The sequence below is a fragment of the Pseudomonas sp. NMS19W genome, from assembly GCF_051554255.1.
Taxonomy (GTDB): Bacteria; Pseudomonadota; Gammaproteobacteria; order Pseudomonadales; family Pseudomonadaceae; genus Aquipseudomonas; species Aquipseudomonas kribbensis.
This window is the reverse complement of sequence record NZ_CP136718.1, coordinates 4646990-4701858: the sequence shown is the minus strand read 5'-3', so window position 1 is coordinate 4701858 and position 54869 is coordinate 4646990. Positions and strand designations below refer to the sequence as shown.

Below are 54869 nucleotides of genomic sequence, written 5' to 3'. Positions count from 1 at the left end.
TTCGCGGGTGATCAGCAGTTCGAGTTTTTCGGGGTTCATCGTTGAAATCGTCTGGCTTTAAAAACACTTTGGAAAATACAGGCATTCTGCATGCAGGCCAAATGACAGATCATGCAAATAACAGGCATACAGATTTCTGCTTTGTTTGTAACTAATTGAAAATTAACGACTAAATACTTTTTAAGAAGCTGGCACGACCACTGCAACACTCCTTGCATCTTTCACCCACGCAAGGAATTGAAAAATGACTGACATGAATAAAGAAGCCATCTCCGTCCTCAACGACCTGATCGAAACCAGCAAGGACGGTCAGGAAGGGTTCAAGACCTGCGCTGAAGACATCAAGCACCCTGAGCTGAAAACCCTGTTCGTGAAACGCTCCGCCGACTGCGCTACCGCTGCTGCCGAATTGCAAGCAACTGTGCGTTCGATGGGTGGCGATCCGGAAACCTCCACCAGCGTCAGCGGTGATCTGCATCGCCGCTGGGTCGACGTCAAAGCGATGTTCACCGGCAAGGATGAAGAAGCCGTGCTCAACGAAGCCGAGCGCGGTGAAGACCACGCCCTGAAGGCTTATCGTGAAGCGATCGAGAAGATCAACAAGCACAACCTGGTCGGCATTCGTGATCTGGTCGAGCGCCAGTACCACGGCGTGCAACGCAATCATGATCAGGTGAAAGCGCTGCGCAATCAGGCGCGTGCCCGCTCGTAAGCGATCAACGCCCACAAAAAAACGCCAGCTAGTCTGGCGTTTTTTATGTCGAGGACAATCAGCCGATGCTGATGGCCGGCAAGGTCGGCAGGGTGACGGTCTGCTGTTTGCGCGGTGCCAGGATCTCGGCCTCGCCATCCACCACCAATTCATCGCGCTGGTTGAATACGCGAGTGGCGATACGTACGCGGAATTTCGGCAGTTTCTCGAGGATTTCCAGGCGCACGGTCAGGGTGTCGCCGATCTTCACCGGCTTCTGGAAACTCATCTGCTGACCGATATAAATGGTGCCCGGCCCAGGCAACTCGCACGCCACTGCCGCGCTGATCAGTGCGCCGCTGAACATACCGTGGGCGATGCGTTCCTTGAACATGCTGGCGGCGGCGAAATCGGCGTCCAGGTGCACCGGGTTGTGATCGCCGGACATCGCGGCGAACAGCTGAATGTCGCGCTCCTCGACGGTCTTGCTGTAGCTGGCGGTCTGGCCGACTTCGAGGGCTTCGTAAGGGATGTTGGTAACCTGGGTCATCGGTATCGGTTCCTGTGACGGATTAAATGAATCCACAAAAAATTATTCGCTGCGGTGCGGACGGGGATGGCTCAGTGCCTGGTCGATCCAGGTCAGCACATCGGCGGTCACTTCGTCGCGGTTGGTCTCGTTGAACAATTCGTGCCGCGCCTGCGGGTAGATCTTCAGTTGCAGGTTCTGGCTGCCGGCCGAGCGCAAGGCATTGGCCAGATCAGTCAGACGCTTGCCTTCACTCACCGGATCACATTCGCCGCCAATCACCAGCAACGGCAGGCCCGGGTCGATCTGGGCGAGATTGGACGCTTTGCTGATTTGCTGCAACCCGCCGAGCAGGTCGATCCATAGCTGGTTGGTGCAGCGAAAGCCGCACAGCGGATCGCTGGCGTACTTGTCGACTTCGGACGGATCGCGACTCAGCCAGTCAAACGCGGTGCGTGCCGGTTTGAATTTGTTGTTGAACGAGCCGAACGACAGCCATTCGATCAGCGCGCTGCGACCCTTGGCGCCCTGGCGCAGTTTTTCGAACCGGGCGATCTGTCGCGCTGCGCGGTATAGCGCAACCGGCTGGAAATTCGAGCCGCTGAGAATCGCGCCGTGCAGGCTGGCGCTGTGGTGCAGCAAATAAGCCTGGGCGATATAACTGCCCATGCTGTGCCCGAGCAGCACGATCGGCACGCCGGGATGGCGCTGGCCGATGTGCTGGTTGAGGCTCGCCAGATCACCGACCACCTTGCACCAGCCATCGTCGTCGGCGAAATGCCCGAGCGTCCCATGATCGGCAGTTTTGCCATGGCCGCGCTGATCGGGCGCATACACACCGTAGCCTTCGGCGCAGAACGATTCGGCGAGTCGCGCGTACCGAGCGCTGTGCTCGGCCATGCCGTGGGCCAGCAGAATCACCGCCTTCAGCGGCGCGTTCGGCAGCCACTGGTTGACGAAGAGGCGGCTGCGGTCACTCGCGTCCAGCCAGAAAGTGTCGTGGATCATGGCGATTCCTTTTGCGGCATGCTTTTGTTGCAGGGGATTGCAGAGATTGCATTGTATAGCGCGTCCGATCAGCTCACGCCACGGCAGGAAGATTCACACGATCAATGAGGACGCTGCCCATATTTGCCTGAATGACCATAGCTGCTAGTGTCCGTGAAGCCCCGCTTTTTGCTTTCGGCTTTTTCAAGGACAAGAGAAAAATGACAGCGAAGCGGCCCCGGATCGGCTCAGGTAAAGAGGACAAGAACAATGCAACCTGATTTCTGGAATGACAAACGCCCGGCGGGCGTACCCCTGACATCGACGCGAATGAATTCAAGTCGGTGATCGAGGTGTTCGAGCGTTCCTGCAAGAAATTCGCTGACCGCCCGGCGTTCAGCAACATGGGCGTGACCCTGACCTACGCCGAGCTCGAGCGCCAGAGCGCCGCGTTCGCCGGTTACCTGCAAGCCCACACTGATCTGGCGCCGGGGGATCGCATTGCGGTGCAGATGCCCAACGTCCTGCATTATCCGATTGCCGTGTTCGGTGCCTTGCGCGCCGGGCTGATCGTGGTCAACACCAACCCGCTGTACACCGCGCGGGAGATGCGCCACCAGTTCAAGGACTCCGGTGCCCGGGCGCTGGTGTACCTGAACATGTTCGGTCAGAAGGTCCAGGAAGTGCTTCCGGACACCGACATCCAGTACCTGATCGAAGCGAAGATGGGCGACTTGATGCCTACCGCCAAGGGCTGGCTGGTCAACACCGTGGTCAGCAAAGTGAAGAAAATGGTCCCGGCGTATTCGCTGCCCCAGGCGATTTCCTTCAAGAGCGCCTTGCGCATGGGCCGGGGCCTGGGCATCAAGCCGTTGAAGGTCGGCCTGGATGACATCGCCGTGCTGCAATACACCGGTGGCACCACCGGCCTGGCCAAGGGCGCGATGCTCACCCACGGCAATCTGGTGGCGAACATGCAGCAGGTGCGCGCCTGTCTTGGTCAGTTCGGCAGCGACGGTCAGCCGTTGTTGCGCGAAGGCCAGGAAGTGATGATTGCGCCGCTGCCGCTGTACCACATCTATGCCTTCACCGCGAATTGCATGTGCATGATGGTGTCCGGCAATCACAACGTGCTGATTACCAATCCGCGGGACATCGGTGGCTTCATCAAGGAGCTGAAGAACTGGAAATTCTCGGCACTGCTGGGGCTCAACACCCTGTTCGTCGCGCTGATGGATCATCCGGACTTCAAGACCCTGGATTTCTCCACGCTCAAACTCACCAACTCCGGCGGCACTGCGCTGGTCAAGGCCACAGCCGAGCGCTGGGAGCAACTCACCGGTTGTCGCATCACCGAAGGCTATGGCCTGACCGAAACCTCGCCGGTGGCCTGCACCAACCCGTACGGCGAGCTGTCTCGGATTGGTACGGTGGGCCTGCCGGTGCCGGGCACACGGCTGAAAGTCATCAATGACGACGGCGTCGAGCAGCCTTTGGGCGAGCGCGGCGAACTGTGCATCAAGGGCCCGCAGATCATGAAGGGCTACTGGCAGAAACCCGAGGCTACCGCCGAGGTGCTGGATGCCGAGGGCTGGTTCAAGTCCGGCGACATTGCGGTGATCGACCCGGACGGTTTCGTGCGCATCGTCGACCGCAAGAAGGACATGATCATCGTCTCCGGTTTCAACGTGTACCCGAATGAAATCGAAGACGTGGTAATGGCCCACCCGAAAGTCGCCAACTGCGCGGTGATCGGTGTACCGGACGAGCGCTCCGGAGAGGCGGTGAAGCTGTTTGTGGTGGCGCGGGAAACCGGCGTGAGCCTGGAAGAGCTGAAGGCCTACTGCAAAGAAAATTTTACCGCGTACAAGGTGCCGAAACACATCGTGCTGCGTGAGTCGTTGCCGATGACGCCTGTCGGGAAGATCCTGCGGCGGGAGCTGCGTGATATCGCATAGGTCAGCTTGAAGTAAAAAGATCGCAGCCTGCGGTAATGCCTCCAGGAAACACGTTTCCGGTTCCGGAGCTGTCGCAGGCTGCGATCTTTTGCTTTGAAGGCCCGGTAAACCGGGACTTTCAGGGTGTTATAGGATTTTTGCTCTAAAATGACTGCCAATAGTTCTTGAGTCATTAAAATGACCATGTGGGCCACTTTTGGCTCTGGTCGACCCTTTGGCAAAGCTGCTACTCTCGGCGCGCTTTGTGACTTCTCGGCCTGATAAAAAGCCAGATTCACCAATACAAGACAAACACCAATAATAATCGCATCAAATGCGGTGCTGAATTCGCGTTGCTGAGGAGTGGGCTTCCATGATCGAAGACTTTTGGAAGGATAAGTACCCCGCTGGAATTGCTGCCGACATCAATCCAGACGAGTACCCGAATATTCAGGCAGTGTTGAAGCAATCCTGCCAACGCTTCGCCGACAAACCGGCGTTCAGCAACCTGGGCAAGACCATCACCTACGGTGAACTGTACGAATTGTCCGGTGCGTTTGCCGCTTATCTGCAACAGCATACCGATTTGCAGCCCGGTGATCGAATCGCCGTGCAACTGCCCAACGTGTTGCAGTACCCGGTCGCCGTCTTCGGTGCCATCCGTGCCGGGCTGATCGTGGTCAATACCAACCCGCTGTACACCGCGCGGGAAATGGAACACCAGTTCAATGACTCCGGTGCCAAGGCGCTGGTGTGCCTGGCGAACATGGCGCACCTGGCCGAAGCCGTGGTGCCGAAAACCGGCGTCAAACACGTCATCGTCACTGAAGTCGCCGACCTGCTGCCACCACTCAAGCGTCTGCTGATCAACAGCGTCATCAAGTACGTGAAGAAAATGGTTCCGGCCTATCACCTGCCAAAAGCCGTCAAGTTCAACGACGTGCTGAGCAAGGGCCAGGGCCAGCCGGTCGCCGAAGCCAACCCGAACAGCGGCGACGTCGCCGTGCTGCAATACACCGGCGGCACAACCGGCGTGGCCAAGGGCGCGATGCTCACCCATCGCAACCTCGTCGCCAACATGCTGCAGTGCAAGGCGCTGATGGGCTCCAACCTCAATGAAGGTTGCGAGATCCTGATCACCCCTCTGCCGCTGTACCACATCTATGCGTTCACCTTTCATTGCATGGCGATGATGCTGATCGGCAACCACAACATCCTGATCAGCAACCCGCGCGACCTGCCGGCGATGGTCAAGGAACTGTCGAAGTGGAAGTTCAGCGGTTTCGTCGGCCTCAACACGCTGTTCGTGGCCCTGTGCAACAACGAAGGTTTCCGCAAGCTGGATTTCTCGGCGCTGAAAGTCACCCTGTCCGGCGGCATGGCCCTGCAACTGGCCGCTGCCGAGCGCTGGAAAGCAGTCACCGGTTGCCCGATCTGCGAAGGCTACGGCATGACCGAAACCAGCCCGGTGGCCACGGTCAACCCGATCCAGAACATCCAGATCGGCACCATCGGCATTCCGGTGCCGTCGACCCTGTGCAAAGTCATCGACGACGCCGGCGTCGAGCAGCCGCTGGGCGAAATCGGCGAGCTGTGCGTCAAGGGCCCGCAAGTGATGAAAGGCTACTGGCAGCGTCAGGAAGCCACCGACGAGATGCTCGACAGCGAAGGCTGGCTGAAAACCGGCGACATCGCGGTGATCCAGCCGGACGGTTACATGCGCATTGTCGATCGCAAGAAAGACATGATCCTGGTCTCCGGTTTCAACGTGTACCCGAACGAGCTGGAAGACGTTCTGGCGACCCTGCCGGGCGTGTTGCAGTGCGCGGCCATCGGTATTCCGGACGAGAAGTCGGGCGAAGCGATCAAGATTTTCATCGTCGCCAAGCCAGGCGTCACGCTGACCAAGGAAACGGTGATGGAGCACATGCGCGCCAACGTCACCGGCTACAAGGTGCCACGTTCCGTGGAATTCCGCGATGCGCTGCCGACCACCAACGTCGGCAAGATCCTGCGCCGCGAACTGCGCGACGAAGAGCTGAAGAAGATCAAGGCCAAGAGCGCCGCCTAAAACCAAAAAGCCCCGCAGATGCGGGGCTTTTTGTTGAGGCAGGAATCGCTTACTGGCGGAACGGCGCAAAATTTACATTGGTGCCTGCCGGGCGCATGTCCTGCAGGTACGAGTCCTTGTCGGCGCTCAGTTCCAGGCTCAAGGCTGCCTTGCGTTTGCCTTCATTGCGGATCACCAGGCCTTCGAGTTTCTCGCGCAGAAACACGGTCGGCACTTTCAGGTGCAGCAGTTCGTCAGTGGCCGGGGTGTGCATCAACAGGTGAATCCACTCGTACTGACCGATGGCCAGGCGCGACACCGGCAAGTCGAACCACCAGATGTTGCGGTTGCGGTTCAGTTCGGCGAAGTGGCAGTTGTTGGTGCCGAGCACGGCACCGCCCAGTTCCTGGTTGCGACGGGCGATGGCCTGCTTTTTATCGAGTTTCATAACATTCCTGCGGGATCGGTTCTGTGGCGCCTGGCGCCCTTATGGTGGGCATTCTCGGGGCTACGCTCGCAAACATAAAGCGCAACCTGCACGCCGCGACGAAATGAAGCCCTGAAAATAAATGAAACTTGGCGCAAACCGGGCCAGTCAATCATTACGTACTGACTTTTCCCCGTTAATGCACCAAGGAGAAACACCATGAGTAGCACAGGCGATAAAGTAAAAGGCATGGCCAACGAAGCAGTCGGCAACGTCAAGCAAGGCGTCGGTAAAGCCACCGACAACACCAAGCTGCAAGCCGAAGGCAAACTGCAAGAGAAGAAAGGCGAGGCGCAGCAAGCGGTGGGCAAAGCCAAGGACGCGATCAAGAAAGGCGTCGACAAGGCTTGATCCAGCCTTGAACGAAACACCGAAGCGGCCATCCAAGGATGGCCGTTTTTGTGTGTCGTTCACATGCAGTCACGGATCACAGTGTTTCAGAGTCGCCAAGTAGGCTACTTTGATGAGAGAAAACGGCCCCTGAGTCGCCACGACTTCAACCTGTTTTGCGGCGAAAGGAGACGCGAATGATATTCCCCGACATGAAAGGCCTGCCCCTGCACCGGGTCATCGTGCGTACCGTCACCGAGTTCATGGACGACGAGATGTCGACTTATGCCTCGGCACTGGCCTACCAGATGCTGTTCTCGCTGTTCCCGTTCATTCTGTTCCTGATTGCCCTGATCGGTTTCCTGCATCTGCCGGACTTCTTCTCCTGGCTGCGCCTGCAATCGGAACTGGTGTTGCCGCCCCAGGCCCTGGAGCAGGTCAACCCGGTGATCGACCAGTTACAACAGTCCAAGGGCGGCCTGCTTTCCGTGGGTATCGTCATCGCCCTGTACACCGCGTCCGCCGGCGTGCGGCTGATGATGAGCGCGATGAACGCCGCCTACGACGTGGTCGAGGGCCGGCCGATCTGGAAGCGCTTCCCGCTGTCGATTTTCTACACCGTTGGCATCGCCGGCATGCTGCTGGCCGCCGCCGCGTTGATGGTGCTGGGGCCGCAGGTGATGGGCTGGATTGCCGGGCAGTTCGGGCTGGAAGATTTCATCGTCACCGTGTGGACCATCGCCCGCTGGCCGGTGATCGTTATCCTGATGATGGTCGCCGTCGCGTTGATCTACTACGTGATGCCCGACGTCAAACAGGAATTTCGTTTCATCACCCCGGGCTCGGTGCTGGCGGTGGTGGTGTGGATCGTCGCGTCCCTGGGGTTCGCGTTCTACGTCAAGACGTTCGCCAACTACAACGCCATGTATGGCAGCATCGGTGCGATCATCGTGCTGTTGCTGTATTTCTACATTTCCGCCGCGGTGCTGTTGCTGGGCGCGGAGATGAATGCGGTGATCGAACACATGTCCAGCGAGGGCAAGGACCCGGGCGAGAAAGTCCCCGGCGAACTCGATGAACATCCCAAACAACACGTTTCCGGCCTGGGGCGCGATCAGTCGCTCAAGCCGAACACAGACGAAGCCTGACCATGATCCGTGAAATCCTGAAGATGGGCGACGAGCGCCTGCTGCGCATTGCCCCGCCGGTGCCCGCCGAAATGCTCGACAGCCCGGAGCTGTGGCAACTGATCGACGACATGTTCCAGACCATGGAAAGCGTCGGCGGTGTCGGCCTGGCCGCGCCGCAGATCGGCGTCGACCTGCAACTGGTGATCTTCGGCTTCGAGCACAGCGAACGTTACCCGGACGCCGAAGCCGTGCCGCAGACGATCCTGATCAATCCGTTGATCACGCCGCTCAGTCCGCTCATGGAAGAGGGCTTCGAAGGCTGCCTGTCAGTGCCCGGCCTGCGCGGCGCGGTGGATCGTTATCAGCAGATCCGCTACGAGGGTGTCGACCCCAAAGGGCAGCCGATCGTACGTGTCGCTTCGGGATTCCACGCACGGGTGGTGCAGCACGAGTGCGATCACCTGATCGGGCGGCTGTACCCGTCGCGCATCACCGATTTCAGCAAGTTCGGTTTTACCGAAGTGATGTTCCCGGATCTCGATCCCAACGCTGACGACTGATCAGCCAGTGCGCGGCGCCAGTTCCATGGCAATCATCGGTTTGCTCCGCGCATAACGGCTCAAGCGCTCGGCCATCGCCTGGGGCAGGGCGGGATCGAAAGTGAAGCCGCGCCGCTCATAGAATCCGCGCAGGTCCGGGTGGCAGAACAGCCACACCGGCGCCTCCACATCTTTTACCGCCGCCGCAATCAATTGCGCGGCAATGCCCTGTTCGCGACAGGCCGGGTCAACGAACAACCCGGTCAGCCAGTGCCCGCCGAACACCGGCCGCAGGCACAGCGCAGCCACGATTTCCTCGCGCCGTGCCACCCACAATTGCGCCTCGCGCACCGCTTTCATCGACGATTGATGCTGGCGGTAGAACTTGTTCATCAAAGGCCAGGACAGGTCGTCGAGCTGGCTGTAACGGGTGTCGGTCATGAATCGGACTGCCGGTGCAAAAGTCGCGGATTATAAAACAACGTACTCGCCGGGATAGGTGTATACCTGATCTCACATCCCCTTCAGAGGAGTACGCGTCATGTCCAAAGGTATGGATGCGAAGAAAGCTGCGAAGAAGAAACCGGCCAAGACCGCCATCGAGAAACGCCATGAGAAAAGGGCGAAGAAAGTCGACATTTTTGGCCATTGATACCGTTCCTCGGGAGCCCGCTTTTCGGGCTCCTTTCTTCTCTGCAAAAAATAATCTGCAAGATTTCCCGCCGGTGTTGCACAGAACGATCAGACCTTCGTTCCGAGCCACGCCATGCCCCACTATTTCGACGATGCCCATCGCCAACAGATCGAAACCCTGCGTCAACGCTTCACCGCCCGTACCGACTGGCCGACCTGGCTGCTGCTGATCGGCGTATACGGCGGCTGGTTCGCGATTGTGCTGGGCAGCGAACGGCTCGGCCTCTGGTGGAGCACGTTGCTGCTGATCCCGTTGCTGGTGCTGTGGCTGTCGGTGCAGCACGAATTGCTTCACGGTCATCCGACACGCTGGATCTTCGTCAACAAATTCCTAGGTTATGCACCGTTCGCCGTGTGGTATCCGTACACCCTCTATCGCGACAGCCATCTGCAGCACCATCGCGACGAAGACCTGACAATCCCCGGCCTCGACCCCGAAAGCCGTTACCTCAGCGCCGAACGCTGGCAGGGCAGTTCGCTTTTCGAACTCAGCCTGCACTGGCTGAACAAGACCGTGCTCGGCCGATTCATCCTCGGCGCGCCGCTGGCGTTGCTGGCGCTGGCCGGTGAAGAACTGCAACGCCTGAAAAACGGTGAACGCCAGGCCTGGCTGATGTGGCTGACCCACGGTGCCCTGACTGTGCTGATGCTGGTGTTCGTCGCCCGCTACAGCGTGTTGCCGGTCTGGCATTACCTGCTGCTGATCAGCATCCCGGCGCTGTCGATCGCAATGATCCGCTCTTACTATGAACATCGGCCGCACACACAACCGGAGCAACGCACCGTGCTCAACGAAGCCGGATGGCCGTGGCGCTGGCTGTTCCTGAACCTGAATTTCCATCTGGTGCACCACGATCTGCCGAAGCTGGCGTGGTACGACTTGCCCAAAGCCTACCGCATGCGCCGGGAGCAATGGGTCGAACGCAGCGGCGGTTTTCTGGTGCAGGGTTATGGGCAATTGTGGCGCCGGCACGGCATCAAGCCGATCGACAGTCCGCAGCATCCATTCATTTGAGGCCACCATGACGTCAGGTTACGCAGAGCTGTTGATGTACATCGCCCCCGAGCAGATCCGCGCGGCGAACGAGCATTGGCTGGCGCGGATTCTCGAACATCTGGGCCGTTCGCGGCTCAGTGTCGAAGGCTTGTCGCTGCCGGAGCTCTGGCTGTCGCCGCAGTTGCTGCTGACCCAGACCTGCGGCTATCCGCTGATGACCGCGCTGCGTGGCCAGGTCAGGCTTGTCGGCCGTCCGCGCTACGAATTGCCGGACGCCACGGCCGGCAATCATTGCAGCCTGATCCTTGCCCGCACCGATGATCCGCGCCGCAGTCTGGCGGAGTTCTTCGACAGTCGCGGGGTGATCAACAGCGAGGACTCCAACAGCGGCATGAACCTGTTGCGCCAGCGCCTGGCACCGTTGCAGCGGGACGGGCGGTTTTTCGCTTCGGTCGGCCTCAGTGGCGGTCACCGCGAGAGCCTGCGCTGGTTGCGCGAAGACCTTGCTGATCTGGCGGCTATCGACAGCGTGACCTTTGCGTACCTGGCGCAGCACGCTGCCGAAGAGGTCAGTGGGTTGCGGGTGGTGGCGCGCAGTGCGTTCAGCCCGACCTTGCCCTTCATCACCGCTGCCGGCACGACGGACCGGCAGATCGAGCAACTGCGCCGGGCCATGAACCGCAGCCTGCAAGACTTGCCGGATGTGGCCCGTGTCCTCGGTCTGCCCGAAGTCCTGCCGGCCAGCGAAAGCGATTACCAGGTCCTGCTGGATTACCAGCGCGAGGCCGAAGAACTGGGTTATGGCCGCTTGCGCTAGCGGTCGCGATTAATTCACTAATGGAATATAAAAATTCTTTTTAAGTATTTTTAACGCATAAGGCACCTTGCTAGGATCGCGCCACCGGACGACCGGACATTCAGCGACCCTTGACCAAGGAGCCCCCATGTCCGGCGCCGACGCATCCCATCGCAATCATGTGAACACGTTGTTTCGCGACCATTACCAGTGGTTGTGCGCACGCCTGCGCCGACAATCGAACGATGCAGCCAGCGCCGAAGACGTCGCCGCCGAAACCTTCGCGCAACTGCTCGAAGCGCCGGGCCTGACCGCCATTCGCGAACCTCGTGCCTTGCTCACCACCATCGCCCAGCGCCTGTTGTATGAACGCTGGCGGCGGGGCGATCTGGAGCGTCGGCATCTGCAACAACTGCAACAAGGTGACCTCGATCACGGGCCATCTCCCGAAGAACTCGCCGACCTGTCGCAATGCCTCAAGCATCTGGACCGAACGCTCCAGCGCCTGCCGGGCAAGGTGCGCTCAACCTTTCTGCTGGCCCGCATCGATGGCCTGACCTACCCGCAAATCGCCGCCGAACTGGGCATCTCCCAGCGTTCGGTGAGCCTGTACATGACCCGTTCCCAGGCCTTGTGCAACCGCCACAGCGCCAACCAATCCCTGATTTCCTCCCAGAACAAGAGGTCCGCATGAGATCGATCAAAACCCTGCTTGGCAGTTCGCTGCTGGCCCTGACCCTGACGGCCGGCCACGTTGTCGCTGCGGAAACAAAAGCGCCGATCCACTTCGGTGACATCACCTGGGAAAGCGGCAGTTTCATCACCGAAGTGCTGCGCCTGATCGTCGAGAAAGGCTACGGCTACCCGACTGACACACTGCCGGGCAGCACCGTCAGCCTCGAAGCGGCGCTGGCGAAAAACGACATTCAAGTGATCGGCGAAGAGTGGGCCGGGCGCAGTCCCGCGTGGGTCAAGGCTGCTGCCGAGGGCAAGGTATTCGGCCTTGGCGACACGGTGAAGGGTGCCACCGAAGGCTGGTGGGTGCCGGAATACGTGATCAAGGGCGACCCCGAGCGCGGGATCAAACCGCTGGCACCGGAGCTGAAATCCGTGGCCGACCTGCCGCGCTACAAGGATGTATTCAAAGACCCGGAAGACCCGAGCCGTGGGCGCTTCCTCAACAGCCCGACCGGCTGGACCTCGGAAATCGTCAACAGCCAGAAGCTCAAGGCCTATGCGCTCAACGACAGCTTCGTCAACTTCCGCACCGGTTCCGGCGCGGCGCTGGATGCCGAGGTGGCGTCGTCGATCAAGCGCGGCAAACCGGTGCTGTTCTACTACTGGTCGCCGACGCCGTTGCTCGGTCGCTTCAAACTGGTGAAGCTGGAGGAGCCGCCGTTCGACGCCGAAGCCTGGAAAACCCTGGCCGACGCCAACAACCCCAACCCGAAAGGCACCCGTTCGATGCCGGCGAGCCTGGCGATTGGCGTGTCGGCACCGTTCAAGGCGCAGTACCCGGAACTGGTGACGTTCTTTGAGAAAGTCGACTTGCCGATCGATCTGCTGAACCAGACCCTGGCCGGGATGAGCGAGAAACGTCAGCAGCCACGTCAGGTGGCCGAAGCATTTCTGCGCGATCAACCACAAGTCTGGAAACCATGGGTACCGGGTGAAGTGGCGAATAAAGTCAGCGGAAGTCTGTAGTTCTTTTCCGATTATTGTGTCGTTTCAAAAGTTGCCATTGCGAGTCGGTCGCAATGGCAACCAACATCCCGCCCGCTGAACCGATTCTTGTCCGTTTTTTGTCCTTAATCCCCGTGGTACTGGCCGACTAGTGGCCTTGCGCAAGGCTTTGCGCTGTCTATGCTCACACGTAACTAACTATGTCGACCGCCATCCAAAGCGCCTCGACGGCAATCGGTTAGCCGAGAACAAAGCTGCCAGAGTGCGCAATCCAAGGCACCGACACTTAACCGGCAAGGAGCATGTTTTTTAAATGGAAGTTCTTCTACACGTTAGGAATGGCCCGTTCGCGGGCTATCAAGAGAAGGATGTCTTGATTAGAGCGTCGCTGCATGGACTCTTTGATTAATCATCGTTTATCACCTGACAACTTCCTCCCGTGGAGGAATGCGTGTGCCTGTTCTGTGGAACGTAGTGGTGGATTCTGAAAGACCTGAACTTTCATCAAATCAAAAGACCGCGCTCAAGGTGATAGAGACATGTTCAACCTACATCACAAGGCTGACCTGCAGGAAATCGAACGCTTCAGCTGTGCCCTGACCGAAGCCAACGCCAAGCTGGAGGCGATCAGCCGTTCGATGGCGATGATCGAATTCACCCCCGACGGCATCGTGCTGGATGCCAATGACAACTTCTGCAAGACCATGGGCTACAGCGCCGAGGAAGTACGGGGCAAACATCACCGGATCTTTTGTGAAGAAGAGTTTTACCGTAGCGAGGAATACGCCAAGTTGTGGCGTGACCTGGCCCGTGGCGAACCGCTCAGCGGGACATTCCTGCGCCTGAACAAGCGTGGCCAGGAGATCTGGCTGGAAGCGAGTTACATGCCGGTGTACGGCCCGGACAAACAGGTTCGAAGCGTGATCAAAGTGGCCTCGGACATTACCGCGCGAGTGAACAAGGAAAAAGAAGAGGAAAGCATGCTCGCGGCCATCAGCCGTTCGATGGCGGTGATCGAGTTCACCCCGGAAGGCAATGTGATCTCGGCCAACGATAACTTCCTCAAGACCATGCAGTACTCGCTCAACGAAGTTGTCGGCCATCACCACAGTCTGTTCTGTCACCGTGCCGAAGCCGAGTCGGCGCAGTACAAGGCATTCTGGGCTTCGCTCAATCGCGGCGAATATCACTCGCACCGCTTCGAACGCAAGAACAAGTCCGGACAAACCGTTTACCTCGAAGCCTCGTACAACCCGTTGTTCGACGCCAAGGGACGCTTGTACAAAGTAGTGAAGTTCGCCAGCGACATCACCCACCAGATGACCACCTTGCAGACCGCTGCGGAATCGGCCCACAGCACCTCGGTACAAAACGACGCCTGCGCGCAAAAAGGCTCACAGGTCGTGCAGCAAACGGTGCAGATCATTCAGGACATTTCACGCGACCTCAATGAAGCGGCGCTGAGCATCGATGCGGTCAGCAAGCAGTCGGACATCATCGGCACCATCGTCCAGACCATTCGCGGGATCGCCGACCAGACCAACCTGTTGGCACTCAACGCGGCCATCGAAGCGGCGCGGGCGGGTGAACACGGACGTGGTTTTGCGGTGGTGGCGGATGAGGTGCGCAGCCTCGCGGCGCGGACCAGTCAGGCGACCCTGGAGATTGTTGATGTGGTGCGCAAGAACCACGAGTTGTCACTGAGTGCGGTGTCGAGCATGCAGTCGAGCCTGAGCCGCACCGGGCTCGGGGTGGAACTGGCGAACGAGGCGGGGGACGCGATCCGCGAAATTCAGCAGGGCTCGCGGCATGTGGTGGATGCGATCAGCCAGTTCAACGAGACGTTGCAGTTGAACTGACGGTTTCAAGGCTGAAAAAAGGATCCCCGCAGGGATCCTTTTTTTATTGCGCCGTTCGTTAGAGCGAAGCGAGGAACTTGTCTGCCGACTGGTCGCTGAGCTTGACCGAGTTGGCGTCCTGCTTGTTCTGCTTCTCGGCTTCGGCCAGCTTCATCTTGTCCTGCAGGCGATCGGCGATCTCTTTGCCGATGGCCAGTTGTTTCTCCGGCGGCATGGCTTTGAGGTCGTCCTCGGTCAGACCCATTTCCTTCAGGATGCTGTCACGCAGACGCTGTTCCGGCGACTTGCTCATGTAGTCCTTGAACTCATCGGTGGCGGAGGTGCCGGCGGACTTGGTCTGTGAAGCGTCAGAGGTCTGCAGGCCGACGCGGGTCTTGGCGAACGCCTCGTCGACGTTGTCGCTGACGCGCGTGGCTTCGCTGACCTGCTGGGTGGCGAGTTGCGTGGCCGAACTTTGCACCTGATTGGTGGCTTCGGTGGTTTGCGCCTGCGCCTGGTTCTGCAGGGTTTGCAGCATGGCGCCGTGAAGCCCGCCTTGCAGACCGGCCGCCGCGGTGGCGGTTGCGTCATCGGTGATGCGCTTGGGCAGATGAATCAGATCCGCTTGTTTCGAGCTGACCAACATGATGGAGGACCTTGTGGTAATTGCTGTCGGCGGTAAAGCAGCAATTACCGTGCCGTCAGAATAAGTCCCGTGAATTCAGCAGGTTAATGAATTTCCAGATTTCAGAAGCGGTCATCCTTTGCCGTCCGGCGGCAGAAGATGACCGTTGCCCGTCAGCGATGGGCGATGTTTTCCAGCGCCAGATTGCGGGTGCGGGGACCGAAGTAGCCGATGGTCAGCATCACGATCAGCATGCTGACGACAATGAACGCCAGCACGCCCGGTGTACCGAAGTGATCGAGAAAAAGACCGATCAACAGACTGCTGAACACCGTCGACAAGCGACTGAACGAATAGCAGAACCCCACCGCCCGGGCGCGGATGTTGGTGGGGAACAATTCGCTCTGATAGGAGTGATAACTGAAGCTCAGCCAGGCGTTGCAGAAGGTGATCATCACCCCGCAGAAGATCAGGCCGAAGGCGCTGGTCTGCAGGGCGAACAAGGTGCCGAAAGTCATGGCGCCCAGGGCTGAGCCGACGATCTGCCACTTGTTCTCGAAACGGTTGGCGAATTTCACGAACAACAGCGGCCCGAGCGGGTAGGCGAGGGTGATGATGAACGCGTACATCAGGCTGTGAGTGACACTGACACCCTGACCGGAAAGCAGCGCCGGCAGCCAGTTGCCGAAGCCGAAGAAGCCGATGGCCTGGAAGATGTGGAAGACGATCAGCATCAAGGCCCGACGACGGTAGGGCGGTTGCCAGATGTCGGCAAAACGGCCCTTGCCTTCGACATCCACCGCCACCGCTTCCGGTGCGTCCAGTGGTTGACGATGATCCTTCTCGCAGCGTGCCTCGATGCCGTCGAGAATCCGGTTCGCCTCATCGAAACGGCCATGCTGGGCCAGCCAGCGTGGCGACTCCGGCAGGCGTTTGCGCAGCCACCAGATGAACAACGCAAACACCGCGCTGGCCAACACCACCCAGCGCCAGCCGGATATTCCGAATGGCGTCTGCGGCACCAGCCACCAGGACATCAGCGCCACCGCCGGCACCGACAGAAACTGCACGAAAAACGCGAAGGCAAACGCCGAACTGCGCATGCGCTTGGGCACCAGTTCCGAGAGATAGGCGTCGATGGTCACCAGTTCGATGCCGAGGCCGATGCCCACCAGAAAACGCATGCAGATGATTCCCAGCGCCGAACTTTGCACGCCCATCAGCACCGTGGCCACGGTGTACCAGACCAGCGCGAAGGTGAAGATCGCCCGTCGCCCGAAACGATCCGCCATCGGGCTCAACAGACTGGCGCCGAGAAACAGGCCAAGGAAGGTCGCCGAGGCGAACGCGGCCTGATCGGAGAACCCGAACACGCCCTGATTGCCGGTGGCGAAGATGCCGTCACGGATCAGACCGGGGCTGATGTAGGCCGTCTGGAACAGGTCGTAGAGTTCGAAGAAACCACCAATCGACAGCAGCGCCACCAGCCGCCAGATCGTGGCGACTGCCGGGAGGCGGTCGATGCGAGCGGAAATCTGTGCGGCGCGTATCGGGTCGATGCCGTCGCGTTGCGCGGCGGCGGGGGCGTGTGCAGTCATGGGCCGATCCATTTTTTTATGATGGAAAAGCTTAGCCTGCTATCGGAAATCAAGGATTGCTTATATCGGCGGCTTACGGAGGAAAACCGCCGATTTCTTGCAATATCCGCTTACCAATCAGCGATTCATGCTGCGGGTGCAGGATCCGGCAGCGCCGAGGCCGGCAAACCGAACACCTTATCGAACAGCCAGTTGAAGGCGAAGGTGTAGCAGGGGATGAACACGATCAGCGCGAGATCCAGCAGGAAGGCCTGCACCAGACTGATATTCATCCACCAGGCGATTAGCGGAATCAGGAACACGATCAGCGTCAGTTGGAAACCGACGGCGTGGGCGATGCGCCGTTTGACTGTGCGGGTGCGCGAGACCTGACGGCTTTCCCAGCGCTCGAACAGCGAGGTGTAGATGAAGTTCCAGGTCACGGCGATGGTGGTGATGATCACCGCCAGCGGGCCGGTGCTGCCGGGCGAGGTGCCGGACAACAGGGCCAGGCCGAGGGCCGAGAAGGTCATGCCGATCACTTCATAGAGCGACACGTAGACCAGTTTGCGTTTGACGCCTTGCATGGGGAATTGCCTCTTTCTTGCGACTTGTGGCCAGTGGGGATGGCGAAGGCGACGAAAGATAGCTTCAATAGTGATGACAGAAAAAGTCAGAAGCTTTCAGTTTTATTGACAGGTGCATGAAGTGAATTTCAACAGCGAAAGCATCGAACTGTTTCTCGCCATAATCGAACGCGGCTCGTTTTCCGCCGCTGCCAGGGCGTTGGGTAAAGTCCCGTCAGCGGTAAGCATGGCCATCGGCAATCTGGAGGCCGAACTCGGCTACCCGCTGTTCGACCGCAGTCACCGCGAACCGCAACCCACGGCCATGGCGCTGTCGCTGGTGCCCCATGCGCGATTGATTGCCGATCAGCTCAAGCAATTGCAGGTGCACGCGGTGCAGTTGTCGCTGGGGCTGGAGAGCAAGTTGTCGATTGGCATGGCGACGGATATCGATCGCCGACGGTTACTGGCGGCCATCAAGGAAATCAGTGAGCGCCATCCGCTGCTCGACATCGAAGTACTGACCGCGCCGCAGGATGACGTGTTGGCGATGCTTCACAGTGGTCGGGTCAGTGTGTGCCTGGCGTTCGCCGGGTTGAGCGTGAACGTGCTGGAGCGTTTTCAGTTTGTCGGCAGTGAACGGATGATCGCCACGCTGGCAGCGGACAGTCCGCTGTTGCAGGGGCAGGATCTGTTTCTGGAGGATCTGGTGCATGTACGGCAGATCGTCGTCGGCAGTCGCGACTTGCCGATCAGCGAAACCCGACCGCTGGTGGCCGAATCCCACTGGCGCACCGACAGTCTGGAGACGGCGCTGGAGATGGTCGAGGCGGGACTAGGCTGGGGCAATTTCCCGTTGTCGGTGGTGCAGCCGTGGCTCGATAGCGGACGGCTGAAACGGCTGAATTTCCGCAACATCGAAAATGGCCTGGTGCTGCCGGTGCACGCGGTGTGGCTCAAGAGCCAGCCGTTGCAGAAGGGGGCGCTGGCTCTTGTGGAGTTGCTGGGCGGCTGAGTCAGGTGCTTTCGCGGATTTTCAGTTCGAAGCCCATGTCCTCCACCGGACGCGCCACGCTGTTGCCGGCCATCAATGTCAGCATCTGTTCCGCCGCACGCCGGCCGATGGCTTCTCGCGGGGTGTTGATGCTGCTCAGGCGCGGCACCATGTGCTCCGACATCGGCAGGTCGTTGAAGCCGAGGATCGCGACTTGCTCGGGGATCCTGATCCCGTTGCGCAGGGCTTCGAGCAGGGCGCCCTGAGCCAGGTCGTCGTTGCCGAAGAAGATCGCATCGACGTCCGGATGCGCCGCCAGCAGTTGCAGGAACAACTCGCCACCCAGGCCTACGGACGAAGAACGCGGGGTCAGCACTTCCAGATCCGGGTCGTAGCGACCGGCCCTCTGCAGTGCTTTACGGAAGCCTTCACCGCGCAGCAAGGTGCGCTGGTCGAGTTGTGCGCCGATGTACGCCAGACGCTTGCGGCCACGGGACAGCAAATGCTCGGCGGCGGTTTCCCCGGCGCTGAGTTGCGAGAAGCCGACGCAATTCACGCCAGCGGCGCTGTCCAGCTCCATCATGTACACGCAGGGAATGTTGCTGGCCTCGATCATCCGCCGCGAGGTTTCGGTGCGGTCGAAACCGGTCAGCAGAAGGCCGCGTGGCTGATAGGCCATGTAGTTGCGCAGCAGGTTTTCTTCTTCATCGCGGGAGTAGTGGAAGTTGCCGATCAGCACTTCGAAGCCCTTGGGCGTGAGTACCCGATGAATGGCTTCCAGGGTATCGATGAACAACAGGTTGGCCAGCGAAGGCACCAGCACCACCACCGAATGGCTCTGGGCCGAGGCCAGGGCGCGGGCGGCGGGGTTGACCACGTAGTTGAGTTCCAGCGCGGCTTTCTGGACTTTTTCCACCAGTTCGGTGGCAACGGTGCTGACCCCGCGCAGGGCGCGAGAAGCGGTAATCGGACTGACGCCGGCCAGCCGGGCGACTTCATTGAGGGTGGGACGGCCGGTGGTGCGGGTGTTTTTATCGTTTTTAGGGGTGGTCATCGGGCGGCTTGCCAAACAAAAATCAAGGCACTAAGGTAGCGCTGTCCTTATGCAGCTGCAAATGCGTGAGCGAGGTCCTGCCTGATCCTCGCTTTTTGGCGTTGGGACAAAACTTGCTGCAACCCAAAAAAACGACAAGAAGGCGTCGGCAACTTCTGCCTGTGCACTAGAGTCATAGCTAGCAAAGGTAGCGCTGTCTGCGCGCTGAGGTGTTACATGAATCATCCCATCACCGCCCTGGTCATCATGGGCGTTGCCGGTTGCGGCAAGACGTGCGTCAGCGAGGCCCTGTGCCAATTGAGCGGCGCCACTGCCATTGAAGGCGATACTTTCCATCCGGCCGCGAACATCGAAAAGATGAGCGCGGGGATCCCCCTGAACGACGAAGACCGTGCCGGCTGGCTCGACAGCCTGTGCGATGAGCTGCGTCGAGTTGACGCTCTGGGCGAACGCCCGGTGCTGACCTGCTCGGCCCTCAAGCACATTTACCGCGAACGTCTGCGCAGCGCCTTGCCGGGCCTGGGCTTCGTGTTTCTCGAATTGACGCCAGAAGTCGCTGCAGACCGCGTGTCCCATCGTCCGGGCCATTTCATGCCGGCAACGCTGATCGAAAGCCAGTTCGCCACCCTCGAATCGCCGGTCGGCGAGCCGTTGACCCTGGCCCTGAACGCTTCGATCCACAGCGTTGAGGAACTGGCGTCGCAAGCCCACGTCTGGTGGCAGGCCCATGGCCTGAAACAGGCGGTATGAGTGTGATTGTGAAGACAGCGCTGTCCTTTCGACTTCTGATTAACCCGCTTTAATAACAACAACAAACCAGGAGACACCCCCAATGTTTGGCATGTCCCATGACGCCTACCTGCTGCTTGATGCAGTAGTCACGGTGATCGGGCTTATCGTCCTGATCACCAAGTTCAAGATTCACCCCTTCATTGCCCTGACCATCGCCGCCGCGTTCCTCGGCCTGACGTCCGGCATGCCGATCGGCACCATCATCAAGGCGTTCCAGGACGGCTTCGGTGGCGTGCTCGGTTTCGTCGGCATCATCCTCGCGCTGGGCACCATGCTCGGCAAGATGATGGCCGAATCCGGCGGTGCCGATCAGATCGCCCAGACCCTGATCCGCGCGTTCGGCAAAGAGCGCGTGCAGTGGGCCATGATGTTCGCCGCGTTCCTGGTGGGGATTCCGCTGTTCTTCGAAATCGGCTTCGTGCTGCTGATTCCGCTGGTGTTCATCGTGGCTCGCCGCACCGGTGTGTCGATCATCAAGATCGGCATCCCGCTGCTCGCCGGCCTCTCCGCCGTGCACGGTCTGGTGCCACCGCACCCGGGCCCGCTGCTGGCCATCGGCGTGTTCGGTGCCGACATCGGCAAGACCATTCTCTACGGTCTGATCGTCGCGCTGCCGACCGCCATCATTGCCGGTCCGATCTTCGGTACGTTCATCGCCAAGCACATTCCGGGCACGCCGAACCAGGAACTGGTCGATCAACTGGCCCGTGAAACCGATTCGACCAAGCTGCCAAGCTTCGGCATCACCCTGGTCACCGTGCTGCTGCCGGTGTTTCTGATGCTGCTGAAAACCTTCGCTGACGTGGCGCTGCCGGACGGTCATTTCTTCCGCACCTGGATGGACATGATCGGTCACCCGATCTCGGCGCTGCTGCTGGCGTTGCTGCTGTCGCTTTACACTTTCGGTCACAAACAAGGCATCGGTTCCCAACAGATGCTCAAGTGGCTGGATGCGAGCCTGGCGCCCACCGCCGCGATCATCCTGATCATCGGTGCCGGCGGTGGCTTCAAGCAGATGCTGGTGACCAGCGGCGTGGGTGACGTGATCGGCCACATGGCGGTCAGTGCGCAGATCTCGCCGATCCTGCTGGCGTGGCTGGTGGCGGCGGTGATCCGTATCGCGACCGGTTCGGCCACCGTGGCGACCATTACTGGCGCAGGCATTGTGGTGCCGGTAGTCGGGATGATCCCGGGCGTGAACCGTGAGTTGCTGGTGCTGGCCACCGGTGCCGGTTCCCTGATCCTGTCCCACGTCAACGACGCCGGTTTCTGGCTGGTGAAGCAGTACTTCAACATGACCGTGGCCGAGACGTTCAAGACCTGGACAGCGATGGAAACCATCCTGTCGGTGGTTGGCCTGGGCTTTATTCTGTTGTTGTCGCTGTTCGTTTAACCTCGAACGCAAGACACAAAAAAACCGCAGCGATGCGGTTTTTTTGTGGGTGCAATTCGTCAGTTACTTGGTGCCCAGGCCATCCGCCCGGAACATGCCGCGAATCCCGCGTACTGCCTGACGAATCCGGTCCTGGTTTTCGATCAGCGCGAAGCGCACGTGATCGTCGCCATACTCACCGAAACCGACACCCGGCGAGACGCAGACCTTGGCCTCCGCCAGCAGCTTCTTGGCGAATTCCAGCGAACCGAGGTGCGCGTAGGCTTCGGGAATCTTCGCCCAGACGTACATCGAAGCTTTCGGGTTTTCGACCATCCAGCCCAGTTCATGCAGGCCTTTGACCAGCACGTTGCGGCGCTGGCGATACTGCTCGGCGATGTCGCGCACGCATTGCTGATCACCTTCCAGCGCAGCAATCGCGGCCACCTGCAGCGGAGTGAAAGTGCCGTAGTCGTGGTAGCTCTTGATCCGCGCCAGGGCGCTGACCAGTTCCGGGTTGCCGACCATGAAACCGATGCGCCAGCCCGCCATGTTGTAGCTCTTGGACAGGGTGAAGAACTCCACCGCGATGTCCTTGGCGCCCGGCACCTGCATGATCGACGGTGCTTTCCAGCCGTCGTAGACGATGTCGGCGTAAGCCAGGTCGTGCACCACCAGCACGTCGTACTGTTTGGCGAGGGCGATCACCCGTTCGAAGAAATCCAGCTCCACGCACTGCGCGGTGGGGTTGGACGGGAAGCCCAGAATCATCATCTTCGGTTTCGGGATCGAGCCGCGAATCGCCCGTTCCAGCTCATCGAAGAAGTCCACGCCCGGCACCAGCGGCACCGATCGCACCTGGGCGCCGGCAATCACGGCACCGTAGATGTGAATCGGGTAGCTCGGGTTCGGCACCAGCACGGTGTCGCCCTGATCCAGGGTCGCCAGCATCAGGTGCGCCAGGCCTTCCTTGGAACCGATGGTGACGATGGCTTCGCTTTCCGGGTCGATATCGACCTCGTAGCGGTCCTTGTACCAGTTGGAAATCGCCCGACGCAGGCGCGGAATGCCTTTGGACGTGGAGTAACCGTGGGTGTCTTCGCGTTGTGCAACCTGCACCAGTTTTTCAACGATGTGCGGCGGCGTGGCGCCGTCGGGGTTGCCCATGCTCAAGTCGATGATGTCTTCGCCACGACGTCGGGCGGCCATCTTCAGCTCGGCAGTGATGTTGAAAACGTAAGGGGGAGTCGATCTATGCGCGCAAAGCGGCGCGGCGAACCTTGTTCAGCCATTGTTGCCTCGGATAACGTAAGCGCCCGGAACCGTCCGAGCGACGCTGGTCACTGCGGTGACCTGTGGCGGAAGATAAGGGCAGTGATGGCAGACTGTCCAGCGTGCACGACAACAATTTTTTCCCAAGGAAAACGGTTAATGGAATTCACCAGCGGCTTCTTGCTGAGCCTTTCGCTGTGCCTGGACATCGGCGTGGCCAACATCGCGATGATCACCCTGGCCATGCAGCGCGGCTATTTTCAGGGTTTTGCCCTGGGCCTCGGCACCTGCGTCGGTGACCTGATCTACGCCGTTCTGGCCCTGGCCGGGATGACCGTTTTGCTGCAATACGAAACCGTGCGCTGGGTGCTGTGGATCGGCGGTTCGGCGCTGTTGATCTACTTCGCGGCGAAGATGATCTATTCGGCGATCCACCACGAAGCGCAACTGGCGGCGACCGCCGAGGTTGGCCAGAACTCCCATCGCAAGGAATTCTTCCGTGGGATTTTTCTCGCCATGTCGTCGCCGAGCGCCATCCTCTGGTTCGCTGCAGTGGGCGGCACATTGATCGCCCGTTCCGGTGGCGGTGGCCCTCTGAGTTCGGCGCTGTTCCTTGGCGGCTTTCTGTGTGCCGGGCTGTTGTGGTCGGCGGGGCTGTGCTTCGCCGCCAGCCATGGCGGCAAGTTGCTCGGCGACAAACTGTTGCGCTATTCCTACATGGCATCTGCAGCGATCTTCTGCTATTTCGCGGTCTACGTGATCGTATCCGGTTATAACGAGTTCCTCGGTTCCGGCGCCGCCGAGGCCCTGCATACGCTGTAAATGTGCGAATCGGGTTTGGCTTCTATACTCCCAGCCGAACCCACTTTTTTCGTTCAAGGAGTCGAGTCATGGATGAGCAAAAACGCGTCGAAGTGGCTGAACCTCGCTTCGAACATGGACACTTCCTGCTGATTGCAGGTTTTCGCGATCGCTTTACCAAAGAGACCGTCCAGGACATCCCTGCGCTGTGGGAAAAACTCATCCCGCACATCGGAAATATTCCGGGGCAGAAGGGTGAAGTGACCTACGGCGTCTGCAGCAATTTCGACGGCAACGGCGGCTTCGATTACATGGCCGGGGTCGAAATCAGGAAGCTGGATGACTTCCCGCAGGAAAAGTATCCGTGGATCGAAATCCTCCCGCGCCAGTACGCGGTGTTCGAGCACAAGGGTTCGCTCGACCTGCTGCCGCAGACCCTTGAGTACATCTACAAAACCTGGCTGCCGACCTCCGAATACAAGGGGCTGAATGCCCCGGAGCTGGAACGCTACAGCGCCGATTTCAACCCGAAGCTCAAAACCGGCAAGCTGGAAATCTGCGTCCCGGTCGAAAAAGAAAACCTGATGGGCAATCGGCAGCGCGAACCTGTTTCGCGCTGCCGCTCGGGCCCTATTTGCCCTTGATCCGTCGTGCCCGCAACAGGTCGATGCCCAGGGTGATGAAGCCGAAGAAGCTGATGCCCAACACCATCAACAAACCGATTTCCACACTGCTCATAAGCTGTTTCCCCTTCGGGTGATCAGAGACAGTGCTCAGGAATAGACCGTCCCGATTGCGAAGAAAAGCGCTTATACGCAGGCTTTACGCTGCCCGTGCGGATCGATATGAACACCTTATTCCTTTATCCTTGGCGTCCTTGTTTTCACTGATTTCGAGCCGCCATGAACACCGTCATCCGCCACGTCACCGCCGCCGACCTGGATCGCTGCTACGCCATCGAAACCCTCGCCTACGAGGGCGACGAAGCCGCGACCCGCGAGAAGATCGCCACGCGCATCGCCACCTGGCCGGACGGTTTCATCGTCGCGGAAGTGGACGGGCAGGTAGCCGGGTTCATCAACTCCGGTGCGGCATTCGAGGTGCAGATGTCCGACGAGGCGTTCAAGGAACTGATCGGCCACGACCCAGCCGGGCCGAACGTGGTGATCATGTCGGTGGTGGTGCACCCGGATTATCAGGGCCTGGGTCTGGCCAAGCGTCTGCTGGGCGAGTTCATCGAGCGCATGCGCGCCCAGGGCAAGGCGACGATCCATCTGATGTGCAAGGAACGGCACATCCCGCTGTACGCCGGATTCGGTTTTGCCTACATCAAACCGTCCGAGTCCGACCACGGCGGGATGGCGTGGCATGAGATGATCCTCACTCTGTGAGCCAACACTAAACCTCTGTGGGAGATTGGTTACACATTTGTAAGTGTCATGCACTCACCCGGGCAGGCGGGATTTCTAGTTTTTAATAAGGATTTTTTGTACCGCGCCTACCGCTCTATCAAGTACTGCCTCTTCACTTAAATCGGTGGTGTCAATCACCACCCAATTTGCCAAACCACAGCGCTCATAACTGGATCGGACTCGGTTCTGATATGCAATGAAACTTTTAAGGCGATCCTCATTGCCACCGTCGTAAGCTCCGCTCTCGCTAAGACGGAAAGATCCTTTTCTTTGTGCCGCGAGAGCCGGGTCAACATCGAGAAAAATCACGAAGTTTGGCTTTCTAATTGTCGAAAATACTGTTAGGGCTTCTTCTGCTAAATCTGTACTTTTAAGCAAGAAGCGCGCTAGGTATTTGTGGTACCAGCCATCTGCGATGCAATTTTCGCCAGAGCTAACTATTGGAGATATAGCAGCATGGTCTGTCGCTTGAAACCATGCGGTTATAAGGCTCATCCAGTGTTTGTCGCCTAATTGCTCAAGAGGGGCGTTGTCCGGATAGTCCCAAAGAACTTCCCGGAGTCGTGACATGTGGAATTCGGTATATCCCGAAGAAACGGGTGGGCGGTTTTTGTCGACGTAGTGCAAATCTATATTAGATTGGGAGAGGATTTCGTAAGTTGCTCTTGCGATAGTCGATTTTCCTGCACCATCCGTTCCTTCAAATGCGATAAATATTCCTTGCTCAGAGGTGTAGTTCATGCGAACGCTCCTAGGTAAGCCTCAGTATCTAGAGAGTTTCTACCGCTACCCTCTATCAATGGTCGAAATCCTTCTCTTTGATATATTTCTGACATCTTTTTACCAATTGCACTCAGAAACTCTACGGAAGGTCGTTCTCTCGCACTGTATTGCGAGCCAGCATCTGGGTGAAATGCTGCCACTGCTGGAACTACGCCCATCTGACCAAAGTATTCGATGCCCTCTATGATTGAATCTAATGGCTCCATTCCGGCAACGAATCCGGCATATACGTTGCCGCGCCCGAGAGTTTCTACAGCGGCTTCAAAAGCTTCGAGGAACCGATCCCGAGTGTAATCGCGAGATTTGCCTGGGCATACTTCTGAAAAAAGGCCAGGGTCGAATACTTCCAGGCTCATTGACATATTATTGCCGACAGCCTTGAATTTTTCGAAAAGACGGAAGTCTTTGGGGGGCATGGAAATCAAGTGATAGTCCAAGTGGTTATGCACATTCTTTTCTTTTACTCTATTCAGCAAATCGATATGCATCCCATACCCTTTGTCGTAGTTACGGATTGTACCTCCGTTTAATAATACCCTACGGTATCGGCTACTCTCATCTTTGAAAGCCATCGCTACTGCTTCTGCAGCAATGTTGCCTTTAATTCGCATTCTATGATCTGACAGGCTTTCTCGAGCTGAACCCAGAGAGCAAAATTTACATTCATGACCGTCATTGAAGTAGTAGCAATGGCCAGGGAGAAAATTCCAAGCGTAGAGTTTCCGTATATAGTCAGATGTTTTTCAAATAACTCGCCATTACTTAAAATTTTTCCGTAAGATTTAGGCCTGGCTGGAAAAGTAATGTTAATGATATTTTTATTGTAGCTTAGTGCGGGAGTGTTTCGCTCTAAGATGATTTTGTATTTTGAGTGTGGGTTGTAGTTGGCGGCAGTAATGATATCGCCATCAAGAACAATTTCTTGTGGGGTTCGGATCGTTGGGTTGATTATGACGCTGTCACCTGTTCCGTATGCACGTCTTTTTTCAATATGATTCACCTCTGTTTGGAAATGCTCTAAGAAATCCCGGCTGAAATTAACGCCGTTAGCCAGTAGGGCGAGTTTCAATTTTACTGTATCGAATAGCATGATTCGGCTTCCAGTTAATTGCACTACAGGAATATTTTTATTAGATCTTCTGAAGATAAGGCAATCAATGTTCCATTATCCTTCAGGGCTTCTACGGATGGCGGTAAGCAATGCCTTGAGTGACCTTTTTCATCGAATAATGCTCCGCCTGACTCTCTCAAAATAAGTTCTGCTGCCGCAATATCACAGCTTCTCTCATGTCCAGGTGAGCCGATATCAATAAATGCATCAAGAACCCCAGCGGCAATCAGGCAGATTTCCAGCGAAGAGCAAGAGTAAACACGAACTTTGTCCGCTGACCATAAAAGCCGTTATATTTTATGTCTTTCTTTGCTGCCACGAGGGCGGTGAAATGAAAGTCGCATTTGTTCTAATGATTCGGTTTTTCGAGTGTTTAATCGTTTCACAATTATTGCGGACTGAAGATACGCTCCTTCACCAAGTGCAGCGGTATAGACTAAATCTCTAGAGATGTCGTAAATCCATCCAAATACGTACTCATTACCATGATAGATGGCAACACTAGATGTGTAGTTCGGGAAGCCCATAAGCGCATTGTGTGTGCCATCTAGGGGGTCAATCAGAGCGTAAAGGTCACCGTGATCTCCAAGTTTTATTGGTGAAGTGCTTTCTTCTGAGTAAATTGTCATTTTGATACGAGATTTTGACAGGCAACTAAAGAGTATGTTTTGGCAATCTATGTCGTATTGTGTTTTGTTGAAATGCTGGTCTGCGCTGGTTTTGTTAAACTCTGGAAGACTAGACAATGTGCCGGCCCAATAGCGCCGTAACTGCTTTCTGGCTTCATAAAGACTTACTTCCAGTTCTGGAATGTATTCGCGCTTGAAAAGTGCTCTCATACCGACTTCTCAGATATTAATTGCGTATGCCAGTTTTTTCGATTGAGTTTAGATGCGTAGACTTTTACGTCGAATAGTTTTCCTGCGTAAACGGCGTAGTCTGCACTCATAAAGGCGCTGAAGGTTTTGGGGAAAAGTGCTAGCGTTTTAACTTCGAAATTATAACCAAGTTTCTTTCTGATCATATTCGCCGCTTGCCTGAGGCTTCCGCCGGTATAGGCCTTGTCTATAATCAGCCATGAATCATTCGACGAGATTATATGAGGGAATATGTCTAGAAAATTTTCATTTCTAGTTAGAAGGCTCGGGTCATTCTGGCGATGGATTTCAGAAAAAAATATATCTGTATCTTTGGTGGCTGCCAGATATCCAAGTGCAAGTGGTAGGCCGGCTGATAATAAAAAGAGCTTATTTTTTGATATGTTTTTGATTTTTAGCCAAATAGAGTGGTCGTCATAGATGTATCTGGTGTTGAGAGCAAGACTGCTATCCCAGTGTTCATAAGAAATGTATTTGCTGTAGAAAGCGCAGAATTTATTGTGGAAATCCAAGGTTTCATTATCAGTATCTATTAGCAGTCTGGTTTTCGTAAGGCCTCTATTCGTTGGCTTTACGCAGGGGAAAGACTGGTGAAATGTCGTGAGTGCTTCTTTAATCAGGTCGCTCTTGAAATCTAATAGTTTGGCTTTGGAAGGGCCCGACACGGCTAGTTCTGGTGAGAGACCATCTCCCTTTATTTTGCAAATGTCAGATGATTGTAATTGGGTTGTCCTTGAGTTTAAGTACTCCCATATTCGTATTATCTCTTCGTCTGACATGCCATCATAAATTGGGTCGAGGTTGCTCAAGTCGCAAACCATGACTTCCGGGTGGCGGAGTTCAAAGGAGGCTCTCTGGAGATGGCATCCGCTCATTAGCGCTTTACGGTAAGCGTAATAATCACTGGTTTGTAAACCGGTCAGAGTTCTCCATGCGTGATGTTCGCTGATAATGGTCGTGGAATTTAAGTGCGAGTTGTAGAACAAAGGTAACGCGCTAGCATGATTCATGTTTGGAGTCTCACGAAAATGCAATCGGTTAGGTGTTTTAACTTGCGTTGTCAATTAGTAAAAGCGCGATCAAGTATCTAAAGTTTACCTATTGGCTGGCTGCTGTGTGTTTTCAGTAAAAATCTCAATCGCCAAAACATTGTCAGCATCAGAATGAATGAGCAGATTGTTAAGGTTATAAATATAGAGTGTATGTTGCGCTGAAAATTTAGAAGAATTGCGCAAAGGGCGATGCCAAAAATGTTCAACGTCAGAATGGTTAGAAGTGTGGGAACCCAGAAATCGTCCATGCTTCTCAAAGTCGTCCTGGTTAAAACATAGACGAACTCAAAAGTTAAAAAAGGAATCGAGTAAAGAGTATTGGTTTCAATTAGTTTCCTGATCGTTGAATCTGATGTGTAGGTCATGGAAATGTTTTCTTTCCAAAGGACACTGGCTAGCAAAAATGGCGCTAGTGCTAATAGGCCTGATTTTAGACCTTGGATATAAGTTTTTTTTAGTAAGCCTAAATCCCTCCTGGTAAAGTGACGGGCGGCTATAAGCCCCGTCGCATTCCCTATTCCAATTGATATCATATATATGATGCTTATAAAGTGTAGTGAGGCTTGGTAGGCGGATAAATTGTTTTCACCTAAGTTTTTCGAAATGAATGATAAGATGAAAAATAGAAAGCTTTCACCTCCAAAGCATAAGGCCATTGGCAAGCCTTGAGCTATATATTTAAGATACTGTTCTTTCGGTATTTGTATGGGTTTTTGAAAGTTGGTGAGGTATAGGTGGATTTTAGAGTTGAAGTAGAAGAGTGCGAGAGTTGCGAAAGCACATCGTAAGCAAGAATATATGAGTATGAAGTCAGGTAGCGTGATTGCCGAGCTCGTGTTAATCAAGACTATGCAGGCGGAAGTGAGGCAAATGTTAAATGTCCACGTATAAATTACTTCATAGTGTGTTTTTTGAGCTCCATTAAAGAAATTGAATATTGTAACCTGTAGATATATGGCTGGAATTGATAGGGATATCAACAACAGTGCTTGGATGTCTTCCGTGTTGGTCAGGTTTGTCATTGACGTAAGCGCGATTGTGTGCGCAAAAGAAATCATAGATATGATCAAGACTCCAAATAAAATCGAAAGCCTGAGCGATATTGTTATTTCGGATATTATGTTGTTTGTGTTTAGATTATTTGATCCTGCTATCTTAATTAGTGTTGGAGAAAAAAATCCGATGCCGATGACAGTAATAAATGATATTGATGCCAAGGCAAATGAAGCGGAATCAAGTGAGTCAACAATAAAATGGCCAGCGAAGGAAAAGTAGATTAGTGAAGCTGTCATGTCGCCCAATCTAGAGAATATGAGCGGAATTGCTATTTTGTAAATTTCCATAAGCTGGCCGCCAGCGAGTAGCACCAATTAACAAGTATGGTTTTGTAGAAGCGCTTTATTCCCACTCTTTCAGTAAACTCAAAAGCGGCGGAGTGTCCTTTGCGGCAAAGTATTTTTTTCTGAAATAGTATTCGCACATTGAAACTTTGTGCGTGGTCTGCTTGCGCTCATTGAATTCATTGTCGAGGGCGGCAAGAGACTGTTCTGCAGTTGGGTAGATTTTAGAGCTGTTCAGAATTTTTTCAATTTCTAAAAATAGCAGATCCATATATTTGAGGGTTTCTTGAATGTACGATCTGCATTCGTCTCTTGTGCTGGCACCTTGTCTGGCTAGTGCGAAGAATTTACTCTTGATCTCATCAAATCCTTCGATTCGGTGCATGTTTGAGTATGCCCACTTATAATGTTTGTTTGTTGTGCCCGTAAGGTAGGTGAAACTCATTGTGGTTTTAAACATCATGTCTCGAGCTATCTCGCAACCCATCCATAGATTTTCTGATTGCCAGCAACCTTGAACATCCTGGAAGGCATAAAATACTGGAAGTTTTTCTCGGTGAGCTAAGTAAATATGTTTCTCCACGGGGATTCTTGATTTAAGTTTAAGGAATTTTTCATCATTATTCAGAGCATGTCCGATTATTAGTCTATGAATGACATTGTTTTCTGTGTTCGTCAAAGCGGGCGCGTAAAGAAAACGCTGGTCGGAGGCAATTTCTTCAAATGTTTGTTCGATTTTGAAAAATATATTATCTATTTCTGAGTATGTTACATAGTCGGCATCAATGTGAATGCTGGTATCACCGTAGAAGTCTGTTGTATTGTGGACTTCTTCATCTTTAGTGATGTGGCGATAATTAATATCGGTGACAAATGCATGTCCGATGTGTTTCATGTTATGCGCTTTTGGGCGTTTTTCGCAAATGATGATGCAGTCGATATCAGAATGAATCGTTCCGATTCCCTCAATTAAAGAGCCCGATACAATCAGTGTGCTTGTGGGTTCTAGATACGCTTTTTCGAGTAAATAGCTTTTTGGTAGTGATAATTGCCCATCTAAAATTGTTACGTTGTTTTCCGTAATAGAAGATTTTGATGTTTTTATTAACGTTTCCATTTTGGATGTCCCGTATATTTAAATTTTCTGTAAACCTCGCTCATGAGGAAACCCTAGTTTTTACTTAGGTCTTTCGTCAATATTTGGATCCAAAATCAGAAGCGCCCTACAAGTTAATGAAGGGCGAGAGTATTTTTAGTGAAGGAAAATTCTTTTTTAGATAATTTAACTCCTATAGATAGCTTCCGCAGAGTCAGTAGGAGCTTTGGCTGAGATGTTTTCTTAATAGAGACTATCGCGCACTCTGATCGGGGCCTCGCGATCATAGGCCTCGGCATCAAACTGCCCATCATTCAGCCGCTTGTGAAACGCGCCCGCCGTCGGCAGTGCAGAGCGCGGTAGATGAGTTTGCGGATTCCACGCATCCGAACGCACAAACGCTTTCGAGCAATGAAAGAACGCCGCGTCCACCGTCACCAGCAACACCGTGCGCGCCGGTTTGCCGTTGACCGCGAAACTTTCCAGCAACTCCGGATCAGCGCTGATAGTTGCGGTGCCGTTGACCCGCAACGTCTCGCCAATCCCCGGAATGATGAACAGCAGCGACACCCGTGGATCGTGCAACACGTTGCGCAATGTATCGATGCGGTTGTTGCCCGGGCGATCCGGCAGGGCCAGGGTGCGTTCGTCGATGATTCGCACAAACCCCGGCGCATCGCCACGCGGGGAACCGTCGATGCCATCGGCGCCCACCGAACTGACAATCACCAGCGGCGAGACCCGGACCATCGCCTGATAGTCCTCGTTGAGAAAGCCGATCTGCTTGCGCACTGCCCGCTCGTGGGGCAGTCCGTAAATGGCTTCCAGCGCTTCGATTGAATCGATCATCGTTGCTCCCTCGACGATTAGAAGAACAGCCCCATGCGCCGCTCGTAACCGATGCGACCCTTGTACGCTTCGCCGCTGTCGACGAAGCCATATTTGGCGTACAGCGCAATCGCGGCGTCGTTGTCGGCGTCCACCGACAGTTCCAGCCCTTTGATTTCCGGCCAGGCCTGACGCGCAACGTCCGGCAGTGCCAGCAGGCAAGCCTTGCCGTAACCCTTGCCTTGTGCGCGGTGATCGACTTGCAATGCATGCAGGGTGGCGCTGTGTTCATCGGCCCATTCCGGCAACACCGGCGGACGCTTGAGCAGCAGGAAGGCCACCGGTGCTTCCTCGGCGAGCAGCGCAAAACCTTTCACGCCGGGGCCGGGTTTCGACAGCAGGGTGTGCAGGGCGCCGTGGATGTCGCCGGAATATTTGATCTGCTCGGCGTGGATTTCAATGGCCTCGACCTGCTGGCGTTGGGTGGCGTTCAGGCTTTCGTAAGGCACGAGTCGGGCTGACACGGGAATTTCCTTTTTCCTACAAAGATGAGTCCCGGATTCTAGCGATTTTGTCTTCTTCGGAATTTTTTTGTTTCAGCTGTCGATCCGGCCAGTCGCCGAACGACAAAAGGTGTCTTCACAACAAAAACCAGGGAGAAAACCCATGAGTACGCAAGCGCAGATTCAAGCCATCATCGACACCTACCGTCAGGCCGTCATGACCAAGGACGTGGAAAAGGTCATGACCCTGTACGCCGACGACATCCTCTCGTTCGATGCGATCAAGGCCCTGCAATTCAAGGGCAAGGAGGCCTACCGCGCCCACTGGATCGCCTGCATGGAAATGTGCCCCGGCCCGCACATCTTCGAGTTCCACGAAATCGCCATCGAGACCGGAGACAACATCGCCTTCGCCCACTGGGTCGCCAACTGCGGCGGCACCAATGACAAGGGCGAAACCCAGAGCTGCTGGATGCGCGCCACTGCCTGCTATCGGCTGGTTGGGGGAACGTGGAAAATTGCCCACGAACACTGGTCGGCACCGTTCGATCCGATGACCGGCTCGACGCTGTTTGATGCGAAACCCTGATCTTCAGCCATAGTTGATCCGTCCGATTCAGGAGAACGCCATGAAGTATTTATGCCTGGTCTACAGCGATGAGCGCCTGCTGCATTCGTCGCCCGACAGCCCGGAAGACGCCGAGTGCTGGGCCTACGCCGAGTCGATCCAGGGCAGCGGCCGGATGGTCGCCGCCGAAGCCCTGGAATCGGTGCAGACCGCCACCACGGTGCGCATGCGCAACGGCAAGTTGTCGATCACCGACGGCCCGTTCGCCGAGACCAAGGAGCAGTTGGCCGGTTTCTACCTGATCGATGCGCGGGACCTCAATGAAGCAATCCAGGTCGCCGGCAATATTCCGGCGGCCCGGGTCGGCAGTGTCGAAGTGCGTCCCGTGCGGCAGTTGAATGTCTGAGGTCGCGGCCCGGGTCGCGCAGGTCTATCGCGAAGAGTCGCGGCGGATCCTCGCGACCCTGATCCGTCTGCTCGGCGATTTCGACCTCGCCGAAGAAGCCTTGCACGAGGCGTTCTTCGTCGCGGTCGAGCGCTGGCAGCAGGATGGTGTGCCCGATAACCCTCGGGCGTGGCTGGTGTCCACCGGGCGCTTCAAAGCCATCGATGTGTTGCGCCGCCGCGCACGGTTCAAGGCCTCGCAGCCGTTGTTGCTGGCGCAACTGGAAGAGCTGGAACAGTCCGAATGGGACGTTGAAGACGTGGAAGACGATCGCCTGCGCCTGATCTTCACCTGCTGCCACCCGGCGTTGGCGGCAGATGCGCAAGTGCCGCTGACCCTGCGTGAAGTCTGCGACCTCACCACTGAAGAAATCGCCCGCGCATTTCTCTCGGCCCCGGCGGCGATTGCCCAGCGCATCGTGCGCGCCAAGGCGAAGATCCGCGACGCGAAAATCCCCTATCAAGTCCCGAGCCTGAACGAATTGCCCGAACGCCTCGACAGTGTGTTGCGGGTGATTTATCTGGTGTTCAACGAAGGCTACTCGGCGTCGGGCGGTGCCCAGGTGACCCGCGAGGATTTGACCCGTGAGGCGATTCGCCTCGGGCGTCTGCTGCTGGAGTTGTTGCCGGATCCGGAAGTCATGGGATTGCTGGCGTTGATGCTGTTGCATGAGTCGCGGCGTTCGGCTCGTTCATCGCCAAGTGGTGAGTTGATTCTGCTGGATGATCAGGATCGCGGATTGTGGAACACCGAACTGATTGCCGAAGGCTGCAATCTGGTGGAGCGGGCGCTGACCACGGGGCGTTTCGGGCCTTACTGCCTGCAAGCGGCGATTGCGGCGGTGCATGCCGAGGCGCCGACGGCGGGGGAGACCGACTGGGAACAGATCGTCGGGCTGTATGACGTGTTGCTGCGGGCGGTGCCGTCGCCGGTGATCGAGTTGAACCGGGCGGTGGCGGTGGCCAAGCGTGACGGGGCGTTGGCGGGGTTGACCTTGATCGAAGGGATTCTGGAGCGCGGGGAATTGCAGGATTACCACCTGGCGCATTCGGCGCGGGCGGAGTTTTGTCGGCAGTTGGGGCGGGTTGAGGAGGCTCGGGAGGCTTATTCTCGGGCGCTGGAGTTGACGCGGCAGGAGCCGGAGCGGCGGTTTATTGAAGGGCGGATTTCGGCTTTGGACCGCTTGCCCTCACCCTAGCCCTCCCGAAACGTCGGACCGCCCAGAGGGAGAGGGGACCGATCCGGGGATATTGGAGAGATACGCCGACCTGAACGGTTCGTTGTGAATCCATAATCGACCAGATCTTTCAGGTCGATGTATGACGCAAGACACCTCGGTCGGCTCCCTCTCCCTCCGGGCGGTCCGACGTTTCGGGAGGGCTGGGGTGAGGGCGCTTTTGACTTACGCTTGCTGCCGCGTAGCAGCCATCACAATCTCCCGAATACAAACCCCCTGCGGCTGCCCATACGCATAGGCAATCGCCGTCGCCACATCCTCGGCGCTCAATACCGTGCCACCCATGTCCTGCTTCCACGCCTGATACCCAGTCTTGATCGCCTCATCCGTGGTGTGGCTCAACAACTCGGTCTCGACCGCGCCCGGCGCAATCGTGGTCACCCGCACGTTATGCGGCGCCAGTTCTTCACGCAGGTTCTCCGACAACCCATGCACCGCAAACTTGGTCCCGACATACGCCACATGGTTCGGGAACGTCTTGCGCCCGGCCACCGAGCTGACGTTGATGATCGTGCCGTGCTTGCGCTCGATCATCCCGGCGACCACCGCGTGCACGCCGTTGAGCAGGCCTTTCACGTTGACGTCGAGCATCTGGTCCCACTGCGCCGGGTCCTGTTTGCTCATCTCGCCCAGCAGCATCACCCCGGCGTTGTTGATCAGCGCATCGGCCGGGCCGAACTGCGCTTCGGCCTCGGCCACAGCGGCCAGCAACGCGGCGCGGTCCGTGATGTCGACGCGACGGTTTAGGGTGTTCGGCAGGGCGAGTGCTTCCAGGCGTTCGATGCGCCGGGCCAGCAACAGCAGCGGATGGCCGGCAGCGCTCAAGCGCCGTGCGGTGGCTTCGCCGATGCCCGAGCTGGCGCCGGTGATGATGATCAATGGCTTGCCCATGGTTGAACTCCTGAGATAAGAAAAACAAATAACCAGATTCGGGACGCAGTATATTTAGCCCGCCGGAGGCTGAAAAATGCCTTATTTCTCTGTCTGTCATCGGAATCTCCTATGGATATCCGCCATCTCAAAGCCTTCCTCGCGGTGTTCGAGGAACGCAACATTACCGCCGCCGCGCAACGGCTGTTCATCAGTCAGCCCACATTGTCGGTGACCATCAAACAGCTGGAAGAAGAACTCGGCGCGACGCTGTTCGTGCGTCAGCCCCGTGGTGTGGAGGTCAGCGACGAAGCGCGTCTGCTGTACCCGCAGGCACGGCGGATGGTGGCCGAATCCGAGGCGTTAAGCCGGATGTTTCGCGGCCGCGAAAACCGTGCGCCGCTGAGCCTCGGCATCGAGGGCGACATCGCCGCCAGCCATATCGAAGCCTTTGTGCGTATGGCCCATCAGGCATTGCCCAATCTGCTGCTGACCCTGGAGGAAGGCTGTCACGGCGATGGTCGATTGGCGGTCGAGGAAATGTGTTGCGAGGACGAACTGTTCCTGCCGCTGTGGGAAGAGTCCTATGTGATGGCGCTGCCCCTCGATCACCCGATGGCCAACGCGCAGGCCGGCTGGGCGCCGATCGAGGACTGGATTACTTGTCCGCAACATCCGTCCCATCAGCGGTTGATGGCGCTGTACGGGCGCTCGCCGGAAGCGGTGGCGGGGCATGCCGGTTCACTGCAACAGGCGTTGCACATGGTGGCGGCGGGAGTTGGTGTGGCGATGTTGCCGCAGTCGCTGGTCAGCGGGCATGCGCGCATCGTCATGCGTGCGCTGCACCTGCCGGCACCGACCCGGCGGGTGGGGTTGTGTTATGCGGCGCAGGCGCTGGAATTGCCGGCGATGCGCGGGTTGCATGAGTTTTTCCAGCACAACCGGCCACCGGCCATTGCCGCTGCCTGAGTCTTCACTCAAGCATCTTGCTCAGCAACCAGCTCCCCGCCGGCCCCGGCGGGTACAGCCGCGACCACAGTGCATCGACGAACACCGGTTTCGGCCAGCCGCGCACGTTCAGTTCAACCAGCGAGTCATTGCCGAAATGCTCCACCAGCCAGCGCGGCAGTGGCGCCCAGCCGAAGCCTTTCTGGGCCATCTCCAGCAGCATCAGATAACTCGGCGCCGACCACACCCGGCCTTTGCCGCGACTGTCATAGGGATTGACGATGGTGGCCAGCCGCAGCTCGCGGTGCTGCTCAAGGACTGTTTGATCGACGGATTCCTGCGTCGCCAATGGATGGTTTCGACCAGCGAACAAGGCGATTTCAGTACGTTCGGCAACGGTCGCGGTCGCCAGATCCGGTGGGTAGTTGTCCTGCATTTCGGCGAATGCCAGATGCGCTCGCCCGCGCTGCACCAGTTCAATCAGGTCATCGCACTCGGCGATCAGGCATTCCAGCTCCAGATCCGGATAACGCTGTTCGAAGCCCACCAACGCGGCTTCGAAACGGTCGGACTGATAAGTGTCGGAAATCGCTACCGTGAGTTTCGGCTCGACGCCTTGGGCCAATTGCCGGGCGGTCATTTCCAGTCGGCTGGTGGCGGACAGAATCGCTTCGGCCCGTTGCAGCATCACGTGGCCGGCCGGGGTCAGCGTCGGTTTGCGGCTGCTGCGGTCGAACAAGATCAAGTCCAGATCGATCTCGAGACTGGCTACCGCCGCACTCACTGTCGACTGACTGCGCCCGAGTTTGCGCGCCGCCGCCGAAAATGAACCTTGAGTGGCCGCCTGGACAAACGCCAACAACACTTCCTGAGAAGCCATGAACTATCGCCTTGGTCGATGGTTATTGGTTATGAAGTATCGGTTCGATGCTGGATAATGGCAACCATCTTCACAGAGGACTTCGGCCATGACTGCCAACAAATCCATCACTGAACGTATCTTCCAGGCCATCGGTTTTGAACTGCTGGCGATCCTGATCTGCACGCCGTTGCTGGCGTGGATCATGGGCAAACCGCTGGTGGAAATGGGCGCTGTGACTATCGCCATCGCATTGCTGGCCCTGGGCTGGAACGTGGTGTTCAACGGCTTCTTCGACCGCATGCTCAAGCACTGGAACATCGCCCACAACGCCTGGGTGCGGGTGGCGCATGCGCTGCTGTTCGAGGGCGGGTTGATCGTGATGGGCGTGCCGCTGATTGCCTGGTGGCTGTCGGTCAGCCTGTGGCAGGCGTTCCTGCTCGATATCGGCGTGCTGCTGTTCTTCCTGCCGTACACCTACATCTACCACTGGGGTTATGACGTGGTGCGCGAGCGGCTGGTGATGCGCAGCGTCTGCCAGAACTGAAAACAAAAAATCGCAGCCTGTGAGGGCTGCGATTTTTTTTGTCCGGGATTTTTGCCGGGTTTAGAGGAACATCCCGCCCGACGCTTCAATCCGCTGACCGTTGATCCACTGCGCCCCCGGCGACAGCAACAGCGCCAGTGCACCGCCAATGTCATCCGGCTGCCCGGCACGGCCCAGCGCGGTATTGCTGGCGACCATCGCGTTCAGCGCCGAATTGTCGCGCACCGCGCCGCCGCCGAAGTCGGTTTCGATGGCGCCCGGTGCCAGGATATTCACGGCGATCTGCCGCGCCCCCAGCTCCTTGGCCTGATAACGGGTCAGCACTTCCATCGCGCCTTTCATCGCCGCGTAGGCGGCATAACCCGGCAGGGTGAAACGGGCCAGACCGCTGGAGATGTTGATGATCCGCCCGCCATCGTTGATCAGCGGCAGCAGTTGCTGAGTCAGGAAGAACGGCCCTTTCAACTGCACGTTCATCAGCAGGTCGAACTGCTCCGGCGTGGTGTCGGCGAAGGAGGCATGCACGCCAATCCCGGCGTTGTTGATCAGGAAATCGAAGCGCGGTTGCCCGAGCTGTTGCAGTGCCTGTTCGACTCGCACGGCGAAATCGGCAAAACCTTCGCTGCGACCGACGTCAAGTTGCAGCATCACGGCATTGGCGCCGAGTGTTTTCAGCTCCTCGACCAGCGATTGCGCTTCATCGGCGCGGCTGTTGTAGGTGCCGATGATGTCCACGCCTTGGGCGGCGAGGTGCAGAGCGGCGTTCTTGCCGAGGCCACGGCTGGCACCGGTGATCAATGCGATTTTGCGGTTCATGGGATTTCCTCGAGAGCAGTGACGGTTGATGGGGCAAAGTTTATTTATCCGCTGTGTGGTGATAAACAGACTGAAACCGGAATCACTGGTCGGTCATGCCGAACAATCAACAGGTGGCCCATGAACAAACTGGAACTGCTGCGCACCTTCGTCCGGGTCAGCGAATTGTCGAGTTTCACGATGGCGGGGGAGAGTCTGGGGCTGCCGCGCTCGACGGTGTCCGAACAGGTGCAGGCGCTGGAAGCCCTGCTCGGTACGCGTCTGCTGCAACGCACCACCCGCCGGGTGCAGGCGACTCAGGACGGCCTCGCGCTGTACGAGCGCAGCAAGGATCTGCTGTCGCACATGGACGAAATCGAGAACCTGTTCCGTCAGGACGAAGCGTCGCTGACCGGGCGGATCCGGGTCGATATGCCGAACATTCTGTCGCGGCGGCTGATCATGCCGAAGCTGCCGGAATTCATGGCGCGCCATCCGAACCTGGAACTGGAAATCAGCAGCACCGATCGCCGGGTCGATCTGCTTGCCGAAGGCTTCGACTGCGTGGTGCGCATCGGTGCGCAGCCCGACCAATCGGTGGTCGCCCGGCATCTGGGGGATTTCAGCATGATCAACTGCGCCAGCCCTGCGTATCTCGAGCGTTACGGCGTGCCGCAGACCCTTGAAGATCTGGCGCAGCATCGGCTGGTGCATTACGTCGGTGTGCTGGGTTCGCGTTCGGAGGGATTTGTCTACGAGCAGGACGGGCAGGTGCATCGCGTACCGATGGCCGGCAGCGTGACGGTCAACAGCACTGATGCCTATGAGTCGGCGTGTCTTGGGGGATTCGGTCTGATCCAGGTGCCGCGTACCGGGATGAACACCTATCTGGACACCGGAGAGGTGGTGACGGTGCTGCCGCAATACACCGCGCCGGCGATGGGCATTTCACTGCTGTACGCCAGGCAGCGACATCTGCCGTTGCGGGTGCGGGTGTTCATGGACTGGCTGGGGGAGTTGATTCGTTCGACGCTCTGATTCCTGCCGCAAATCCCTGTGGGAGCCAAGACTCTCACAGGGATTCGGGTCGATCAGAAGATCTGGGTAAACAGCCAATACAGGCTGCCCGACAGCAGAATCGCTGCCGGCAAGGTCAGCACCCACGCCATCAGCAGATTGCGGATGGTCTTCATCTGCAGGCCGCCACCGTTGGCGACCATGGTCCCGGCCACGCCCGAGGACAACACGTGAGTGGTCGACACCGGCAGGCCGAACATGTCGGCGGCGCCGATGGTCAGCATCGCCACGGTTTCCGCCGACGCGCCCTGGGCGTAGGTCAGGTGGGTCTTGCCGATCTTCTCGCCGACGGTGACCACGATCCGCTTCCAGCCGACCATGGTGCCCAGCCCCAGTGCAATCGCCACGGCGATCTTCACCCACAGCGGAATGAACCGCGTGGCGTTGTCGATCTGCTGTTTGAACAATTGCAGCTTGCCGGTGGTGTCAGCGTCGAAGGTGCCGACCTTGTTCTTGTCCATCAGGCGAATGGTTTCGCTGGCCAGGTACATGTCGTTACGCACGTTGCCCATGGCCTCGGCCGGGACTTTCGACAGCGAACCGTAGCCTTTCACTTCTTCGCCGATATGCCCGGTCAGCGCGGCAAGGGCCGGGATCAGTTGCGGCGTGGCTTCCTTGCTGCGCACGTAATCCGAGAGCACCGGACGCGGATCGGCCGGGGCCGGCAGCGGGGCGCTTTTCACCAGCGCCTGCTGGGTGACTTCGGCCACCGCCGCGAACTGCAACGTCTGATCGGCAGGCATGGTGCGGTTCAGCGCGTAAGCCATCGGCAGGGTGCCGACCAGAATCAGCATGATCAGGCCCATGCCTTTCTGGCCGTCGTTGGAGCCGTGGGCGAAGGACACACCGGTGCAGGTGGCGATCAGCAGACCGCGAATCCACCATGGCGGCGGGGTGTTGCCTTCCGGAGCCTTGTACAGCGAACGGTTTTTCACGAACGCACGCAGCGCCAGCAGCAACAGCGCCGCGCATCCGAAACCCACCAGCGGCGACAGCAGCAGTGCGTAACCGATCTTGGTGGCCTGGGCCCAGTCCACACCGCTGGTGCCATCGCGACCGTGCATCAGGGCATTGGCCACGCCAACACCGATGATCGAACCGATCAGCGTGTGCGACGACGAGGCCGGCAGGCCCAGCCACCAGGTGCCGAGGTTCCACAAAATCGCGGCGATCAGCAGGGCGAAGATCATCGCGAAACCGGCGGACGAGCCGACTTGCAGAATCAGCTCCACCGGCAGCAGCGCGATGATGCCGAACGCCACCGCGCCGCTGGACAGCAGCACGCCGAGGAAGTTGAAGAAACCCGACCAGACCACGGCCACATTCGGCGGCAGCGAGTGGGTGTAGATCACCGTGGCCACGGCGTTGGCGGTGTCGTGGAAACCATTGACGAACTCGAAGCCCAGCGCAATCAGCAGCGCCACGCCGAGCAGCAGGAACGGCGTCCAGGTGGTGACCACCGTGCCGAGTTCGTGCATGTCGTGCATCAGGCTGTAGGCGGTGAACAGCATCCCCATGGCCAGCACGGCGAAGAACACCACGTAAGTGAAGGGGCCGGTTTTTTTGTCGAGCGCCGGCCTGCCGCTGGAGGCTGGGGCCGGGCTGGCGGTCAGGGAGGGAGTAGCCATGGGAGGACAATCCTGAGCGAGGGAAGGAGTGTCGCCCATGATCGTTGCTAAATATTACAGAGAGACTGCGGCAGATCAGTGTTCGGTGGATTAGCCGCGCCGCCGGTCCTAATAATCCCCGCGCTTGCGAAACGCCCAGCGCCCGGCGATCACGGTGAACGTGGCCACCAGCGCCACCAGAATCCAGAATCCTTCCGGATCGGTGGCCAGCGGCACGCCGCCGACGTTCATGCCGAAGAAACCGGCAATGATGTTGATCGGCAGCGCCAGCACCGTGACCACGGTCAGGGTGAACAGGGTGCGGTTGCTCTGTTCGTTGAGGTTGGCGGCGATCTCTTCCTGCAACAGCTTGATCCGCTCGCCGAGGGCCGTGAGGTCGTTGATGATCAGCGCGAACTCCTCGGTGGACTTGCGCAGCTCCTTGACGTCTTCCTTTTGCAGCCACGATGGCGGTCGGTTGAGCAGGCGCAGCAGCGAGCCCGGCTCCAGCGCCAGTAGCCGTTGCAGGCGCACCAGCACCCGGCGGTTGGCGCCGAGTTCGGCGCGGTTGGTCGACAGCCGCGAAGAGAGCAGTTCGTCCTCGACCTGATCGACGCTCATGCTGGTCTTGCGCACGATCTGCGTCAGCACTTCGCCCTGGTCGCGCAGCAGGTGCACGAGCAACTCCGACGGCGAGCGAAAGCACTCGCCGGCCTTCACCGATGAACGCAGCTTGTCCACCGAGTGCAGCGGTTGCAGGCGCGCACTGACGATCAGTTTGCTGCGCACGCAGACCCACAGCGTCGATACGTCCGACGACACCATGCTGCTGAGGTTGAACACCACGTCGTTGACCACCGCCAGCAACGCCGAATCCACATGCTCGATGCGGGTCGAGCGCGAACCCTCGTGCAGCGCCTCGAAAAACTCCTGAGGCAATTGCAGATGACTTTTCATCCAGCGCTCGCACGCGGCATGAGCGAGGTTCAGGTGCAGCCAAAGGAATTCGTCGCTGTCGCTGTCGTCCTGCAGGCAGCGCAGGGCGGTCGCCGAATCCACTTCGCGCCCGCGCTCGCCCGGGCGAAAACGGAAGCCGTAAAGCAGGCCAAACAGATCAGGATCGCGATGGCTGATATCCAGGCTGTGGTTCATGAAGTCTCGCTGCAAGGAAGGCGTCTGTTGCGGGATTTGCAGATTCACCTGAGCCGCATCATTGCAATGCAATGTGACGTTTTGGTGACGGTGAAATGACGTCAAAATCAATGCCTTACCGGCGGTCGGAATTTTCTCAAGAAGTGCTCTGGCACGCCGATCACGCATGAGTTAGGTTGCGCGCCTTCGGCCAAGAGCCAAGGTTCGCCGACACGGATGTCCGGCCACAATTCACGTCTTACCGGACGTGCCTCATCCCTGTCATGAGTACCTGCGATGCTGCAAAAATCCCTGAGAGCGCAAATTCTCGCCCTGCTGAGCGGCAGCCTGTTGGCGATGCTGTTGATCGCGCTGGCCTGCTTTCATTTCCTGTCCAACGGCGTGCAAAGCTACAGCCAGTTGATCGCCGGTCCCTTGCACACCTCGCAACTGATCGACGAAGCCAACCTGCAATTCAAGGTGCAGGTGCAGGAGTGGAAAAACGTCCTGCTGCGCGGCAAGCAGCCGGCGGACCTGGCCAAGTACTGGGGCCAGTTCGAAGACCGTCAGCGCGATGTGCAGAACATCCTCGGTGAACTGGCCAATCAGAAAGGCCTGGAGCCTTCGCTGAAAACCCGCATCGAACGTTTGCGTGAAGAACATCGTCTGCTCGGCAGCGCGTACCAGAAAGGTCGCGATGCCTACGTGGCCGCCGGCGCCGATCCGACGGCGGGCGACGTGGCGGTCAAAGGCGTCGATCGTGCCGCCAGCGACCAGATGAGCGAGCTGGTGGCCGAGCTGCGCAAGCAGGGCACCGAGCAGTCGGCACTGATCAGCGCCAGCGCCGATCGCACCGTGATGCTGGGGATTCTGGTGATGCTCGCGTCCGGTCTGTTGATCGGTCTGCTGAGCCTGTGGCTGGTCAACCGCAACTTGGTCGAGCCGATCCGCAAACTCATCGACTACGTCACCCAACTGAGCAAGGGGCGTCTGGTCGAGCGTGTGGCCAGCGACCGTCAGGACGAACTGGGCAATCTGGCTGCTGCGGCCAACACCCTGCGCGATTTCCTCGCCGAAACCTTCAACCACCTGCAGCGCAGCGCCAAGGACCTGGACAGCGCCAGCGGCGAGTTGAACGCCATCGCCACCGTGATGGCCGGCGGCACCAACGAGCAGTTCAACCGCACCGATCAGGTGGCCACGGCGATGAACGAAATGTCCGCCACCGCCCAGGAAGTCGCCCGTCATGCGGCCGATGCGGCGCGCGCTGCCGACGATGCCGACCAGTCCGCCCAACAGGGCGAGAAAGTCATGCAGAGCACCATCCACAGCATCACCCAGATGCGCGGTGAAATCGCCAACACCGCCACGGTGATTCGTCGTCTGGAAGCCGACAGCGGGCGCATCGGCAAGGTGCTGGAAGTGATTCGCGGCATCGCCGAGCAAACCAACCTGTTGGCGCTCAACGCCGCCATTGAAGCGGCCCGTGCCGGTGAAGCCGGGCGTGGTTTCGCGGTGGTGGCCGATGAGGTGCGCAACCTGGCGCAGCGCACGGCAGAGTCGATCATCGAGATCAACCAGATCATCCAGAGCGTGCAGACCGGCGCGGTGGATGCGGCCCACGCCATCGACAGCGGCCAGACCCGCAGCGATGAAAGCGTCGAACAAGTGACCCAGGCCGGCGCCATGCTCGAGCGCATCACCCACGCGGTGGAAGCGATTCGCGACATGAACCGCCAGATCGCCACGGCGGCTGAAGAGCAGACCTCGGTGGCCGAAGACATCTCGCGCAACCTGACCGAGATCACTTCGATTGCCAGCACCAACCTCGACAACGTGCAGCGCACCGAAAGCGCCAGCCAGAACCTGCACGGCCTGTCCGGCCAACTCAACGACGTCACTGCTCGCCTGAGCGTCTGACCCGCCAGCGACTGTGTACCGGCCCGGTTACCGAGTCGGTACACAGTCGATCTCAAATTCATGTGTGCATCGCCGATGGCCGGTTATCTATAACCGTCATTGGAGATTTCCCATGGTCAGCATCACGTCTGTTTCGATCAATCAGACCGTCACCACACCTACCAGCAAAACATCGATTGCCGACACGGGCGACGACACCTCGACCACAGCGGCGGCCAGCACAGGTGTGAAAGCTGACACCAGCAAAGTGGCGGCGGGCGGTGGTGCGGCGCCGTCGGGTGACAGCAGTTCCAGCAATGATGAGTCGGATACCGTGAAGGAACTGCGCAAGCAGATCGCCGAACTGCAAAAGCAATTGCAGGAACAGCAACAGGCGCTGCAAGCGGCTCAGGCCAAGCAGGAAAGTCAGGATGCCAAAGCGGCGGATGTTGCCGCTGCGCAGTCGCAGATCGCGACGACTTCGGCTTCGTTGCAGACGGCGACGGCGGCGTTGTTGGCGGCGTTGCAGGAGTCTGATTCGAGTACGTCGGGGGCGTTGGTCAGTACTTCTGCATAAGTCGCAGACACAAAAAAGCCGCACGATCCGAAAATCGTGCGGCTTTTTTCGTATGGGGTAATCAGTGATCCTGCTTGTTGCTCAGAACCTTACCAGTGGCCGCATCCAGATCCACATCCCATTCCTTGCCATCGGCAGTACGCAGCTCGACTTCGTACTCATAGCCGTTGAAATGGTTGTCCAGGTCGGTGTCGACGATGGTCGCGCCCGGGTGCAGGGCCAGGGCAATCTTGTTCAGCTCTTCCAGTGGCTTGATCTTGCCGGATTTGACCAGCTCAGGGATCTGATCGACACGAACGTCAGCCTGGGCCAGGCCAGCGGTGAGGGTCAGGGCAGCGGCGGTAAACAGGGCAGTCAGGGTTTTCATCGGTTATTCCTTTGGGTGATTCGTTCAAGTGAGTTCAGGTTAGTCACCGCAACTTAATTCACCCTTAAAAATCGCCGCCGGTGTTTGCGTCGTTTGTTCAATCGCCGTTCGCGGGCAACTTTCATGCTCGGCCTTCGATCAAGGGAGGTGGACATGAAACGCATTTTTTCGTGGTTGTACGCGCCGGTATTCTGGGTTGGATTCATCGGCGGCGGGATTGGACTGGCGGGGCTTTCGCTGCTGTGGTTGATGCCGTTGTTTGCTGTGGCATTGGTGGTTTCATTCGCCGCCGAATGGCTGCTGCCTTATGAAGTGAACTGGAACCACCCGGCCGGTGATCGTCGCCGCGACATGCTCCACGCGCTGGTCAATGAAGCGCTGAACGCCATCGGCCTGTTGGCATTGCCGGGGCTGGTGACGTTGTTGGCGATTGACGGTGCATGGCCGTCGAACTGGCCGCTGTGGCTGCAAGTCGGCCTGGCGATTTTCATTGCTGATGCCGGCGTGAGCCTGATGCATTACGCCAGCCACCGGGTGCCGTGGATGTGGCGGCTGCACGCGATTCATCACAGCGTCGAGCGGCTCTACGGGTTCAACGGTTTGATGAAACATCCACTGCATCAATTGCTGGAAGCGACGGCAGGGTTGTTGCCGTTGCTGGTGTTGGGCATTCCGTCCGAAGTGGCGGTGTTGCTGGCGTTCGCCATTGCGATCCAGTTGTTACTGCAGCATTCGAATGTCGACATGCGCGTCGGCCCGTTGCGCTGGATCTTCGCCTGGGCGCCGCTGCATCGCTTTCATCACATGAAGTACGGGCGCGCCGGTGACGTCAATTTCGGGCTGTTCTTTACGTTGTGGGACTGGTTGCTGGGCACCGGTTTTTATACGGAGCATTACCGGATCGGCGAGGGTGATCTGGGCATCGGCAGTCGCCCGGATTTTCCACGGGACTATGTGGCGCAGTTGCTCGATCCGTTCGAACCGGCAGCGCTGGGCAAGGAACCGAAAGTGCCGGACGGCTTGCGACGTTGAGTCAATCCAGCAAACGCAATTCGATGTGTTGCAATGCCTGGCGGGCGGTGACGCCGAAGAGTTTTTTCAGACTGCGGGAGAAGTGCGCCGAATCGGCAAACCCGGCGGCGTGGGCGGCGTCGGTCACCGGGCTGCCGGCGATTATTGACGCCATCGCCAGTCGCAATCGGCGCCACAAGACGAGTCGCCGCACCGGCAAACCGACCTGGCTGACGAACAACCGCTGCAACTGGCTCAGCGACACATGGGCGGAATCGGCCACGGCACTGGCGGCGACTTTGTTCGACAGTGAGGCATCGACAGTGGCGAGGGCGCGTTCGATTCGCGGGTCATTCAGCGGGCGTCGTGGGCATTGGCTGATGGCATGATCCAGTGCCGACAACGACAACTCACTGTCGAACAGCGCATCGCGCAGCACTTGGGCGTCAAACCGCAACGGTTCGGCATACACGGTGAACACGGGATCCGGCGCCTCGACAATCGCATGAAGAGTCTGGGACGTAATCAATAGCCGGGAAGTGGTGACGGGGTTGCTCTCGACCAGCACAGTCACTGGCCGGTCAGGCGCAAGAATCAGTTGGTGGGCATAGTGGGAGTGGGGCGCAGTGCGCCCCGACATCCCGTGGAGCAGGCCATGGTCGTGCCCCAGCCAGAGGCGGCCTGTCCACGGGGTGTCCGGTTGCATCAGAAACCGTTGTTCTTCAGCACCTGATCCACACTGGCGGCGGCCGGGCGTTTGTAGAACTTCAGCAGTTCGCTGGCGCGGTTGGTGAAGATGCCGTCGACGCCGGCAGCCATGACTTTCTCGTAGTCCACCGGCTCATCGACGGTGTAGACGTGCACCAGCAGGCCCTTGTCGTGGGTGTACTTGTTCATCCATGGCTGCACGAGGTCCGAATAGCTCTGATCGCCGCCGTGAGTCAGCTTGGCCGAAGGGCCGGTGCCGATGGCGCCCTGGGCCTTGGCGTAGTCGATCCATTGCTTGAATTCAGCTTCGGATTTCGGCTCTTGCTTGCCGTAGAAAACGTTCTTGTCCTTCTCGCCGGATTCGGCAAAGGTCACTTTCGATTTTGGTTCGATGCTGCCTTCGCCGACCCACAGCAACAGGATCTTCGGCACCTGCGGCATTTCCTTTTGCAGCAGTTCGAGACTGTTTTTCTCGAAGGTTTGCAGGATCACCTTGCCGTTGCTCTCGCCGACGCTGGCGACGTTTTTCGCCGGTTTGGCGCCGGCCGGGATCAGCAGGCCGCGAGCCTGGAGTTTTTCCTTCAGGTCATGCTCGATACCTGGGAACAGTTGCGGTTCCTTGGTTTCGATGTACAGGCCCGGCTTGTGCTGCGGGTTGGCCTGGGCGATGTCGATGATTTCGTCCAGGGTCAGAATCTGCAGGCCGACGTAGGAAGGACGCGCGCGATCCGGATAGGCCTTGTTGTACCAGCTGCCGGCGTCCAGAGTTTTCAGTTCGGCCATGGTGAAGGCGTTGGCCGGGCTATCCTTGCGATCCGGAAACTTGGTGGCAACGTCGGTGGTGCGTTGCAGGTTGTTGTCGTGCAGGGCGAACAGCACGCCGTCCTTGCTGCGCTGCAGGTCCATTTCCAGGTAATCGGCGCCTAGGTCCCGGGCCAGTTTGTAGGAGGCTGCGGTGGATTCCGGTGCGTCGAAGGAGGCGCCACGGTGGGCGATCACCGCCGGGTGCGGAATGCCCTCGGAGGCAGCGAGTGCAACAGGGCTTGGCTGGGCGGCGGCATGGGCCTGGCCGAGGCCGAGCATCAGGCTCAGCAGCAGAGCGCTTTTGGTAAACGTGGCGGGCATGTCGAGGTCCTTTCGCAGGTATTTTCGAAGATGTCCCTTTTAGCAACTCAAACGAAAACGTGCTATCGCAAGACCGACATAAACGTACTGAAAGCGAAAATTTTCGCACTTTTGTGCGTTTGTTTGCAGTACGCTTGGTCACGGCAACCACCCCGGCAGAGGGTGTGCCTCAATGCCCTGCGTGTAAACCTTCGATCACTCTTGTGAGGTTTACCATGCGCATCACATCCCAACTCATCTGCCAGGCGGCCGACGACCTCAAGGGCTTTGTCGGCCTCAACCGCAAGACCGGCCAGTACATCGTGCGTTTCAGCGAAGATTCGTTCGGCATGGACGTGGCCGATGACGGCATCATTCCTGCCAGCGAATTCGTCTGGGCCCCCGCGACGGAACAGACCATGACGCTGAAGCGCGAGCTGATCCAGTTGCTGCTCGATCAGCACATCGACGACCGGATCAACATCACCGAGCCGTTGCGGGTTTACATGAGCAAGCGCGAGGTGCCGGAGATTGAGGCGGTGCGCAGTCTGGTGAAGGGCTGAGGTTTTTGGTGATTCACTTGCCGCCATCGCTACCCTGTTGACGATGGCGGCCGATCAGCCCTCACTTCCCGAACCGATACTCCCGCTCAACCCGACACACCCGCGTATGAAACGCCGAATACCATTCAGCCCGCCCACGCGCCTGAATCACCCGGTGCTCCGGATGCTCACGCCAGGCCAGAATCGCCGCTTCGTTCTCCCAGTACGAAATCGTAATCCCCACGCCGTCCGCGCCCCGGATCGAATCGATGCCGAGAAACCCCGGTTGCCCGGCCACCAGTTGCATCATGCGCTCGGAGGCTTCGGCATAGCCGTTGTCGCCCTCGGTGCGGGTCGAGGTGAAGATCACCGCGAAACACTCAGTGTCCGGCTTCATCGAGGTTGCTCCACGCAGGCTTCGACAAATGCTCGCACCAGTGGTGGCAATTGCCCTTTGAGTGCGGGACGTTCTGGCTGGAACAACGTCGCGACAAAGAACACATGGTTTTTCAGTTCGATGGCGCGCAGATCGCCTGCCGAATCGTGGCCCACGGCGTGCAGGTCATGGGTCAGCAATTCCCGCTCGAACTGTGGGTTCACACCAAAACGGCAGCGATAACCTTCACGGATCTCGGACGTTTCGTACGCCTTGGCGATCAACGAACCGGGCACCAGATGGATGCTGTCCACCGCTTCCACCAGCGAACAGCTCAGCGGCGAGAGCACCGCGCGGCTGGAGTCAGGTGAAGTTTCGCCATGCTCGGCATCGGCCCACCCCAATACGTTGCGGGAAAACTCCAGCACCGCATGTTGAAAACCGCCGCAGGTGCCGAGGAAGGGTCGCTGCTGTTCGCGGGCAAAACGGATGGCCCGCAGCGCGCCAGCTTCACTTTTGTAAGGGCTGGCCGGGACGCACCAGAAACCGTCGAAACCTTCGAGCGGTGTGTCGAGGTGAATCCGGTCGGTGGCCAGCCATTCGAAATCGACGGGTCGGCGAATGTGTTCTGCCGCCAGGCCGAGGGCGACGGGGATGGCTTGATGGGCGGTGACTTGTGGATCGTAGTCACCGATCAGGGCGATGCGCAGGGCTCTGGATTCCATGAGTGCTCGCTGTGCTTGTTGAGGGATGACGCTCACTATAGATTGGCGCTCACGCACTCAATATGGGCGTTTCCCCAAGTGATTAATGCAGCGACGCACTATCGACTCGACTTCCCGGATCTGGCGCTGATTCTCGCCCTGGTGCGTGGAGGGTCTCTGGCCCGGGCCTCGCAGCTGCTGAAGGTCGATGTGTCGACGGTGTTTCGCGCCGTGCGCCGACTGGAAGCCGCACTCGGTCAGCAACTCTTCGAAAAAAGCCGCGCCGGCTACCTGCCCACCAGCCTTGCGCAGACCCTGGCGGAACAGGCTGAGCGCGCTGAGCAGGCACTGGAAGCGGCGCGCATCGGCGTGGAGCAGGGCGGCGCAGTGGTCAGCGGCACGGTGCGCCTGACCTGTACCGATTCGGTGCTGCAAGGTCTGCTGCTGCCGGCGCTGGCGCAGTTCATGCCGAACTACCCGGCGCTGACCATCGAGCTGAGCACCTCCAATGATTTCGCCAACCTCAGCCGCCGCGATGCCGATATCGCCCTGCGTCTGACGCGCACACCGCCGGAGCATCTGGTCGGACGGGAACTGGCGAAGATTTCCTACCGGGTCTGTGCCAGCGAGCGTTATCTGCAAAATATCGATGCATCCGATCTGGCCGCCATGACCTGGATCGCTCCGGACGATTTCCTGCCCGATCACCCGACCGTGGTCTGGCGCCGCCAGCACTTGCCCGGCGTGACACCGGGCTATCGCTGCAACAGCATGCTGTCGGTGACGGAACTGGTGCGTGCCGGGTTAGGCGTCGCGGCGTTGCCGGACTTTCTGATCACCGAAGGTCTGCAAGCCTTGAGCGAACCGCTGCACGGTTACGACACCGCATTGTGGCTGCTGACCCGCCCGGACTGTCGCGCGTTGCGCTCGGTGGTCACGCTGTTCGATGAACTCGGGCGGGCACTGCGTTTGCCGTGATCAGGCCTGCGGGTTCTGGCGCATGTGATCGTGCAGCTCGCGGGTCAGGCCTTCGATGCGTTCGGTGAGGTTCTTGGTCATTTCGGTGAGCCGGGTGTTCTGCTCCAGCAGCTCCAGCAACTGCGCGGTGTTCTTCGCGGCCTGGACCTGACGTTCGCTGTTGGCGACGGCCAGAGCTTCCCGGTGCTGCGCGTCGGCGTCCGATTGCGCCTTGTCCCGGGCGGCCTGACGGGTCTGGGCCAGCAGAATCAGCGGTGCGGCGTAGGCCGATTGCAGGCTGAACGCGAGGTTCAACAGGATGAACGGATAAACGTCGAAGGTCGTGATGCCGGACATGTTCAGGCACACCCACAGCACCACGATCAGGGTCTGGGCACCGAGAAAGGTCGGCGTGCCGAAGAACCGCGCAAACGCCTCGGCCCGCAGGGCGAACTTGTCGTTGCCGAAGGTCGTATTGAGGTGGGCGTGGGGGCGGTGGAAGCGCAGGTGATCGACAGGTGCGGCGGGGGATTCGTTTTTTTCGGTGGTCATGACGGACTCGGCAGGGCTTGGGACGTTGAATCACTATAGCCCTGCGTCGCCCGTGTCGGCCTATCCCGGCGCTCGCTCGTTGGCGAACATGCTCACCGCGTCCACGGCTTCGCTGGCGCCGTCGCGAATCTGCAGAATCACCGTCCCCGCCTGATCCGCCAGCTCGACGCCTTGGGCCGCACGGCCACGGGTGCCGTCCATGCTCTTGATCGCCTGACGGGTTTCGCTCTGGATCAGGCCGATCATGTTGGAAATCTCTGCCGTCGAACCGCTGGTGCGTGCCGCCAGTTGCCGTACTTCGTCGGCCACCACCGCAAAACCACGCCCTTGCTCACCGGCCCGCGCCGCCTCGATTGCCGCGTTGAGTGCCAGCAGATTGGTCTGGTCGGCAATCGCACGGATGGTGTTGACGATGGCGGTGATCTGCTCGGAGCGCTCGCCGAGCTGGGCGATCAGGGTCGACGACTCGGCGATGTCATCGGCGATTTCGCGCATCTCGCTGGCCGCTTGCTGGATGACTTGCGTGCCTTGCTCGGCGACTTTTCGGGTAGCGACCGAGATGTGATAAGCGGCGCTGGCGCTGCGGGCGTCCTGCTCGTGCTGCTCGACCCGGGCGGTGACGTCCGAGGCGAATTTCACTACTTTGCACAGGCGCCCGGCGGCGTCGTAGACCGGGTTGTAATTGGCTTCCAGCCAGACGGTCCGCCCGTGTTTGTCGATGCGTTCGAACTGCCCGTGGAAAAACTCGCCCTGATTGAGCCGGCGCCAGAAGTCCTGGTAAGCACTGCTGTTGACCAGATGTGCGGGGCAGAACAAACGGTGATGTTTGCCCTTGAGTTCGGCCTGGGTGTAGCCCATGCGCGTCAGAAAATTCTGATTGGCCGTAAGAATGTTGCCATCGAGGTCGAACTCGATCACCGCCATTGCCCGGTCGATGGCCTGTAACTTGGCGTTGGCTTCGCTTTCCTGCTGCACCTTGGCGGTGACGTCCATGGCGTACTTGACCACTTTCACCACGCGGCCCGACGCATCCTTGATCGGGTTGTAACTGGCTTCGAGCCAGATCGGCCGGCCCTGGCTGTTGACGCGCTCGAAGGTGCCGGACTGGAACTGACCGTTTTTCAGTCGCGACCACAGATCGGTGTACTGGCTGCTGCGAGCAAATTCCGGTGGGCAGAACTGGCGGTGAGACTGGCCGATCACCTGTTCGGCCTTGTAGCCCGTGGTCTTCAGGAAGTTGTCGTTGGCGCGCAGGACCACGGCGTCGAGATCGAACTCGATGACGGCCATGGAGCGGTCGATGGCTTCGAGCAAACCGGATTGCTCGGTGATGGTGTGTTGCAGCTCACTGATGACGGACTGATGGCGATTGAAAAACATGCGGGGTGCGCTCCGGAAATAGGGCTGAAGTGTTGTCCCTGTTCCTGCGCTGGCCGGCCGAACGAGCTGACGACATTGGGCAATGACCACTAAAGTGCCAGCATCCAGGCTGGCGACTCGATCTTATACAAACTTATTAAACTTGTACAAGAAAGTGCGGTGTCACTCTGTCGCACAAGTCTTGTCAGGCATTGGAGCGGCTCAGTGCGACGCTGATCGTGTTGCGGCCCGTATGTTTCGCGGTGTAGAGCGCCTTGTCGGCGTCATCCAGCCAGTGCAGCGCATCCGGGTAGGTCGGGTGAAAACGTGCCAGCCCGATACTCAGGCTGACCCGCAACTCCGGCACATCGGGATGGCGGAATTGCTGCAGGGACTGGCGCAGTTGTTCCATCAGTGCTTCGGCTCTGCTCAGTGGCAGGTTGGGCAGGATCACGCAGAATTCGTCGCCGCCGTAACGGCCGGCCAGCTCACTTTCAGTCAGCAGGCGTTTGAGTTCGCGACTGAGTTGCTGGAGCACCGCATCGCCGACGATATGTCCGTAGCTGTCGTTGATCACCTTGAAATGATCGACGTCGATCAGCGCGAGGGTGGCCTGGCTGTTGTGTTCGCGGCACTGCTGGAACTTGAGGTGCAGCAGGTCTTTCCAGGCACCGTGGTTGAGCAGACCGGTCAGGCTGTCGGTGCGGCTCAGGGCACTCAAGGTGCGTTTGTGTTCGGCGAGTTTGATCGCCAGCCGATAACAGACCATGCCCAGTGCCAGCGGATAAAGAGTGAGCATCGGCAGGCACGCCCAGACCTGGGTCTGAGTTGCCGTCAGGGTGAATTTGACCCCGAACAGCGACCAGCCCAGCAAAACGCCGATCACCTGGGCGAGGGCGCCGAGCAGGAACAAACGTCGGCCGCCGGCGGCGACATTGTTCATGGTCATCATCGACAGAATGGTCACGGTGACCAGCGGGTTGAACTGAAAACACGCGGTCCAGAAACCGCCGAACACCGAGTCATAGAGCAGATTGCGGCGCTCGGCGCGGTAGGGGAAAGCCGAGCGGGTCGACCATTGATAGGCGACGTGGGGCCAGAGAAAACCGTTGAACAGCAGCAGCGCCCAGAGCCACGCCGGCACATTCAATGGATACAGCGCGGCGCCGACGCTGAAGAAACCGATCCCCAATCCAATGGCACGTGGCAAGTAGATACGTCTGGCGAATGACAAGCCTTTGCCGCGTTGGTTTTCCATGATGTTCTTCGCCAGATTCATTCTGAAACACTTTGCAGTGTAATTCTTCAGAGCGACCGTTCATCGGTCAATGACAGACATTGTCATTTATTCCAGCGGGAAAATTCAGTGTCCTTGTGAGCCATTTACGCGGCGCAGACGTGATCTAGAGCTGGTAGCAGGCCAGGAACATGTCCAGTGCCGAATCGACCACGGCATTTTGCGTAGCGCTGTCGAGCGAGGGCTGGCCCATGGAAATCTGTGGCCAGAAGGCGAAGCATTTGAGCAGCCCCTGTACCTGATGCGCGGCGAACTCCGGATCGACCGGTTTCAACCGGCCATCTGCCTGGGCGGCGCGAATCCACACGGTCACGCTTTCCTCACGTTCGCCCATGCGCGCCACCATGTTCTGCGCACGCTCGGGTGAGTGGATCGCGGCGGCGATGGCGACCCGGGCCAGATTCATGAAATTGTCGTCCGCCATCATCTGCAGTTTGGCCAGCAGCATCGTTCGCAATTGATCGCGCAAGGGCTGGTCGGGTTGATACGCCACGGCTTGCTCGGTGCTGATTCGTGCCCACAACTGGTTGAGAATTTCGGCGAACAGCTCTTCCTTGCTGGGAAAGTGGTTGTACACCGTGCGCTTCGA

General features: G+C 58.2%; 58 protein-coding genes and 5 pseudogenes (2 of these 63 running past the window's edge). 30 read left to right on the top strand and 33 right to left on the bottom strand.

The window, feature by feature from the left end:
* Window positions 1-39, bottom strand: partial view of a DUF3820 family protein gene (locus tag R1A29_RS21505; RefSeq protein ID WP_003213031.1) — the 5' end (the start) only. It extends 198 nt beyond the left edge of the window; the window shows 39 of its 237 coding nt (coding positions 1-39); its start codon is at window positions 37-39; the stop codon falls past the left edge of the window.
* Window positions 40-244: 205 nt separating this feature from the next.
* On the opposite strand from R1A29_RS21505, the gene R1A29_RS21500 reads away from it, so the two are divergent.
* Window positions 245-712, top strand: a complete 468-nt coding sequence (locus tag R1A29_RS21500) for a ferritin-like domain-containing protein (protein WP_085709662.1) — start codon at window positions 245-247, stop codon at window positions 710-712.
* 58 nt (window positions 713-770) lie between these two features.
* Here the strand turns inward: R1A29_RS21500 and R1A29_RS21495 are convergent, their stop codons facing one another.
* Both R1A29_RS21495 and R1A29_RS21490 read right to left on the bottom strand, forming a co-directional pair.
* A complete protein-coding gene (locus R1A29_RS21495) occupies window positions 771-1241 on the bottom strand; it encodes a MaoC family dehydratase (RefSeq protein ID WP_438299505.1) in 471 nt (156 codons plus the stop codon).
* A gap of 42 nt (window positions 1242-1283) precedes the next feature.
* The gene (locus tag R1A29_RS21490) at window positions 1284-2228 is read right to left on the bottom strand and encodes a lysophospholipase (RefSeq protein ID WP_438299504.1); all 945 of its coding nucleotides are present in this window, start codon (window positions 2226-2228) and stop codon (window positions 1284-1286) included.
* A 249-nt stretch (window positions 2229-2477) separates the two neighbouring features.
* Here R1A29_RS21490 and fadD2 point away from each other — a divergent pair.
* Together fadD2 and fadD1 are read left to right on the top strand one after the other, a co-directional pair.
* Window positions 2478-4165 (top strand): annotated as a pseudogene (gene fadD2 / locus R1A29_RS21485) (long-chain-fatty-acid--CoA ligase FadD2).
* 352 nt (window positions 4166-4517) lie between these two features.
* Window positions 4518-6215: a long-chain-fatty-acid--CoA ligase FadD1 gene (gene fadD1 / locus R1A29_RS21480; protein ID WP_114885024.1), complete on the top strand. Its 1698-nt coding sequence runs from the start codon at window positions 4518-4520 to the stop codon at window positions 6213-6215.
* A gap of 49 nt (window positions 6216-6264) precedes the next feature.
* Here the strand turns inward: fadD1 and R1A29_RS21475 are convergent, their stop codons facing one another.
* On the bottom strand, window positions 6265-6642 hold the full coding sequence (locus R1A29_RS21475) for a hypothetical protein (protein ID WP_007951149.1): 378 nt from the start codon (window positions 6640-6642) through the stop codon (window positions 6265-6267).
* Window positions 6643-6840: 198 nt separating this feature from the next.
* Between R1A29_RS21475 and R1A29_RS21470 the strand changes: the two genes are divergently transcribed.
* The 3 genes from R1A29_RS21470 to def all read left to right on the top strand — a co-directional run bounded on the left by R1A29_RS21470 (window position 6841) and on the right by def (window position 8701).
* Window positions 6841-7032 carry a CsbD family protein gene (locus tag R1A29_RS21470; protein WP_027612573.1) on the top strand — a complete coding sequence of 64 codons (192 nt, stop codon included), beginning with the start codon at window positions 6841-6843 and terminating at the stop codon, window positions 7030-7032.
* 176 nt (window positions 7033-7208) lie between these two features.
* The gene (locus R1A29_RS21465; protein WP_438299503.1) at window positions 7209-8159 is read left to right on the top strand and encodes a YihY/virulence factor BrkB family protein; all 951 of its coding nucleotides are present in this window, start codon (window positions 7209-7211) and stop codon (window positions 8157-8159) included.
* A 2-nt stretch (window positions 8160-8161) separates the two neighbouring features.
* Entirely contained in the window at window positions 8162-8701 is a 540-nt protein-coding gene (gene def / locus R1A29_RS21460) for a peptide deformylase (RefSeq protein WP_114885021.1), read from the top strand.
* Here the strand turns inward: def and R1A29_RS21455 are convergent, their stop codons facing one another.
* A complete protein-coding gene (locus tag R1A29_RS21455) occupies window positions 8702-9121 on the bottom strand; it encodes a GNAT family N-acetyltransferase (RefSeq protein ID WP_134827864.1) in 420 nt (139 codons plus the stop codon).
* 325 nt (window positions 9122-9446) lie between these two features.
* On the opposite strand from R1A29_RS21455, the gene R1A29_RS21450 reads away from it, so the two are divergent.
* The 6 genes and pseudogenes from R1A29_RS21450 to R1A29_RS21425 all read left to right on the top strand — a co-directional run bounded on the left by R1A29_RS21450 (window position 9447) and on the right by R1A29_RS21425 (window position 14708).
* Complete coding sequence (locus tag R1A29_RS21450) at window positions 9447-10388, top strand: fatty acid desaturase (protein ID WP_438299502.1); 942 nt, start codon at window positions 9447-9449, stop codon at window positions 10386-10388.
* Window positions 10389-10395: 7 nt separating this feature from the next.
* A complete protein-coding gene (locus R1A29_RS21445; RefSeq protein WP_438299501.1) occupies window positions 10396-11187 on the top strand; it encodes a phosphate/phosphite/phosphonate ABC transporter substrate-binding protein in 792 nt (263 codons plus the stop codon).
* Window positions 11188-11314: 127 nt separating this feature from the next.
* Window positions 11315-11860 carry a sigma-70 family RNA polymerase sigma factor gene (locus R1A29_RS21440; protein ID WP_438299499.1) on the top strand — a complete coding sequence of 182 codons (546 nt, stop codon included), beginning with the start codon at window positions 11315-11317 and terminating at the stop codon, window positions 11858-11860.
* Window positions 11857-12870, top strand: coding sequence for an ABC transporter substrate-binding protein (locus tag R1A29_RS21435; RefSeq protein ID WP_085709672.1), 1014 nt, complete (start codon window positions 11857-11859; stop codon window positions 12868-12870). The genes R1A29_RS21440 and R1A29_RS21435 overlap by 4 nt, the downstream gene beginning before the upstream one ends.
* Window positions 12871-13388: 518 nt before the next feature.
* Window positions 13389-14159 (top strand): annotated as a pseudogene (locus tag R1A29_RS21430) (PAS domain-containing protein); the annotation flags it as partial.
* A 9-nt stretch (window positions 14160-14168) separates the two neighbouring features.
* Window positions 14169-14708, top strand: coding sequence for a methyl-accepting chemotaxis protein (locus R1A29_RS21425; protein ID WP_371320920.1), 540 nt, complete (start codon window positions 14169-14171; stop codon window positions 14706-14708).
* A gap of 58 nt (window positions 14709-14766) precedes the next feature.
* On the opposite strand, the gene R1A29_RS21420 is transcribed toward R1A29_RS21425, so the two are convergent.
* The 3 genes from R1A29_RS21420 to R1A29_RS21410 all read right to left on the bottom strand — a co-directional run bounded on the left by R1A29_RS21420 (window position 14767) and on the right by R1A29_RS21410 (window position 17476).
* Window positions 14767-15333 (bottom strand): hypothetical protein, encoded by a 567-nt coding sequence (locus R1A29_RS21420; protein WP_438299498.1) that lies wholly within the window; start codon window positions 15331-15333, stop codon window positions 14767-14769.
* A 152-nt stretch (window positions 15334-15485) separates the two neighbouring features.
* Window positions 15486-16910: an MFS transporter gene (locus tag R1A29_RS21415; protein ID WP_438299497.1), complete on the bottom strand. Its 1425-nt coding sequence runs from the start codon at window positions 16908-16910 to the stop codon at window positions 15486-15488.
* A gap of 125 nt (window positions 16911-17035) precedes the next feature.
* Window positions 17036-17476: a PACE efflux transporter gene (locus R1A29_RS21410; RefSeq protein ID WP_085709676.1), complete on the bottom strand. Its 441-nt coding sequence runs from the start codon at window positions 17474-17476 to the stop codon at window positions 17036-17038.
* Between the two features lie 121 nt (window positions 17477-17597).
* Here R1A29_RS21410 and R1A29_RS21405 point away from each other — a divergent pair, with 121 nt between their 5' ends.
* Window positions 17598-18470, top strand: a complete 873-nt coding sequence (locus R1A29_RS21405) for a LysR family transcriptional regulator (protein WP_438299496.1) — start codon at window positions 17598-17600, stop codon at window positions 18468-18470.
* Window position 18471: 1 nt separating this feature from the next.
* Here the strand turns inward: R1A29_RS21405 and R1A29_RS21400 are convergent, their stop codons facing one another.
* On the bottom strand, window positions 18472-19503 hold the full coding sequence (locus tag R1A29_RS21400; RefSeq protein WP_438299495.1) for a LacI family DNA-binding transcriptional regulator: 1032 nt from the start codon (window positions 19501-19503) through the stop codon (window positions 18472-18474).
* Window positions 19504-19719: 216 nt separating this feature from the next.
* On the opposite strand from R1A29_RS21400, the gene R1A29_RS21395 reads away from it, so the two are divergent.
* Together R1A29_RS21395 and R1A29_RS21390 are read left to right on the top strand one after the other, a co-directional pair.
* Window positions 19720-20253: a gluconokinase gene (locus R1A29_RS21395; protein WP_085730316.1), complete on the top strand. Its 534-nt coding sequence runs from the start codon at window positions 19720-19722 to the stop codon at window positions 20251-20253.
* Window positions 20254-20335: 82 nt separating this feature from the next.
* Window positions 20336-21688, top strand: coding sequence for a GntP family permease (locus tag R1A29_RS21390; RefSeq protein WP_085709678.1), 1353 nt, complete (start codon window positions 20336-20338; stop codon window positions 21686-21688).
* A 63-nt stretch (window positions 21689-21751) separates the two neighbouring features.
* Here R1A29_RS21390 and alaC read toward each other — a convergent pair.
* Window positions 21752-22959: pseudogene (alaC, locus tag R1A29_RS21385) on the bottom strand (alanine transaminase).
* A 139-nt stretch (window positions 22960-23098) separates the two neighbouring features.
* Between alaC and R1A29_RS21380 the strand changes: the two are divergent.
* The 3 genes and pseudogenes from R1A29_RS21380 to R1A29_RS21370 all read left to right on the top strand — a co-directional run bounded on the left by R1A29_RS21380 (window position 23099) and on the right by R1A29_RS21370 (window position 25131).
* The gene (locus tag R1A29_RS21380) at window positions 23099-23761 is read left to right on the top strand and encodes a LysE family translocator (protein WP_438299494.1); all 663 of its coding nucleotides are present in this window, start codon (window positions 23099-23101) and stop codon (window positions 23759-23761) included.
* 68 nt (window positions 23762-23829) lie between these two features.
* Window positions 23830-24312 (top strand): annotated as a pseudogene (locus tag R1A29_RS21375) (GyrI-like domain-containing protein); the annotation flags it as partial.
* A 330-nt stretch (window positions 24313-24642) separates the two neighbouring features.
* Window positions 24643-25131: a GNAT family N-acetyltransferase gene (locus R1A29_RS21370; protein ID WP_085730321.1), complete on the top strand. Its 489-nt coding sequence runs from the start codon at window positions 24643-24645 to the stop codon at window positions 25129-25131.
* A 75-nt stretch (window positions 25132-25206) separates the two neighbouring features.
* Here the strand turns inward: R1A29_RS21370 and R1A29_RS21365 are convergent, their stop codons facing one another.
* The 6 genes and pseudogenes from R1A29_RS21365 to R1A29_RS21340 form a co-directional block, all read right to left on the bottom strand.
* Window positions 25207-25893, bottom strand: coding sequence for a dTMP kinase (locus R1A29_RS21365; protein WP_260520666.1), 687 nt, complete (start codon window positions 25891-25893; stop codon window positions 25207-25209).
* Entirely contained in the window at window positions 25890-26582 is a 693-nt protein-coding gene (locus R1A29_RS21360) for a radical SAM protein (RefSeq protein ID WP_438302075.1), read from the bottom strand. Before R1A29_RS21360 ends, R1A29_RS21365 begins: the two co-directional genes overlap by 4 nt.
* The gene (locus tag R1A29_RS21355; protein ID WP_438299493.1) at window positions 26510-27025 is read right to left on the bottom strand and encodes a hypothetical protein; all 516 of its coding nucleotides are present in this window, start codon (window positions 27023-27025) and stop codon (window positions 26510-26512) included. The genes R1A29_RS21360 and R1A29_RS21355 overlap by 73 nt, the downstream gene beginning before the upstream one ends.
* Window positions 27026-27048: 23 nt before the next feature.
* Window positions 27049-27885: pseudogene (locus R1A29_RS21350) on the bottom strand (inositol monophosphatase family protein).
* Window positions 27882-28733, bottom strand: coding sequence for a hypothetical protein (locus tag R1A29_RS21345; RefSeq protein WP_438299492.1), 852 nt, complete (start codon window positions 28731-28733; stop codon window positions 27882-27884). The pseudogene R1A29_RS21350 and the gene R1A29_RS21345 overlap by 4 nt, the downstream one beginning before the upstream one ends.
* Before the next feature lie 278 nt (window positions 28734-29011).
* The gene (locus R1A29_RS21340) at window positions 29012-29632 is read right to left on the bottom strand and encodes an MATE family efflux transporter (protein ID WP_438299491.1); all 621 of its coding nucleotides are present in this window, start codon (window positions 29630-29632) and stop codon (window positions 29012-29014) included.
* A 298-nt stretch (window positions 29633-29930) separates the two neighbouring features.
* Here R1A29_RS21340 and R1A29_RS21335 point away from each other — a divergent pair, with 298 nt between their 5' ends.
* Window positions 29931-30251: a hypothetical protein gene (locus tag R1A29_RS21335; RefSeq protein WP_438299490.1), complete on the top strand. Its 321-nt coding sequence runs from the start codon at window positions 29931-29933 to the stop codon at window positions 30249-30251.
* Between the two features lie 123 nt (window positions 30252-30374).
* Here R1A29_RS21335 and R1A29_RS21330 read toward each other — a convergent pair whose 3' ends face one another.
* The 3 genes from R1A29_RS21330 to R1A29_RS21320 form a co-directional block, all read right to left on the bottom strand.
* The gene (locus R1A29_RS21330) at window positions 30375-31433 is read right to left on the bottom strand and encodes a hypothetical protein (protein WP_438299489.1); all 1059 of its coding nucleotides are present in this window, start codon (window positions 31431-31433) and stop codon (window positions 30375-30377) included.
* 222 nt (window positions 31434-31655) lie between these two features.
* Entirely contained in the window at window positions 31656-32261 is a 606-nt protein-coding gene (locus tag R1A29_RS21325) for a pyridoxamine 5'-phosphate oxidase family protein (protein WP_438299488.1), read from the bottom strand.
* Window positions 32262-32278: 17 nt separating this feature from the next.
* Window positions 32279-32764: a GNAT family N-acetyltransferase gene (locus tag R1A29_RS21320; protein ID WP_438299487.1), complete on the bottom strand. Its 486-nt coding sequence runs from the start codon at window positions 32762-32764 to the stop codon at window positions 32279-32281.
* 142 nt (window positions 32765-32906) lie between these two features.
* On the opposite strand from R1A29_RS21320, the gene R1A29_RS21315 reads away from it, so the two are divergent.
* The 3 genes from R1A29_RS21315 to R1A29_RS21305 are packed head-to-tail and all read left to right on the top strand — an operon-like array spanning window position 32907 to window position 34954.
* Window positions 32907-33332: a YybH family protein gene (locus tag R1A29_RS21315; RefSeq protein WP_134827854.1), complete on the top strand. Its 426-nt coding sequence runs from the start codon at window positions 32907-32909 to the stop codon at window positions 33330-33332.
* 40 nt (window positions 33333-33372) lie between these two features.
* On the top strand, window positions 33373-33717 hold the full coding sequence (locus tag R1A29_RS21310) for a YciI family protein (RefSeq protein ID WP_007951101.1): 345 nt from the start codon (window positions 33373-33375) through the stop codon (window positions 33715-33717).
* A complete protein-coding gene (locus R1A29_RS21305) occupies window positions 33710-34954 on the top strand; it encodes an RNA polymerase sigma factor (protein ID WP_438299486.1) in 1245 nt (414 codons plus the stop codon). The genes R1A29_RS21310 and R1A29_RS21305 overlap by 8 nt, the downstream gene beginning before the upstream one ends.
* 204 nt (window positions 34955-35158) lie before the next feature.
* On the opposite strand, the gene R1A29_RS21300 is transcribed toward R1A29_RS21305, so the two are convergent.
* The gene (locus tag R1A29_RS21300) at window positions 35159-35884 is read right to left on the bottom strand and encodes an SDR family oxidoreductase (RefSeq protein WP_438299485.1); all 726 of its coding nucleotides are present in this window, start codon (window positions 35882-35884) and stop codon (window positions 35159-35161) included.
* A gap of 111 nt (window positions 35885-35995) precedes the next feature.
* On the opposite strand from R1A29_RS21300, the gene R1A29_RS21295 reads away from it, so the two are divergent.
* A complete protein-coding gene (locus tag R1A29_RS21295; RefSeq protein WP_438299484.1) occupies window positions 35996-36832 on the top strand; it encodes a LysR family transcriptional regulator in 837 nt (278 codons plus the stop codon).
* Window positions 36833-36836: 4 nt separating this feature from the next.
* Here R1A29_RS21295 and R1A29_RS21290 read toward each other — a convergent pair whose 3' ends face one another.
* Window positions 36837-37691: a LysR family transcriptional regulator gene (locus R1A29_RS21290; RefSeq protein WP_438299483.1), complete on the bottom strand. Its 855-nt coding sequence runs from the start codon at window positions 37689-37691 to the stop codon at window positions 36837-36839.
* Between the two features lie 88 nt (window positions 37692-37779).
* Here R1A29_RS21290 and R1A29_RS21285 point away from each other — a divergent pair, with 88 nt between their 5' ends.
* On the top strand, window positions 37780-38217 hold the full coding sequence (locus tag R1A29_RS21285) for a multidrug/biocide efflux PACE transporter (RefSeq protein WP_438299482.1): 438 nt from the start codon (window positions 37780-37782) through the stop codon (window positions 38215-38217).
* Between the two features lie 60 nt (window positions 38218-38277).
* On the opposite strand, the gene R1A29_RS21280 is transcribed toward R1A29_RS21285, so the two are convergent.
* Complete coding sequence (locus R1A29_RS21280; protein ID WP_085709691.1) at window positions 38278-39033, bottom strand: SDR family NAD(P)-dependent oxidoreductase; 756 nt, start codon at window positions 39031-39033, stop codon at window positions 38278-38280.
* Between the two features lie 120 nt (window positions 39034-39153).
* Between R1A29_RS21280 and R1A29_RS21275 the strand changes: the two genes are divergently transcribed.
* Window positions 39154-40050, top strand: a complete 897-nt coding sequence (locus R1A29_RS21275) for a LysR family transcriptional regulator (RefSeq protein ID WP_438299481.1) — start codon at window positions 39154-39156, stop codon at window positions 40048-40050.
* 53 nt (window positions 40051-40103) lie between these two features.
* On the opposite strand, the gene R1A29_RS21270 is transcribed toward R1A29_RS21275, so the two are convergent.
* Together R1A29_RS21270 and R1A29_RS21265 are read right to left on the bottom strand one after the other, a co-directional pair.
* The gene (locus R1A29_RS21270) at window positions 40104-41717 is read right to left on the bottom strand and encodes an inorganic phosphate transporter (protein ID WP_134827847.1); all 1614 of its coding nucleotides are present in this window, start codon (window positions 41715-41717) and stop codon (window positions 40104-40106) included.
* Window positions 41718-41825: 108 nt separating this feature from the next.
* Complete coding sequence (locus R1A29_RS21265) at window positions 41826-42848, bottom strand: transporter (protein ID WP_085709746.1); 1023 nt, start codon at window positions 42846-42848, stop codon at window positions 41826-41828.
* 276 nt (window positions 42849-43124) lie between these two features.
* Between R1A29_RS21265 and R1A29_RS21260 the strand changes: the two genes are divergently transcribed.
* Both R1A29_RS21260 and R1A29_RS21255 read left to right on the top strand, forming a co-directional pair.
* Entirely contained in the window at window positions 43125-44747 is a 1623-nt protein-coding gene (locus R1A29_RS21260) for a methyl-accepting chemotaxis protein (RefSeq protein ID WP_114884975.1), read from the top strand.
* Between the two features lie 112 nt (window positions 44748-44859).
* On the top strand, window positions 44860-45303 hold the full coding sequence (locus tag R1A29_RS21255) for a hypothetical protein (RefSeq protein WP_438299480.1): 444 nt from the start codon (window positions 44860-44862) through the stop codon (window positions 45301-45303).
* A gap of 61 nt (window positions 45304-45364) precedes the next feature.
* Here R1A29_RS21255 and R1A29_RS21250 read toward each other — a convergent pair whose 3' ends face one another.
* The gene (locus R1A29_RS21250; protein ID WP_065259299.1) at window positions 45365-45670 is read right to left on the bottom strand and encodes a PepSY domain-containing protein; all 306 of its coding nucleotides are present in this window, start codon (window positions 45668-45670) and stop codon (window positions 45365-45367) included.
* 153 nt (window positions 45671-45823) lie between these two features.
* On the opposite strand from R1A29_RS21250, the gene R1A29_RS21245 reads away from it, so the two are divergent.
* Window positions 45824-46702 carry a sterol desaturase family protein gene (locus R1A29_RS21245; RefSeq protein WP_438299479.1) on the top strand — a complete coding sequence of 293 codons (879 nt, stop codon included), beginning with the start codon at window positions 45824-45826 and terminating at the stop codon, window positions 46700-46702.
* Between the two features lies 1 nt (window position 46703).
* Here R1A29_RS21245 and R1A29_RS21240 read toward each other — a convergent pair whose 3' ends face one another.
* Entirely contained in the window at window positions 46704-47387 is a 684-nt protein-coding gene (locus tag R1A29_RS21240) for a helix-turn-helix domain-containing protein (protein ID WP_438299478.1), read from the bottom strand.
* Entirely contained in the window at window positions 47387-48514 is a 1128-nt protein-coding gene (locus R1A29_RS21235; RefSeq protein ID WP_248742510.1) for a glycerophosphodiester phosphodiesterase, read from the bottom strand. Before R1A29_RS21235 ends, R1A29_RS21240 begins: the two co-directional genes overlap by 1 nt.
* Before the next feature lie 215 nt (window positions 48515-48729).
* On the opposite strand from R1A29_RS21235, the gene R1A29_RS21230 reads away from it, so the two are divergent.
* A complete protein-coding gene (locus tag R1A29_RS21230; RefSeq protein WP_085701605.1) occupies window positions 48730-49056 on the top strand; it encodes a DUF2025 family protein in 327 nt (108 codons plus the stop codon).
* A gap of 61 nt (window positions 49057-49117) precedes the next feature.
* On the opposite strand, the gene R1A29_RS21225 is transcribed toward R1A29_RS21230, so the two are convergent.
* Both R1A29_RS21225 and R1A29_RS21220 read right to left on the bottom strand, forming a co-directional pair.
* A complete protein-coding gene (locus tag R1A29_RS21225) occupies window positions 49118-49432 on the bottom strand; it encodes an antibiotic biosynthesis monooxygenase family protein (RefSeq protein ID WP_438299477.1) in 315 nt (104 codons plus the stop codon).
* Window positions 49429-50136, bottom strand: a complete 708-nt coding sequence (locus R1A29_RS21220) for a CTP synthase C-terminal region-related (seleno)protein (protein ID WP_438299476.1) — start codon at window positions 50134-50136, stop codon at window positions 49429-49431. Before R1A29_RS21220 ends, R1A29_RS21225 begins: the two co-directional genes overlap by 4 nt.
* Before the next feature lie 15 nt (window positions 50137-50151).
* Here R1A29_RS21220 and R1A29_RS21215 point away from each other — a divergent pair, with 15 nt between their 5' ends.
* Window positions 50152-51093, top strand: coding sequence for a LysR family transcriptional regulator (locus R1A29_RS21215; protein ID WP_438299475.1), 942 nt, complete (start codon window positions 50152-50154; stop codon window positions 51091-51093).
* Here the strand turns inward: R1A29_RS21215 and R1A29_RS21210 are convergent, their stop codons facing one another.
* The 4 genes from R1A29_RS21210 to R1A29_RS21195 all read right to left on the bottom strand — a co-directional run.
* Complete coding sequence (locus R1A29_RS21210) at window positions 51094-51624, bottom strand: DUF1003 domain-containing protein (RefSeq protein WP_114884959.1); 531 nt, start codon at window positions 51622-51624, stop codon at window positions 51094-51096. It lies immediately after the preceding gene.
* Between the two features lie 60 nt (window positions 51625-51684).
* Window positions 51685-53004 (bottom strand): methyl-accepting chemotaxis protein, encoded by a 1320-nt coding sequence (locus R1A29_RS21205; RefSeq protein WP_438299474.1) that lies wholly within the window; start codon window positions 53002-53004, stop codon window positions 51685-51687.
* Window positions 53005-53188: 184 nt separating this feature from the next.
* Window positions 53189-54241 carry a diguanylate cyclase gene (locus R1A29_RS21200; protein ID WP_438302074.1) on the bottom strand — a complete coding sequence of 351 codons (1053 nt, stop codon included), beginning with the start codon at window positions 54239-54241 and terminating at the stop codon, window positions 53189-53191.
* Between the two features lie 145 nt (window positions 54242-54386).
* Window positions 54387-54869 carry the 3' portion of a TetR/AcrR family transcriptional regulator gene (locus tag R1A29_RS21195; RefSeq protein ID WP_438299473.1) on the bottom strand. It continues 126 nt past the right edge of the window, so the window shows 483 of its 609 coding nt (coding positions 127-609); its start codon lies off the right edge, out of view; it ends in the stop codon at window positions 54387-54389.

Bases quoted from the DNA above. Each gene is read 5' to 3' on its own strand.
- R1A29_RS21500 (WP_085709662.1), top strand. From the start codon at position 245: ATGACTGACATGAATAAAGAAGCCATCTCCGTCCTCAACGACCTGATC.
- R1A29_RS21495 (WP_438299505.1), bottom strand. From the start codon at position 1,241: ATGACCCAGGTTACCAACATCCCTTACGAAGCCCTCGAAGTCGGCCAG.
- R1A29_RS21490 (WP_438299504.1), bottom strand. From the start codon at position 2,228: ATGATCCACGACACTTTCTGGCTGGACGCGAGTGACCGCAGCCGCCTC.
- fadD1 (WP_114885024.1), top strand. From the start codon at position 4,518: ATGATCGAAGACTTTTGGAAGGATAAGTACCCCGCTGGAATTGCTGCC.
- R1A29_RS21475 (WP_007951149.1), bottom strand. From the start codon at position 6,642: ATGAAACTCGATAAAAAGCAGGCCATCGCCCGTCGCAACCAGGAACTG.
- R1A29_RS21470 (WP_027612573.1), top strand. From the start codon at position 6,841: ATGAGTAGCACAGGCGATAAAGTAAAAGGCATGGCCAACGAAGCAGTC.
- R1A29_RS21465 (WP_438299503.1), top strand. From the start codon at position 7,209: ATGATATTCCCCGACATGAAAGGCCTGCCCCTGCACCGGGTCATCGTG.
- def (WP_114885021.1), top strand. From the start codon at position 8,162: ATGATCCGTGAAATCCTGAAGATGGGCGACGAGCGCCTGCTGCGCATT.
- R1A29_RS21455 (WP_134827864.1), bottom strand. From the start codon at position 9,121: ATGACCGACACCCGTTACAGCCAGCTCGACGACCTGTCCTGGCCTTTG.
- R1A29_RS21450 (WP_438299502.1), top strand. From the start codon at position 9,447: ATGCCCCACTATTTCGACGATGCCCATCGCCAACAGATCGAAACCCTG.
- R1A29_RS21445 (WP_438299501.1), top strand. From the start codon at position 10,396: ATGACGTCAGGTTACGCAGAGCTGTTGATGTACATCGCCCCCGAGCAG.
- R1A29_RS21440 (WP_438299499.1), top strand. From the start codon at position 11,315: ATGTCCGGCGCCGACGCATCCCATCGCAATCATGTGAACACGTTGTTT.
- R1A29_RS21435 (WP_085709672.1), top strand. From the start codon at position 11,857: ATGAGATCGATCAAAACCCTGCTTGGCAGTTCGCTGCTGGCCCTGACC.
- R1A29_RS21425 (WP_371320920.1), top strand. From the start codon at position 14,169: ATGACCACCTTGCAGACCGCTGCGGAATCGGCCCACAGCACCTCGGTA.
- R1A29_RS21420 (WP_438299498.1), bottom strand. From the start codon at position 15,333: ATGTTGGTCAGCTCGAAACAAGCGGATCTGATTCATCTGCCCAAGCGC.
- R1A29_RS21415 (WP_438299497.1), bottom strand. From the start codon at position 16,910: ATGACTGCACACGCCCCCGCCGCCGCGCAACGCGACGGCATCGACCCG.
- R1A29_RS21410 (WP_085709676.1), bottom strand. From the start codon at position 17,476: ATGCAAGGCGTCAAACGCAAACTGGTCTACGTGTCGCTCTATGAAGTG.
- R1A29_RS21400 (WP_438299495.1), bottom strand. From the start codon at position 19,503: ATGACCACCCCTAAAAACGATAAAAACACCCGCACCACCGGCCGTCCC.
- R1A29_RS21395 (WP_085730316.1), top strand. From the start codon at position 19,720: ATGAATCATCCCATCACCGCCCTGGTCATCATGGGCGTTGCCGGTTGC.
- R1A29_RS21390 (WP_085709678.1), top strand. From the start codon at position 20,336: ATGTTTGGCATGTCCCATGACGCCTACCTGCTGCTTGATGCAGTAGTC.
- R1A29_RS21380 (WP_438299494.1), top strand. From the start codon at position 23,099: ATGGAATTCACCAGCGGCTTCTTGCTGAGCCTTTCGCTGTGCCTGGAC.
- R1A29_RS21370 (WP_085730321.1), top strand. From the start codon at position 24,643: ATGAACACCGTCATCCGCCACGTCACCGCCGCCGACCTGGATCGCTGC.
- R1A29_RS21365 (WP_260520666.1), bottom strand. From the start codon at position 25,893: ATGAACTACACCTCTGAGCAAGGAATATTTATCGCATTTGAAGGAACG.
- R1A29_RS21355 (WP_438299493.1), bottom strand. From the start codon at position 27,025: ATGCTATTCGATACAGTAAAATTGAAACTCGCCCTACTGGCTAACGGC.
- R1A29_RS21340 (WP_438299491.1), bottom strand. From the start codon at position 29,632: ATGGCCTTATGCTTTGGAGGTGAAAGCTTTCTATTTTTCATCTTATCA.
- R1A29_RS21335 (WP_438299490.1), top strand. From the start codon at position 29,931: ATGGCTGGAATTGATAGGGATATCAACAACAGTGCTTGGATGTCTTCC.
- R1A29_RS21330 (WP_438299489.1), bottom strand. From the start codon at position 31,433: ATGGAAACGTTAATAAAAACATCAAAATCTTCTATTACGGAAAACAAC.
- R1A29_RS21325 (WP_438299488.1), bottom strand. From the start codon at position 32,261: ATGATCGATTCAATCGAAGCGCTGGAAGCCATTTACGGACTGCCCCAC.
- R1A29_RS21315 (WP_134827854.1), top strand. From the start codon at position 32,907: ATGAGTACGCAAGCGCAGATTCAAGCCATCATCGACACCTACCGTCAG.
- R1A29_RS21310 (WP_007951101.1), top strand. From the start codon at position 33,373: ATGAAGTATTTATGCCTGGTCTACAGCGATGAGCGCCTGCTGCATTCG.
- R1A29_RS21305 (WP_438299486.1), top strand. From the start codon at position 33,710: ATGTCTGAGGTCGCGGCCCGGGTCGCGCAGGTCTATCGCGAAGAGTCG.
- R1A29_RS21300 (WP_438299485.1), bottom strand. From the start codon at position 35,884: ATGGGCAAGCCATTGATCATCATCACCGGCGCCAGCTCGGGCATCGGC.
- R1A29_RS21295 (WP_438299484.1), top strand. From the start codon at position 35,996: ATGGATATCCGCCATCTCAAAGCCTTCCTCGCGGTGTTCGAGGAACGC.
- R1A29_RS21290 (WP_438299483.1), bottom strand. From the start codon at position 37,691: ATGGCTTCTCAGGAAGTGTTGTTGGCGTTTGTCCAGGCGGCCACTCAA.
- R1A29_RS21285 (WP_438299482.1), top strand. From the start codon at position 37,780: ATGACTGCCAACAAATCCATCACTGAACGTATCTTCCAGGCCATCGGT.
- R1A29_RS21280 (WP_085709691.1), bottom strand. From the start codon at position 39,033: ATGAACCGCAAAATCGCATTGATCACCGGTGCCAGCCGTGGCCTCGGC.
- R1A29_RS21275 (WP_438299481.1), top strand. From the start codon at position 39,154: ATGAACAAACTGGAACTGCTGCGCACCTTCGTCCGGGTCAGCGAATTG.
- R1A29_RS21270 (WP_134827847.1), bottom strand. From the start codon at position 41,717: ATGGCTACTCCCTCCCTGACCGCCAGCCCGGCCCCAGCCTCCAGCGGC.
- R1A29_RS21265 (WP_085709746.1), bottom strand. From the start codon at position 42,848: ATGAACCACAGCCTGGATATCAGCCATCGCGATCCTGATCTGTTTGGC.
- R1A29_RS21260 (WP_114884975.1), top strand. From the start codon at position 43,125: ATGCTGCAAAAATCCCTGAGAGCGCAAATTCTCGCCCTGCTGAGCGGC.
- R1A29_RS21255 (WP_438299480.1), top strand. From the start codon at position 44,860: ATGGTCAGCATCACGTCTGTTTCGATCAATCAGACCGTCACCACACCT.
- R1A29_RS21250 (WP_065259299.1), bottom strand. From the start codon at position 45,670: ATGAAAACCCTGACTGCCCTGTTTACCGCCGCTGCCCTGACCCTCACC.
- R1A29_RS21245 (WP_438299479.1), top strand. From the start codon at position 45,824: ATGAAACGCATTTTTTCGTGGTTGTACGCGCCGGTATTCTGGGTTGGA.
- R1A29_RS21240 (WP_438299478.1), bottom strand. From the start codon at position 47,387: ATGCAACCGGACACCCCGTGGACAGGCCGCCTCTGGCTGGGGCACGAC.
- R1A29_RS21235 (WP_248742510.1), bottom strand. From the start codon at position 48,514: ATGCCCGCCACGTTTACCAAAAGCGCTCTGCTGCTGAGCCTGATGCTC.
- R1A29_RS21230 (WP_085701605.1), top strand. From the start codon at position 48,730: ATGCGCATCACATCCCAACTCATCTGCCAGGCGGCCGACGACCTCAAG.
- R1A29_RS21225 (WP_438299477.1), bottom strand. From the start codon at position 49,432: ATGAAGCCGGACACTGAGTGTTTCGCGGTGATCTTCACCTCGACCCGC.
- R1A29_RS21220 (WP_438299476.1), bottom strand. From the start codon at position 50,136: ATGGAATCCAGAGCCCTGCGCATCGCCCTGATCGGTGACTACGATCCA.
- R1A29_RS21210 (WP_114884959.1), bottom strand. From the start codon at position 51,624: ATGACCACCGAAAAAAACGAATCCCCCGCCGCACCTGTCGATCACCTG.
- R1A29_RS21205 (WP_438299474.1), bottom strand. From the start codon at position 53,004: ATGTTTTTCAATCGCCATCAGTCCGTCATCAGTGAGCTGCAACACACC.
- R1A29_RS21200 (WP_438302074.1), bottom strand. From the start codon at position 54,241: ATGGAAAACCAACGCGGCAAAGGCTTGTCATTCGCCAGACGTATCTAC.